The organism is Stenotrophomonas sp. GD03654 (assembly GCF_029845105.1).
GTDB lineage: Bacteria > Pseudomonadota > Gammaproteobacteria > Xanthomonadales > Xanthomonadaceae > Stenotrophomonas > Stenotrophomonas africana.
Genome location: NZ_JAOCLC010000008.1, coordinates 1 through 53,927, shown reverse-complemented (window position 1 = coordinate 53,927; position 53,927 = coordinate 1). Strand labels below are relative to the sequence as shown.

Annotated in this window: 64 protein-coding genes, 1 tRNA gene and 1 pseudogene (1 of these 66 running past the window's edge); 52 read left to right on the top strand and 14 right to left on the bottom strand. The window is 61.8% G+C overall.

Going from position 1 to position 53,927, the window contains the following annotated elements; all coding sequences use genetic code 11:
* Window positions 1-43 carry the 3' end of a hypothetical protein gene (locus N5J73_RS05245; protein ID WP_138927467.1) on the top strand. It extends 359 nt beyond the left edge of the window, so 43 of the gene's 402 nt are visible here — the last part of the coding sequence; its start codon lies beyond the left edge, outside the window; the stop codon is at window positions 41-43.
* Entirely contained in the window at window positions 40-846 is an 807-nt protein-coding gene (locus N5J73_RS05240) for a hypothetical protein (RefSeq protein ID WP_100459727.1), read from the top strand. The genes N5J73_RS05245 and N5J73_RS05240 overlap by 4 nt, the downstream gene beginning before the upstream one ends.
* Window positions 847-901: 55 nt before the next feature.
* On the opposite strand, the gene N5J73_RS05235 is transcribed toward N5J73_RS05240, so the two are convergent.
* Window positions 902-1,378 (bottom strand): hypothetical protein, encoded by a 477-nt coding sequence (locus tag N5J73_RS05235; RefSeq protein WP_099595932.1) that lies wholly within the window; start codon window positions 1,376-1,378, stop codon window positions 902-904.
* Between the two features lie 720 nt (window positions 1,379-2,098).
* Between N5J73_RS05235 and N5J73_RS05230 the strand changes: the two genes are divergently transcribed.
* Window positions 2,099-2,713, top strand: a complete 615-nt coding sequence (locus N5J73_RS05230; protein WP_071227530.1) for a relaxase domain-containing protein — start codon at window positions 2,099-2,101, stop codon at window positions 2,711-2,713.
* Window positions 2,714-2,989: 276 nt separating this feature from the next.
* Here N5J73_RS05230 and N5J73_RS05225 read toward each other — a convergent pair whose 3' ends face one another.
* Window positions 2,990-3,364 carry an HNH endonuclease gene (locus N5J73_RS05225; protein WP_100459712.1) on the bottom strand — a complete coding sequence of 125 codons (375 nt, stop codon included), beginning with the start codon at window positions 3,362-3,364 and terminating at the stop codon, window positions 2,990-2,992.
* A gap of 282 nt (window positions 3,365-3,646) precedes the next feature.
* Here N5J73_RS05225 and N5J73_RS05220 point away from each other — a divergent pair, with 282 nt between their 5' ends.
* From N5J73_RS05220 to N5J73_RS05195, 6 genes are all read left to right on the top strand, one after another.
* The gene (locus tag N5J73_RS05220; protein ID WP_162292713.1) at window positions 3,647-4,339 is read left to right on the top strand and encodes a hypothetical protein; all 693 of its coding nucleotides are present in this window, start codon (window positions 3,647-3,649) and stop codon (window positions 4,337-4,339) included.
* Between the two features lie 420 nt (window positions 4,340-4,759).
* A complete protein-coding gene (locus N5J73_RS05215) occupies window positions 4,760-5,278 on the top strand; it encodes an H-NS family nucleoid-associated regulatory protein (protein ID WP_049430718.1) in 519 nt (172 codons plus the stop codon).
* Window positions 5,279-6,497: 1,219 nt separating this feature from the next.
* A complete protein-coding gene (locus tag N5J73_RS05210; protein ID WP_049430714.1) occupies window positions 6,498-6,932 on the top strand; it encodes a BLUF domain-containing protein in 435 nt (144 codons plus the stop codon).
* A gap of 94 nt (window positions 6,933-7,026) precedes the next feature.
* Entirely contained in the window at window positions 7,027-7,302 is a 276-nt protein-coding gene (locus tag N5J73_RS05205; RefSeq protein ID WP_049396664.1) for a hypothetical protein, read from the top strand.
* Between the two features lie 61 nt (window positions 7,303-7,363).
* The gene (locus tag N5J73_RS05200; protein WP_006375647.1) at window positions 7,364-7,837 is read left to right on the top strand and encodes a BLUF domain-containing protein; all 474 of its coding nucleotides are present in this window, start codon (window positions 7,364-7,366) and stop codon (window positions 7,835-7,837) included.
* A 183-nt stretch (window positions 7,838-8,020) separates the two neighbouring features.
* Window positions 8,021-8,404, top strand: a complete 384-nt coding sequence (locus N5J73_RS05195) for a response regulator (protein ID WP_164078572.1) — start codon at window positions 8,021-8,023, stop codon at window positions 8,402-8,404.
* A 96-nt stretch (window positions 8,405-8,500) separates the two neighbouring features.
* Here N5J73_RS05195 and N5J73_RS05190 read toward each other — a convergent pair whose 3' ends face one another.
* Entirely contained in the window at window positions 8,501-8,710 is a 210-nt protein-coding gene (locus N5J73_RS05190) for a hypothetical protein (protein ID WP_139338727.1), read from the bottom strand.
* A 147-nt stretch (window positions 8,711-8,857) separates the two neighbouring features.
* Here N5J73_RS05190 and N5J73_RS05185 point away from each other — a divergent pair.
* Window positions 8,858-11,087 (top strand): annotated as a pseudogene (locus N5J73_RS05185) (methyl-accepting chemotaxis protein).
* A 212-nt stretch (window positions 11,088-11,299) separates the two neighbouring features.
* Here N5J73_RS05185 and N5J73_RS05180 read toward each other — a convergent pair.
* From N5J73_RS05180 to N5J73_RS05165, 4 genes are all read right to left on the bottom strand, one after another.
* Window positions 11,300-11,578 carry a hypothetical protein gene (locus N5J73_RS05180; protein WP_125892001.1) on the bottom strand — a complete coding sequence of 93 codons (279 nt, stop codon included), beginning with the start codon at window positions 11,576-11,578 and terminating at the stop codon, window positions 11,300-11,302.
* Between the two features lie 39 nt (window positions 11,579-11,617).
* The gene (locus tag N5J73_RS05175; protein WP_032971135.1) at window positions 11,618-11,851 is read right to left on the bottom strand and encodes a hypothetical protein; all 234 of its coding nucleotides are present in this window, start codon (window positions 11,849-11,851) and stop codon (window positions 11,618-11,620) included.
* Between the two features lie 117 nt (window positions 11,852-11,968).
* The gene (locus tag N5J73_RS05170; RefSeq protein WP_046272126.1) at window positions 11,969-12,445 is read right to left on the bottom strand and encodes a chemotaxis protein CheW; all 477 of its coding nucleotides are present in this window, start codon (window positions 12,443-12,445) and stop codon (window positions 11,969-11,971) included.
* Between the two features lie 569 nt (window positions 12,446-13,014).
* The gene (locus tag N5J73_RS05165) at window positions 13,015-13,539 is read right to left on the bottom strand and encodes an EAL domain-containing protein (protein ID WP_032971133.1); all 525 of its coding nucleotides are present in this window, start codon (window positions 13,537-13,539) and stop codon (window positions 13,015-13,017) included.
* Between the two features lie 119 nt (window positions 13,540-13,658).
* On the opposite strand from N5J73_RS05165, the gene N5J73_RS05160 reads away from it, so the two are divergent.
* Window positions 13,659-14,594, top strand: a complete 936-nt coding sequence (locus tag N5J73_RS05160; protein WP_139338728.1) for a PAS domain-containing protein — start codon at window positions 13,659-13,661, stop codon at window positions 14,592-14,594.
* 15 nt (window positions 14,595-14,609) lie between these two features.
* Window positions 14,610-15,035 carry a response regulator gene (locus N5J73_RS05155; protein WP_164078569.1) on the top strand — a complete coding sequence of 142 codons (426 nt, stop codon included), beginning with the start codon at window positions 14,610-14,612 and terminating at the stop codon, window positions 15,033-15,035.
* Here the strand turns inward: N5J73_RS05155 and N5J73_RS05150 are convergent.
* Window positions 14,999-15,520: a response regulator gene (locus N5J73_RS05150; RefSeq protein ID WP_061478936.1), complete on the bottom strand. Its 522-nt coding sequence runs from the start codon at window positions 15,518-15,520 to the stop codon at window positions 14,999-15,001. The two genes, N5J73_RS05155 and N5J73_RS05150, sit on opposite strands and share 37 nt — an antisense overlap.
* A 1,049-nt stretch (window positions 15,521-16,569) precedes the next feature.
* Between N5J73_RS05150 and N5J73_RS05145 the strand changes: the two genes are divergently transcribed.
* From N5J73_RS05145 to N5J73_RS05135, 3 genes are all read left to right on the top strand, one after another.
* Window positions 16,570-16,803, top strand: coding sequence for a hypothetical protein (locus N5J73_RS05145; RefSeq protein ID WP_164078568.1), 234 nt, complete (start codon window positions 16,570-16,572; stop codon window positions 16,801-16,803).
* Between the two features lie 48 nt (window positions 16,804-16,851).
* Complete coding sequence (locus tag N5J73_RS05140) at window positions 16,852-17,466, top strand: hypothetical protein (protein WP_032971128.1); 615 nt, start codon at window positions 16,852-16,854, stop codon at window positions 17,464-17,466.
* A 564-nt stretch (window positions 17,467-18,030) separates the two neighbouring features.
* Window positions 18,031-18,237 carry a hypothetical protein gene (locus N5J73_RS05135; RefSeq protein ID WP_153643642.1) on the top strand — a complete coding sequence of 69 codons (207 nt, stop codon included), beginning with the start codon at window positions 18,031-18,033 and terminating at the stop codon, window positions 18,235-18,237.
* A gap of 477 nt (window positions 18,238-18,714) precedes the next feature.
* Here the strand turns inward: N5J73_RS05135 and N5J73_RS05130 are convergent, their stop codons facing one another.
* A complete protein-coding gene (locus tag N5J73_RS05130) occupies window positions 18,715-20,160 on the bottom strand; it encodes an EAL domain-containing protein (protein WP_049430810.1) in 1,446 nt (481 codons plus the stop codon).
* 241 nt (window positions 20,161-20,401) lie between these two features.
* On the opposite strand from N5J73_RS05130, the gene N5J73_RS05125 reads away from it, so the two are divergent.
* The 4 genes from N5J73_RS05125 to N5J73_RS05110 all read left to right on the top strand — a co-directional run bounded on the left by N5J73_RS05125 (window position 20,402) and on the right by N5J73_RS05110 (window position 21,512).
* Window positions 20,402-20,569 carry a hypothetical protein gene (locus tag N5J73_RS05125; RefSeq protein ID WP_153643641.1) on the top strand — a complete coding sequence of 56 codons (168 nt, stop codon included), beginning with the start codon at window positions 20,402-20,404 and terminating at the stop codon, window positions 20,567-20,569.
* 223 nt (window positions 20,570-20,792) lie between these two features.
* Complete coding sequence (locus N5J73_RS05120; protein WP_071227536.1) at window positions 20,793-21,161, top strand: hypothetical protein; 369 nt, start codon at window positions 20,793-20,795, stop codon at window positions 21,159-21,161.
* Window positions 21,142-21,330: a hypothetical protein gene (locus N5J73_RS05115; protein WP_049396657.1), complete on the top strand. Its 189-nt coding sequence runs from the start codon at window positions 21,142-21,144 to the stop codon at window positions 21,328-21,330. The genes N5J73_RS05120 and N5J73_RS05115 overlap by 20 nt, the downstream gene beginning before the upstream one ends.
* The gene (locus N5J73_RS05110) at window positions 21,327-21,512 is read left to right on the top strand and encodes a hypothetical protein (RefSeq protein ID WP_071227537.1); all 186 of its coding nucleotides are present in this window, start codon (window positions 21,327-21,329) and stop codon (window positions 21,510-21,512) included. The genes N5J73_RS05115 and N5J73_RS05110 overlap by 4 nt, the downstream gene beginning before the upstream one ends.
* 144 nt (window positions 21,513-21,656) lie before the next feature.
* On the opposite strand, the gene N5J73_RS05105 is transcribed toward N5J73_RS05110, so the two are convergent.
* Window positions 21,657-22,763, bottom strand: a complete 1,107-nt coding sequence (locus tag N5J73_RS05105; RefSeq protein WP_164078567.1) for a hypothetical protein — start codon at window positions 22,761-22,763, stop codon at window positions 21,657-21,659.
* A 175-nt stretch (window positions 22,764-22,938) separates the two neighbouring features.
* Between N5J73_RS05105 and N5J73_RS05100 the strand changes: the two genes are divergently transcribed.
* Both N5J73_RS05100 and N5J73_RS05095 read left to right on the top strand, forming a co-directional pair.
* A complete protein-coding gene (locus N5J73_RS05100; protein WP_071227539.1) occupies window positions 22,939-23,640 on the top strand; it encodes a hypothetical protein in 702 nt (233 codons plus the stop codon).
* A complete protein-coding gene (locus N5J73_RS05095) occupies window positions 23,637-24,425 on the top strand; it encodes a hypothetical protein (protein WP_071227540.1) in 789 nt (262 codons plus the stop codon). The genes N5J73_RS05100 and N5J73_RS05095 overlap by 4 nt, the downstream gene beginning before the upstream one ends.
* Here the strand turns inward: N5J73_RS05095 and N5J73_RS05090 are convergent.
* Both N5J73_RS05090 and N5J73_RS05085 read right to left on the bottom strand, forming a co-directional pair.
* Window positions 24,422-24,718 (bottom strand): hypothetical protein, encoded by a 297-nt coding sequence (locus N5J73_RS05090; RefSeq protein ID WP_138927472.1) that lies wholly within the window; start codon window positions 24,716-24,718, stop codon window positions 24,422-24,424. The two genes, N5J73_RS05095 and N5J73_RS05090, sit on opposite strands and share 4 nt — an antisense overlap.
* Before the next feature lie 96 nt (window positions 24,719-24,814).
* Window positions 24,815-25,165 carry a helix-turn-helix transcriptional regulator gene (locus N5J73_RS05085; RefSeq protein ID WP_081352250.1) on the bottom strand — a complete coding sequence of 117 codons (351 nt, stop codon included), beginning with the start codon at window positions 25,163-25,165 and terminating at the stop codon, window positions 24,815-24,817.
* A gap of 158 nt (window positions 25,166-25,323) precedes the next feature.
* Here N5J73_RS05085 and N5J73_RS05080 point away from each other — a divergent pair, with 158 nt between their 5' ends.
* The 14 genes from N5J73_RS05080 (at window position 25,324) to N5J73_RS05015 (ending at window position 33,522) form a co-directional block, all read left to right on the top strand.
* Entirely contained in the window at window positions 25,324-26,196 is an 873-nt protein-coding gene (locus tag N5J73_RS05080) for a hypothetical protein (RefSeq protein ID WP_071227544.1), read from the top strand.
* Window positions 26,193-26,555 carry a hypothetical protein gene (locus N5J73_RS05075; RefSeq protein WP_100459681.1) on the top strand — a complete coding sequence of 121 codons (363 nt, stop codon included), beginning with the start codon at window positions 26,193-26,195 and terminating at the stop codon, window positions 26,553-26,555. Before N5J73_RS05080 ends, N5J73_RS05075 begins: the two co-directional genes overlap by 4 nt.
* 59 nt (window positions 26,556-26,614) lie before the next feature.
* Window positions 26,615-27,097, top strand: coding sequence for an ABC transporter permease (locus tag N5J73_RS05070; protein ID WP_164078566.1), 483 nt, complete (start codon window positions 26,615-26,617; stop codon window positions 27,095-27,097).
* Window positions 27,098-27,391: 294 nt separating this feature from the next.
* On the top strand, window positions 27,392-27,889 hold the full coding sequence (locus N5J73_RS05065) for a hypothetical protein (RefSeq protein WP_251467247.1): 498 nt from the start codon (window positions 27,392-27,394) through the stop codon (window positions 27,887-27,889).
* A 38-nt stretch (window positions 27,890-27,927) separates the two neighbouring features.
* Complete coding sequence (locus tag N5J73_RS05060; RefSeq protein WP_100551925.1) at window positions 27,928-28,149, top strand: hypothetical protein; 222 nt, start codon at window positions 27,928-27,930, stop codon at window positions 28,147-28,149.
* Window positions 28,150-28,162: 13 nt separating this feature from the next.
* A complete protein-coding gene (locus N5J73_RS05055) occupies window positions 28,163-28,522 on the top strand; it encodes a hypothetical protein (protein ID WP_164078564.1) in 360 nt (119 codons plus the stop codon).
* 256 nt (window positions 28,523-28,778) lie between these two features.
* Window positions 28,779-29,003: a hypothetical protein gene (locus N5J73_RS05050; RefSeq protein WP_164078563.1), complete on the top strand. Its 225-nt coding sequence runs from the start codon at window positions 28,779-28,781 to the stop codon at window positions 29,001-29,003.
* Between the two features lie 356 nt (window positions 29,004-29,359).
* Window positions 29,360-29,761 carry a hypothetical protein gene (locus N5J73_RS05045; protein ID WP_164078562.1) on the top strand — a complete coding sequence of 134 codons (402 nt, stop codon included), beginning with the start codon at window positions 29,360-29,362 and terminating at the stop codon, window positions 29,759-29,761.
* Window positions 29,758-29,988 (top strand): hypothetical protein, encoded by a 231-nt coding sequence (locus N5J73_RS05040; protein ID WP_164078561.1) that lies wholly within the window; start codon window positions 29,758-29,760, stop codon window positions 29,986-29,988. The genes N5J73_RS05045 and N5J73_RS05040 overlap by 4 nt, the downstream gene beginning before the upstream one ends.
* 48 nt (window positions 29,989-30,036) lie before the next feature.
* Window positions 30,037-30,522, top strand: a complete 486-nt coding sequence (locus tag N5J73_RS05035; protein ID WP_279940693.1) for a hypothetical protein — start codon at window positions 30,037-30,039, stop codon at window positions 30,520-30,522.
* 59 nt (window positions 30,523-30,581) lie between these two features.
* A complete protein-coding gene (locus tag N5J73_RS05030) occupies window positions 30,582-31,055 on the top strand; it encodes a hypothetical protein (RefSeq protein WP_239508859.1) in 474 nt (157 codons plus the stop codon).
* 262 nt (window positions 31,056-31,317) lie between these two features.
* Window positions 31,318-31,758: a DUF6573 family protein gene (locus N5J73_RS05025; RefSeq protein WP_239508858.1), complete on the top strand. Its 441-nt coding sequence runs from the start codon at window positions 31,318-31,320 to the stop codon at window positions 31,756-31,758.
* Window positions 31,759-31,846: 88 nt separating this feature from the next.
* Window positions 31,847-32,764 (top strand): hypothetical protein, encoded by a 918-nt coding sequence (locus N5J73_RS05020; protein ID WP_164078558.1) that lies wholly within the window; start codon window positions 31,847-31,849, stop codon window positions 32,762-32,764.
* Window positions 32,761-33,522 (top strand): hypothetical protein, encoded by a 762-nt coding sequence (locus tag N5J73_RS05015; protein WP_164078557.1) that lies wholly within the window; start codon window positions 32,761-32,763, stop codon window positions 33,520-33,522. Before N5J73_RS05020 ends, N5J73_RS05015 begins: the two co-directional genes overlap by 4 nt.
* Window positions 33,523-33,683: 161 nt before the next feature.
* Here N5J73_RS05015 and N5J73_RS05010 read toward each other — a convergent pair whose 3' ends face one another.
* Window positions 33,684-35,474 (bottom strand): type 4 pilus major pilin, encoded by a 1,791-nt coding sequence (locus N5J73_RS05010; RefSeq protein ID WP_251467254.1) that lies wholly within the window; start codon window positions 35,472-35,474, stop codon window positions 33,684-33,686.
* A gap of 164 nt (window positions 35,475-35,638) precedes the next feature.
* Here N5J73_RS05010 and N5J73_RS05005 point away from each other — a divergent pair, with 164 nt between their 5' ends.
* The 5 genes from N5J73_RS05005 to N5J73_RS04985 all read left to right on the top strand — a co-directional run bounded on the left by N5J73_RS05005 (window position 35,639) and on the right by N5J73_RS04985 (window position 38,795).
* A complete protein-coding gene (locus tag N5J73_RS05005; RefSeq protein ID WP_006375368.1) occupies window positions 35,639-35,812 on the top strand; it encodes a hypothetical protein in 174 nt (57 codons plus the stop codon).
* Entirely contained in the window at window positions 35,803-36,231 is a 429-nt protein-coding gene (locus N5J73_RS05000; RefSeq protein WP_164078635.1) for a hypothetical protein, read from the top strand. The genes N5J73_RS05005 and N5J73_RS05000 overlap by 10 nt, the downstream gene beginning before the upstream one ends.
* A gap of 149 nt (window positions 36,232-36,380) precedes the next feature.
* On the top strand, window positions 36,381-36,977 hold the full coding sequence (locus tag N5J73_RS04995; RefSeq protein WP_024958779.1) for a ParA family protein: 597 nt from the start codon (window positions 36,381-36,383) through the stop codon (window positions 36,975-36,977).
* A 35-nt stretch (window positions 36,978-37,012) separates the two neighbouring features.
* Window positions 37,013-37,582 carry a hypothetical protein gene (locus N5J73_RS04990; RefSeq protein WP_229302645.1) on the top strand — a complete coding sequence of 190 codons (570 nt, stop codon included), beginning with the start codon at window positions 37,013-37,015 and terminating at the stop codon, window positions 37,580-37,582.
* Between the two features lie 16 nt (window positions 37,583-37,598).
* Window positions 37,599-38,795, top strand: coding sequence for an ATP-binding protein (locus N5J73_RS04985; protein WP_053092504.1), 1,197 nt, complete (start codon window positions 37,599-37,601; stop codon window positions 38,793-38,795).
* Here N5J73_RS04985 and N5J73_RS04980 read toward each other — a convergent pair.
* Window positions 38,754-39,854, bottom strand: coding sequence for a hypothetical protein (locus N5J73_RS04980; protein ID WP_239508876.1), 1,101 nt, complete (start codon window positions 39,852-39,854; stop codon window positions 38,754-38,756). The genes N5J73_RS04985 and N5J73_RS04980 overlap by 42 nt on opposite strands.
* Window positions 39,855-40,619: 765 nt before the next feature.
* Here N5J73_RS04980 and N5J73_RS04975 point away from each other — a divergent pair.
* From N5J73_RS04975 to mobF, 12 genes are all read left to right on the top strand, one after another.
* Window positions 40,620-41,021 (top strand): hypothetical protein, encoded by a 402-nt coding sequence (locus tag N5J73_RS04975; RefSeq protein ID WP_164078634.1) that lies wholly within the window; start codon window positions 40,620-40,622, stop codon window positions 41,019-41,021.
* Between the two features lie 28 nt (window positions 41,022-41,049).
* Window positions 41,050-41,685, top strand: coding sequence for a hypothetical protein (locus tag N5J73_RS04970; protein ID WP_164078633.1), 636 nt, complete (start codon window positions 41,050-41,052; stop codon window positions 41,683-41,685).
* Between the two features lie 59 nt (window positions 41,686-41,744).
* The gene (locus N5J73_RS04965; protein WP_239508875.1) at window positions 41,745-42,824 is read left to right on the top strand and encodes a hypothetical protein; all 1,080 of its coding nucleotides are present in this window, start codon (window positions 41,745-41,747) and stop codon (window positions 42,822-42,824) included.
* A 65-nt stretch (window positions 42,825-42,889) separates the two neighbouring features.
* Entirely contained in the window at window positions 42,890-43,222 is a 333-nt protein-coding gene (locus tag N5J73_RS04960) for a hypothetical protein (protein ID WP_088475699.1), read from the top strand.
* A 23-nt stretch (window positions 43,223-43,245) separates the two neighbouring features.
* On the top strand, window positions 43,246-46,284 hold the full coding sequence (locus N5J73_RS04955) for a TraM recognition domain-containing protein (RefSeq protein WP_279940691.1): 3,039 nt from the start codon (window positions 43,246-43,248) through the stop codon (window positions 46,282-46,284).
* An 87-nt stretch (window positions 46,285-46,371) separates the two neighbouring features.
* Window positions 46,372-46,896: a hypothetical protein gene (locus tag N5J73_RS04950; RefSeq protein ID WP_164078630.1), complete on the top strand. Its 525-nt coding sequence runs from the start codon at window positions 46,372-46,374 to the stop codon at window positions 46,894-46,896.
* Between the two features lie 137 nt (window positions 46,897-47,033).
* The gene (locus N5J73_RS04945; protein ID WP_164078629.1) at window positions 47,034-47,237 is read left to right on the top strand and encodes a hypothetical protein; all 204 of its coding nucleotides are present in this window, start codon (window positions 47,034-47,036) and stop codon (window positions 47,235-47,237) included.
* 151 nt (window positions 47,238-47,388) lie between these two features.
* Window positions 47,389-47,475, top strand: a tRNA-Tyr gene (locus N5J73_RS04940).
* A gap of 50 nt (window positions 47,476-47,525) precedes the next feature.
* Window positions 47,526-48,347, top strand: a complete 822-nt coding sequence (locus N5J73_RS04935; RefSeq protein ID WP_251467260.1) for an ankyrin repeat domain-containing protein — start codon at window positions 47,526-47,528, stop codon at window positions 48,345-48,347.
* Window positions 48,325-50,211, top strand: coding sequence for a helicase HerA-like domain-containing protein (locus N5J73_RS04930; RefSeq protein ID WP_164078627.1), 1,887 nt, complete (start codon window positions 48,325-48,327; stop codon window positions 50,209-50,211). Before N5J73_RS04935 ends, N5J73_RS04930 begins: the two co-directional genes overlap by 23 nt.
* 21 nt (window positions 50,212-50,232) lie before the next feature.
* Complete coding sequence (locus N5J73_RS04925) at window positions 50,233-50,955, top strand: HIRAN domain-containing protein (protein ID WP_164078626.1); 723 nt, start codon at window positions 50,233-50,235, stop codon at window positions 50,953-50,955.
* Window positions 50,956-51,018: 63 nt separating this feature from the next.
* Window positions 51,019-53,853, top strand: a complete 2,835-nt coding sequence (gene mobF, locus N5J73_RS04920; protein ID WP_164078625.1) for a MobF family relaxase — start codon at window positions 51,019-51,021, stop codon at window positions 53,851-53,853.
* Window positions 53,854-53,927 lie beyond the last annotated feature (74 nt).

The following is a 53,927-nucleotide window of genomic DNA, read 5'->3' as shown; positions in this document are numbered from 1 at the left end:
CGTGGTGCAAGGTGGCAGTCCGGGGCTGGGGAGGCGCCGATGAACGCTACTTTCAACCAAATTCTCATCGTGGATTCCCTCCCGGAAGGCCAACTCAACACCGCAGCCCGCCTGTTCGCGGATGCCCAAGACTGGGCGCGGGTGATCGGCGACGTTCCTCACATCGCCAGCGTTCGTGTTCCTTCCAGCGGGGCTTTTCTCGATCTGTTGGCCCAGCTTGCTCAGCAAGCATCCAGGGAGCCCTACGTGCCGTTGCTTCACATCGAGTGCCACGGTGGAGAGGGTGGGCTGGAGTTCGCTGACGGGTCTTGGTTGACGTGGGACGACATAAAGCCGGCGTTCGTAAACCTCAACGTGGCCACGCGCTTGAACCTCATCACGGTGGTGGCCGCGTGCCATGGCGGGGCCATCGCCAGTTTTGTTCGTGCTGAGCATCGGGCGCCGTTCTGGGCATTCTTGGCCCCCAAGCGGCAGATATCGGCCGGGGATCTGGAAACGGCGCTGTCTGCGTTCTATCAAGCCCTGCTGATGACCCGGTCGTCGGAGCGGGCCATGGGTGCCCTTCGGGCAACGCAAGCTGGCCACGAGTTCTGGCAGTTGAGTGTGCAGACCATCTACCGATTGATCGTGGAAGGCTACGCGGAACACCACCTGACGGACGAGGCCGTGGGACAGCAGGCTGAACGTCTCCAGGCCCGCGCTGCGGAACATGGCGCTGTTTGGACGCACGCGCAAATCGAGGCCATGATCCGTGACCCAGGAATCTTTGAAGGGTTCCGCCGGGAGTTCTTCATGATCGACCTGTATCCGGAACACGAAGAGCGTTTCCCGCCCGTCGCGCTCTAGTCATCCCCTCGATTCTCCAGTGCCTACGTCCGTCCCCCGGAGGCGGCATATCCCTTCACGGGGCCAATCCCGATCTGAGCGTTCCATGGTTCAGCAGGTGAAGCAGGCACTCGGCCACGTCCAGTGCGGCGGCGGCCCATTCGTCATCATCGCCCAAATGCGGCTCTTCCTTGCCCCCGTGGAAGAGGTTGTTGCGCACGCGGCGTGCCGCTTCGAGCAATGCACCGGCATTGGATTGCTGAAGGGGCAGGCGCTGGAAGACAGCGTGGTTGAGGCCGTTGATCACCGCCACCTCCTGGACCATCGGGCGATCACGTGGAGGTGTGAGGATTTGCTCGTGCGTGCTGTCCGACACCCGATCGAAGAAGAGTGAATCGTCCAGCCGTGACACCGCCTCATCCACCGCGGGCCAGTTCACCTGGGCCATTCGGTAGGGACCGGCGCGAAGAAAGCCTGGATCGTTCTTGAGGCGAAACTCCAACTGCGCGAACGCCCGCAGCAGGTCGAACGCGAGGGGATCAGAGACGGGCATGGGCGCCTTCAAGGTCGGTGGAGGACGTGGGCTTTTGAATCTGTCGGCCAGAGGCCGCAGATTCTGAGTTTAGCCGTCCCGAAGCACTGGACACCGCGCCGCTCTCTGTTTGCATGGGGGAGAAGGAATACAAACGTATTCCATGGGAGATGGGTATGGGATTCGAAGGAAGCGGGCTTCTTTCTCGAAAGGACGTCCTCCTCTACACCCTAACGGCCCCTATCTGGTTTCCTCGAAATTGGGTTGTGGGCAAGGTCCGGCGATGGCGGGACGACTTGCGGACGCCGCCGATCATTAGGTTGCTTGAAAGCTGGGAACGCGAACCTGCTCTGGGTGCCTTGAGGCATTTGATCGCAGAAGGCGCCGACGTGAACGCTCGGCGCAAGGAAGATCAGGAGACTCCGCTGCTCATGGCTGCGAGGCGTGGATGGGTCGAGGCCTGCCGCGTGCTGTGTGCAGCGGGGGCTGATCCGAATTCTCAACGGCACGATGGGTGGGTGGCTCTCTACTCGGCTGATCTCTACAGACATGTTCCATTGCTCACTGTGTTGCTCGAAGCTGGGGCAGACCCGGATGCCTTGGCAAGCACTGGGTCGCCAGAGATCAGAAATGGCATCGACGAATGGAAAGCGAAGCGGGCCGCCGCACATTTGAAAGTATCCCTCCCTGGCACTGATGAGCCCGTTCGGACGAGCAAGCTGCAGCTATGAGGCTGATCCCATGAACCTGCAACTCACATGCATCTGCCGGGAGGACGTGTTCGCCGATGGGTTTTCCTTCGCAGAACTGCTGGACGCGCCCTTGGCCGCGTTGCGCTGGGGTGGTGCGTGGTTGACCCAGTTGAAGCCCGGTGGGCCGGTGACCGAGGACGCCATGCGGCGCTTTGCTATGGGCCAGGAGCTCGATGGGCAACAGCGGTTGTGGGAAGGCGAAGACCACCACACCTGTGCGGCGGGCTACCGAGTCTCGTTGCGCCTGCCCAAAGGGTTCGCGGCGTTACTGGACGCCGACGGCGAGGAGAGGGCACGGCTACAGGCTGCCCACCGCCACGCCGTTGACCATGCGCTGTCGTCCCTGCCGTTCCAGCGTGATCACCGGGTGCTCTTCGTTGCATCCGATCGGTTGGAGGATGACTGGACGCACCACTGGTTGTTCGCCATCGCATGCGCACCGAACGGAAAGTGGGAACGGCTTGCGCTGAGCTTGCGGTTGGCGGCCAGCGAGGACGCTTACACCCACGCCATGGGTGCCTTCATGGAAGCGTTGCTGGAGACCAAACGATTGGAGCGCTTCTTCCGCCCAGCCCCTGTGGGCCGACCGAGGCAGAGGCTGTGACGCTGACGCCCAAGCCTCCCTTGACGGCCGTGCTGCCGAAAGTGTCCCTTTCTTCAACCTTGCGCCAGGCATTGGCCGCACGCGCTAGAGCAGCCGGGGGGAGCGAGAGCGAAGCCGTGCGCCAATGGCTCACCGCCTACCTCGCGCGCCCCCAGCTGCTGCGCTCTTCCGTCGCCGGCCCCAGGGACGACCGCTTGTCGCCTATCCGGGCTTCCCGAGACCTGGCCGACCGCGTCCGCCGCGAGGCGCAGCGGCAGCACGTGAGCGTGGCGGAACTCATCCGTCGGGTGGTGGCGTTCCAAGTGCTTTGACACGTAGTCTGGCCACCACCGGCGGGTGCCACTTCCCCTTCGCCAGGCGCTTCTGCACGAAGGCATGGTAGGCCTCGGGGGAGGGCGGCGATTTGCGTTTGTGCCGGCGTGTGTTGCAGAGCCAGCAGGCGGCAGCGATGTTGCCGGCCACGTCCTTGCCGCCCTCTTGCTGGGCGACCAGGTGCTCGGCGGTGCAACGAAGCGGCGCGGCCGTTTTGGCGCGCAGGCCGAACGGCTTTAGTTCATCGGGTGAGGCATTCCACATCGGCAGGCTGCAATAGCAGCAGCGGCCCTTCTGGGCGTGGAAAGCGTCGGTTCTCAAGCGTTGGAGTTTGGGCATGCTTAGATCTCAAAAGACAGGAAAAACCATCCCGTCGTCGCTTGTGCGATCGAATCGGGAACCTGTTGCCTTGAGCTAAGCAGGCAATACGCCGGGGGCATTTCCCCTCGCGGCAAGGGAGTTATCGCGCCCCAGGGCGGTGGGTGTCAAGATGGGCCATGACCACCTTTGACCAAACCAATGATCTGCTCGACGCCTCGGTAACGTTGTGTCCGGTTCCGGCCAGCGGGGAGGAGACCGATGCCTGAGGGCGGAGCAGCACCGGACGCATGGCCCGTTTGGGTGAAAGAGCCGCGCGTGCAGCGGGCACTGGAGTGGGCCGACCACGTGCGGCGTTGGAACGAGGAGCAACTCTATGGATTGGTCCTGCATGGGCCGGAGCCAGACCACATGGCGGTCGTGGCTTTCGCGGTGGTGCACGAGCACCAATCGTCAGCCATGCTCCTGGTCAAACATGAGTTGTTGGGCTCTGCGACGGCATTGATGCGGCCTGCCTTTGAGGCGTTCGTGCGCGGGCTGTGGCTGCAATGGGCCGATGACCAAGAGCTGGCGCGGTTCCAGAAGGGCCATGACACTGCAACCCCAGAGAATATGATCCGCAGGGTGGTCCAGCGTTCCGGTGAAAAGCGTTACACGGATTTGTTGGATACCTGGGAGCAGTCTCAAAAGACGATGCACGGCTACGTCCACCATGGCTACCAGTCCCTGATCCGTCGTTCCGGCGTCATCGACACGTCCCCTGACGAGGTGGTGGACCTGCTGGGATTCAGCGCGTCCATGGCGCTCCATGCTTCTCTCGAAACCGTGGAACTCGCCGGAAAGCGGGTGCCAGAGGAAGAAGTGGCTACCCGGCCGCAATGGGTTGCGGAGAAGCAACTCGAGATCGTCACCATGCTGCGCGACATGGGCCTGGCTCAGGTGTTGGGTGAGACGGCGCCTGCCCCACCGACCTTTGACGGTGGCGGGAAGGCGTAGGGCAGGGGTGTTTCAGCGCGCAAAAAATTTGCGGGAATTCGTCGCAGTTTTTTAGTGGAGAAGTGGGGTGCCCCTTTACAGGCCCCGAAAACGTGGTTTCCTGAAACTGTAGCGCTTGTCCATGAATGGGGTGGTGCTGCACAAGGAAGGCCGGCAAAGCCGGCCTGGTGGATTAAACCTTCATGGGTTTGTGAGTAAACCGTGAAGGAGCTTGATTTCTCGGATCGTTTTCTTGATCCCGAAGTGTCTTTGCTGCAAGAGAGGCAACTCATGTAGCAGCCAACGGAAGCTTCAACGCTGTGAGAGGTGCAACTCTCACAGCGTTTTCATTTGCAGAGAAGGGCTGGCCCGGCGCCCGGTCGGGTGGCCATGCGATGGGCGATGGGCTATAACCGTTGGATTCCCGAACGGAGCGCTCCTTTGGCCCTGACCACCCTGAAATCCCTCAACGCCGAAATCAAACAGCTCGAAGCCCAGAAGAAGCTGGTCGAAAAGCGCGACGGCGAGGTGCCCAAAGCCCTGGCGGTCCTGCAGAAGTATGCGAAGGTCCTCAGTCCGGCCCAGCGGCGGCAGGTGGCCAAGCTCATCGGGGAAACGATCGACGCCAAGCCGGCGCGTGCCGCCAAGGCTGCCCCGGGACCCCGAAAGGGCCGCAAGCTTGGCAAGGTGGCGCCGAAGTATCGCCTCCCAACCGGTGAGACGTGGGCCGGTCGGGGTTTGGCCCCCAAGGTCTTCACCGCGTGGGCCAAGTCCACCGAGGGCAAGGCGTGGGCTCAGGCCAACCCCGGAGCGAAGTTCCCGTCGGCTGATGGGACGGTGAAGAAAGCTCCCGCCAGGGTGGCCAAGAAGGCGGGCAAGCCGGTGAAGAAGGCCGCCCAGAAGGCCGTCAAGAAACTTGCGAAGAATGCCGTCGCCAAGAAGGCCAGCAAGAAGGCCTGATCATGCGCGGCCTATTCCCCAAGAAGAAGAGCCGGCTCTCGCCGCAAGGCAACGCCATCGCGGCCGCCCACGTGCTGCTGGACAGTGCCGAGGGGCGATTGGACGAGAAGCCCGCAGGCAGGCGCTTGCGCGAGGAAGTGTGCCTAATGGCCCTACCTGACCTGCATCCAATGCCTGTCAGGGCAAGAAGCCTTGGTGGCCATTGAATCGCTGCCCAAAGGGTGGCAGGACAACGGGCGCACCCAGGTGCACCTGTTGGGGGCTGCGGTCATGGCTGCGCACACGGGGGCCAACCTGCGTCCGGACGGCAGCTCGCTATGCGCCAGCTACTTGCGATCGCCACACGACTTTCACGCCACTGTCACGCGGTTATGGCGATCTTCACTCCAAGCGAACAGGAGATTGCTGAGCGCCAATGGCCCGGGCGCCTTGACTTGCTGCCACCCGCGGGCCTGTAGGATCCCATCATGGAACTACTTTTGCGTCTTGCTATGGTTATCTTGGCCTGCGCAACTGGTCTGGCGCTGCTCCAGCTTGTGATCGCGCTCTTCAAGCCGCCGTCCTGCCGGAAATGGTTGCGCCGTAGGAGAGCGAGATGATGCGTTCGTTTCACTACGCCTACCGGAAGGCTCGCGATTGGCACAGCTCCGTAGCGACATCGATTTGGGCCGGAGTCCGCTATTCGTTTACGGGCGACACCGGCTATTTCAAGTCGCACGGTCGCTGGCGTCTGTCTCGCGTGCACCGGGGGCCTGAATCGGCGGAGCAATGATCGCTTCGGCTGAGCCTGGCGGGCCGCCAAAGGATTTAAGCCCTACACAACCCGCTCGGTTTGTTTCGCTTACAGATCGGCCGTTTGTGGTGCGGTGAGCCCATCTACCCGGACGGCCGAAATGACGGGCGGCGCGCAGGCGTTGCTCTCACCGCTGCCGCTGTCGGATACTGATCCTGTCCATCGTTCGTAGCTCGCAGTTCGCGCCGCCCACGGAGCCACAAGAGGGACGAAAGCCGCGGTTCTCGCGCACCTCGGGGCCGTGATCCCTAGCGAGGTCATCGCTCTTGCAGCCAACTTGAGTCGGGGACGGGGCTAGCCATGGAGCACTCTTAAAGGTTCAGGAATAGCGCAACTGAAAACTGAAATTCAAGCTGGCCTGCGTTTTGTACACAGCTGATCCACGTTGGCCGGCTTGCACTGGTGCCGAGTGAAAGGTAGCCCGTAATGTCTAAGTGTGCGGTGGTGTTCGTAAGCGCGGCTGTGGAAGAGATTGGTGAGGAGCGCTTGCCCGAAGTCATGCGTGCAGGCCGAGAGTTCAATGCCAAGTGCGGCTCGCGTGCAGTTGTATGCTTCGACGGCAGCAGGTTTTTAACGTATTTGGAAGGCACAGCGAGTGCGGTGGCTGCGAGCTCCGTTTACACCCAGTCCTTCACCCTGCATACCGAAATCGTTGAGCTGGCGCGGGGCTCCATCCAGCAGTTGCGGTTCCCTGCGCATGCGTTGCTCTTCCTGCCAGTGTCGGAGGCCGAGATGAAAGGGTTGATGAGGTCGGACTGGGTTAACTTCTCCCAGCGCTTCGGTGGGAAGTTCGTGCCTGAAACGGGAATGGAACGGCTTGCCGAATTGGTCAACAGTCGGATGAATGACATCCCGCGATGACGGGGTAGCGGACTTGCCTGTAGGTCCCGCGGTTGAGATCGGACAAGCGGAAGCACGGGCGTTGGCAATTTGGCACAGTCGATAGGGGCCTGCCATGCGGTTGGAATTCACTCACAGCCACATCTACCCTGGGGCCGCAGCGACCCTGAACGGAGAGCAGGCCGAATCGGGCGAGGGAACCACGTGCTTGGTCGAGCTCAGCGATGGCGTGGTCCTTTCGACCAATTGTCTGGTTCAAGACGGTGAGATCATTCTTTCCATGCCGAGCTACCTGACCGCCCGTGGTGCAAAGATTCCCGCTAAGGATTGGGTGCTGCGGAAGGACTTGGAAACCGGCGCTTGGAAGGCAAAATCGAAGGGTGCCGAGTAGCGCGTGTCGCTCTCCACGACCCGGCAGTTTTTTTGGTCTGAAGCAGTCATTGGAGCATGTCATGCCAAACCGTGCGGTGGTTTTTGTGAGTGAGGCCAGCCCCTACCTTAGCCTTGGGCGGCTGGTTGAGTTGATAGCCGACGCGGAGCGGTTCAACAGACAGGCCGGCGTGACCGGGGTGACCTTGTACGACGGGGCCCGGTTCCTGTCCTACCTGGAGGGTCCACCGGATGGCCTTCGCGTTGCCTACGCCAGGGCATCCGAAGCGCGCAGCCACCTGAACTTCATCGAGTTGGCACGCGGGCGTGTCTCGCAACGTCGGCTGCCGCGGTGGCCTATGCGGCTGTTTTTGGCCAAGGAGGGCCAGCTGCAGAGCATCGCGATGGCAGACTGGGCCAGCTTCTCTCAGCGGGGCGATGCGGACGCAATGAATGCAACGGCGATGGATCTCCTTGTGCGCTTCACGGGAGGGCCGTCTGCCTCAGTCTACGTGGGGCCCCTCTCGAAACCACTCAGCGAAGGGGAGGCGAAATGAACATCGTGGCGACTGGTCTGTCACCCGGCGGAAGGATGCTGGGAGCTCCTCTCGCGCTCCCGATGAAGCGTTGGCAAAGCTGAGCAGATTCCGTCTGCCGAAAGCAGAAGTCGTCCCAACTAGCTTGAACCAGCTGCTGACCGTGTGGAAAATTTGACCCGACCTTGTGGAACGGCAATCCACATGAACGTTCTCTTCGTGGACATTGAAACCTCCATCTGTGAGGTGGTTGGAGTCGAACTAAGAGAGCTCGGCTATGACGTCGAATGCTTGGAATGCAGCTCAGGAGCCTTGCGCGCAGCGCAAGCGGGGCACGTCGACGTCGTCATTCTGGATGTGCCCGCCAGCCCTGACGCCCGGCGCAGTGCATACAAGTTGGCAGACGAACTTCGGCGCGATGGCATCGCTTTCTTCTTTACCTCCACGCTTCATCCGAACGATGTGATCAGCCGGCACCGGGATCGGGGTGTTTTGTCCAAGCCCTACGGCGTCAAACAGATCGCTTCCTGGATCGAGGCGCTTGGCAAAGATTGCAGAGGCGAACCGGCAGGCGCGCACGTGCGCTAGCTGACTGGCAACATGCATCCGCCCTTTGGAGTGCATTGGACCGCAAGCCTTCCTCTTTACAGTGGATACGCTGGAAGCGAACGTCGCTGCTGCCCATCAATGCGCGCTACTTGCATCATCAGAAGCACTGTCGTTCAGCACCGTCACTTTCAAGACGGCGACCAGATCGTTGTCCTGCAGACAGCGTTCAAGAACTGGCTCCTGAATACGTCGTTCGCCATTGGATTTCCCGACTCCAGCAATCGGCCGCTTTCTGATCGAGCGGAGCAGGCCAAGCGCGCTGTTGGCCACGGCGAGCGAGATCAAAGGCCACAGTTACCAGGAGGCCTTCGTCAGGTCTCCTTTCGCCGCGCTTATCTCCATTCATAGCGCGTTGAGTGCTTCAAGCCACGGCGACGCCGTGTTCTTCCTGTGCGCCGAAGAAGCCACGTCGGAAGCATCTCCAAAAAACTGATGCTGGCATTCGCCATAACGACCAGCATGACCTTGGCGTTGGGCATCTTCACTATTGTCCGCGCGTCACATTCGAAGCAGGAGTTGTCCAGGATTGAGTCCGTCTGGGCGCCTGGCAGCTATGCCATCGGAGAGATGCGTGCGCAGTTCGGCGATCTCCGCATCTACGAAACCTCCCAGGTCAGCGAAGCCACTTCCGCTGAGGCCGTCAAGCAATACGAACAGCGGATCGTGGCGGGCAAGGCCAAGATCAACGAGCTGGTGAAGCAATACCTGCGGTCCTTCGCCGATGGCGAAGATGCCGCGTTGTTCAAGCCGGTCAGCGCTGCGTTGAGCGATTACTTTGTCATCCACGATCAGCTTCACGCTGCGCTCCTCGCTGGCGATGCCGAGGCCGCGCAGACGATCTCGGTGACAGAATCCAGGGCAAAGCGCGTGGCGCTGTTCGACGCCATGGAGAAAGTCAGCGAATACAACCTTCGCGGCATGAAGGCTGAACTCGCAACCAACGCAGCAAGCCTCAACAACCTGATGTCGATCACAGGCTTGGTCTTGGCGGTGCTGTACTTGGTCGCAAGCGTGCTGGGGTGGGCGATCAGCCGTTCGGTCACCCGGCCCATTGGTGAGGCGTTGCCCGCTATCCGCAGCGTGGCCAATGGCGACCTCAACGTGCGAACCGACTACCAGAGCCGCGATGAGGCGCGCCAGATGCTGCTCTGCCTCCGTCAAATGGTTGCCACCTTGGAGCGTTTTTCGAACGACACCAAGGTCATGGTCAAGCTTCACGAGGCCGAAGACATCTCGCACCGGATTCCGGAGGACCTGCCCGGTGTCTACGGCGAGCTGGCCAAGGGCATGAACACAATGGTGTTCGAGCACCTTGAGGCCATCCTGGATGCCATCCAAGTGCTCAACGAGTATGCGGCCGGTGACCTGCGGCGTGACGCGCGACGCCTGCCCGGCTCCCGGGCGTGCTCCACGAATCGATGGACGCTGCCAAAGCAAGTCTGCTGGCGATCAACACGGAGATCAAGCGGTTGGCAGTGTCGGCTGCCGACGGCGACTTCTCCGCCCGCGGTAACACGTCTGCGTTCCAGCACGACTTTGAATTGATGGTTTCGGACCTCAACCGTCTGATGGAGACAGCTGACCACAGCCTCAGCGCCGTCTCCACCTTGCTTCAGGCCATTGCCTCTGGCGACTTGACCCACCGCATGGAAGGCGACTTCCGCGGCGTCTTTGCGACGATGAGCGAAGACGCTAACGCGACCGTGGCTCAGCTGACCGATATCGTCTCCCGCATCCAGCAGGCATCCACGGCAATCAATACCGCGTCGACGGAAATTGCCGCGGGCAATGGCGACTTGTCGCGACGCACCGAACAACAAGCGGCCAACTTGGAAGAGACGGCGGCGTCCATGGAGGAGCTTACCTCCACCGTGCGCCAAAACGCCGAGCATGCACGCCAGGCCAGCGAGTTGGCCAGAGTGGGGCCTCGCGCGTGGCCGGGCAGGGCGGTGGAGTGGTCGGGAAAGTAGTGGAGACGATGGGGGGTATCGAAGCCTCGTCGCGCCGCATCGGGGACATCATCTCCGTGATCGATGGCATTGCTTTCCAGACCAACATCCTCGCACTCAATGCGGCCGTGGAGGCGGCTCGAGCCGGGGACCAGGGTCGAGGGTTCGCCGTGGTGGCCTCCGAGGTGCGCACGTTGGCACAGTGCTCTGCCTCTGCAGCCAAGGAGATCAAGGGGCTAATCGAGGACTCTGTGGCCAAGGTCGCTCAAGGATCGGCGCTGGTTGACCAGGCTGGCCAGACGATGTCTGAGATTGTCAGCTCGGTTGAGCGCGTGTCCAACGTCATTGGTGAGATATCTGCCGCCTCTCAGGAGCAGGCGTCGGGCATCGAGCAAGTGAACCAGGCTGTTTCTCAGATGGACGAAACGACCCAGCAGAACGCCGCGTTGGTGGAAGAAGCGACCGCCGCTGCCCGATCCATGGAAGACCAGTCGGTACAGCTGGCAACCGCCGTCGCGGTCTTCAAGGTGAATGAACGCGCGCAGGGAAAGACGCCAGCCACGGCCAGTGCAAGCTTGACCAAGCCAGGTGCTGTGGACGGCTCCCGCCTTTCTCAAACCGCCTACGCGGGCAAGCCAACCCCGCCGAAGGCATTGCCAGCTCGTCCCGCACGGCAGGTATCTGCGGACGCAGCGCACTGGCAGGAGTTCTAACCGCCCTTCCAAGGCCAGTGCGAACGCATGGTCGCTCGCAGGGCATGGTTGACCGAAGTTGCCGCTGAAGTCACCGTGGGTGAGGCCGCCTGGATGGCGGCCTCAGACCCGCAAGCGCGCCGAAAGCTCGGCGCCTTGCGCCGTGAGGCGGCGAGGCGGCAATGGCATTGGCCGAGGTTACGGCCGCCCGATGGCCGCTCCGCTTTGGCAGTTCAGCGGCTCGGAGACGGGGGAATGCCAGCCAATGGTTCCCTCAGGATGCCCAGCCATGGCTCGACGATCTCCTCGAACGCGAAGACATGGTCCCGGTGCTGGTCCATCCCTTGGAGGTAGTGCCGAATGCTGCGCTCAAACTCGTCTGCGACGTTGGCGTTGCCGGCGTTCGTGCGAAGCAGGAGCACTGTGGCCGCTTCCAGCGCCGCAACACGTATATGCATGCGATTCATTGCTTCTTGAAGACGCAAAAATGCGTCCCTGACCTCGTCGTTCACCAAGCCCTCCGCGAGCAGGCACATCAACACAGAAGAGGATCAGTGGCTGCTGCTTGAGCCCGGGATCGTCAGGCGAGCACGGTTGGCGGCGATCAAAAGGGCATTGCCAGTTCGCTCCGCTTGCGTCGGAGTCATCGTCGAGCCGCACATGGTCGAGTCACCGGCCGCGTTGCGAACTTGGTAAAGCCCGAGTGCAACCACTGCTGTTTCGGCGTCAATGCCGACTTCAAACCTGTCCAGTGGGAACCACGTTGCTCCGTCGAATTTCTCCATCGAGCGCCTCATGCACGGAATCGCGGTGTCAGCCAGAGATTACCGCAAAGCGTGGAACTTGGAACGCGCGCGAATCGGTTGCAACTGAAAGCGGCAGCACCGTGCAGCATTGGGCAATCAACCTGAATCGATCTCCAGCCGTTGCTGAATGGATAGGGCACGACCAGGGTCAATGACGGCGACGCGTTTGCCGTTTCCCAGCTGCACGCCCTGCGGGCAGAGCTCAGCGAATCGGTCGCTGTGAGCGGCAGGCTCGGCACGCCAGGCAGACAGGCTCTCGATGACCAAGACTTCGTCCACTGCAAGGGCGAACAGCTGAACCGCGGATTGAACCAACAGCATTGCTGGACAACCCGTCCCGACTGCATCGCCTCCGGTGATCAAGCCCAGATCAACCACAGGGACGTCTTGCCCTCTGATCGAGACTACAAACTGGCGGTCCCGGGTTCGGGTCAGCGTCTCTGGTCCGCGTATTTCCACGGCCGACTCGACATCCACACCGAACAAATCGCAGCCCACACGCACAATCACCAGCTCCAGCAATGGCTCTGATGAGGCCTGCAGAAATGGATCATAAGGCAGGGGAACGGTCATGGTTTCTGTGGGCAAAGACCAAAGGGCGATCGCATCATGCCCTTAATGTGTCCACCGTGGCAATTCATGCCCTAAGAAATCCGAGGCGTTCAGATTGGCAGGCCAAGGGCCTCACTCTGACAAGACCTGCCCGTCGTCCGAAGACGATGGGTTAGCGGTGGCTGTAGCGTTCGTGCCGGCCATTCGCTTCATGAACTCTTCCAACCTCATCCGGCTCACCGCTTGGTGGTTCTGGCAGTGTGGGCACACCATCACACCGGCGCCTTCCAAGTCCGTCAGGCCCTCGCCCGGTGCTAGCAGCGAGGTGAGACCACAGCTGCTACAAGTGGCCTCAACAGCATGCAGACGCGCCAGAGCGCCGTCGGAGGTCAGTTCTCCATTGACAAAGCGAAGCAAAATAAAAGCCGGTATTAGCCACGGGTAGGGTCCTGAAATAGGCCAGAGGCAGTCAGCGGCCTCAGCGATCTCGCAGACTTCCTGAAAGCGATACGCACGCTGCAGGATCCTTCCGCGTGCTTCCATCCGGGACGGTTCGTCGGCTGGAAGACCGAGTATCAAACTCCCTCGGGTCAGGGCGCAAGGAGCTCGGCCAACTCAATGGCGCTGATGGGTCTGGAAAGCGCGAAACCTTGAATTTCGTCACACCCAAGGCCTTGGAGCTTGGCGACCTGACCGTTCGTCTCGGCTCCTTCAGCGACGGTCGAGTAGCCCAGATCATGGGCCAGACCGACGATCGCTTGGACCTTGAGCAATGCGCGTTGGTCTTCGGAAATATCGTCTATCAGCGACTTGTCGAGCTTGAGCGTGTGAATGGGCAACTCGGTCAGGTACCCGAAATTGCTGTAGCCGCTGCCGAAGTCATCCACCCCGAGCCGAATGCCTGACGAGGCCATCCGCTTGAGTTGCTCGCCCGGCAGCGAGTTGACCCGCAGCCATTCTCCCTCGGTGATCTCGACCTCCACGTCCTGGCAATCCAACCCCTGCGCGTGGATTTTGGCCACGAGTTCATCGGCCATTCCTTGCCGCGCGACATTCCGAGCGGAGAGGTTGATGGAAAGGCTCAACGCAAGGCCAGCACGCTTCCATTGCGCCAATTGTGCCAATCCTAGGCGCAAGCGAGCGGCCCCTGGGGGCACTTGTGGCCGCGGCCACCCAGTCGCGTTACTCAATCTCCCCCGATTGGCAGCAGGAGCAGATTTATCGCCAAGGGGACATGGCCGAGCTCAAGGCCACTGGGGGCAACTGGCGTCAACAGCTGATCCACCCCGAGGACAGGCCCGCGGTGGAATTGGCCATTGCTCATGCCGCGGAGTTGGCGTCGCCGTTGGAGGTAGAACACCGCGCCTTGTTGCCAGACGGCTCCGTCCGCTGGATACAGTTGCGGGCAGTCCCGTTGATGGACAGCGAAGGCAACGTGAGCGAGTGGTTCGGTGCAGCCTCCGGCATCACCGATCGCCGCGTGGCTCAAGAGCGTTTGCAGCAGTTGACCGCAACGCTTGAAGAGCGGGTGCAGGCCGGCACTGACGAACTGATGGCGATGGAGGAACGGCTGAGACAGGGCCAGAAGATGGAGTCCCCCGGCCAACTGGCCAGCGGCATTGCCCACGACTTCAACAACATGCTCACCGGGGTCTCCATGGGCTTGGAGCTGTTGGAGATGCGCGTTGGCCAAGGCCGTTTGGAGGACCTGGGTCGCTACGTGGAGATGGCTCGAACGGGGGCCGACCGAGCTGCAGCGTTAACCCAACGACTGTTGGCGTTCTTTCGCCGGCAGACGTTGGCACCGTCGGCCATCCACGTGTCGGCCATGGTGAACAGGACGCTCCACATCCTGGCCCGCTCCATCGGGCCCTCCATTGAGATCGAGACGCGGTCGGATCAAGTGGAGGACGTCGTGCGGGTGGATGCTCCGCAGCTGGAAAACGCCCTTCTCAACCTTTGCATCAACGAGCGCGATGCGACGCCGGATGGAGGGCGCATCTCGATTGAGGCCGAGCTCTCACACGTCGATGGCGGACTGGCGGAGCGTTTGGTGCTGACGCCTGGACCCTATGTTCGCTTGTCGGTCCGAGACACGGGAACCGGCATGGACGCGAGCGTTGTTGAAAAGGTGTTCGAGCCCTTCTTCACGACCAAGCCGATCGGGTAGGGCACGGGGTGGGGCTTGCCGATCTACGTATTCACGCGCCAATCCGGCGGTCAGGTGGCGGTTGACTCCATCCCTGGGGTGGGAACCACGATGCACCTTTATTTGCCGCAAAGCACGGCTGATACCGATGACCGAATCCAGGAAACGCCCGCGCTTCCCCCAGCGTCGCCTGGTCGCTCGGTCCTTCTGGTAGAAGACGAGACCGCCATGCGCACGCTGGTGAAAGAGGTGCTGAGCAGTTTGGGCCACCGCGTGAAGGCGGCTGCAAACGGCAGCGACGCCCTCACTGTGCATGCCAGCGAAAAGCACTTTGATTTGCTGATTACGGACGTGGGCCTGACGGGCTCGCTCAATGGGCGGCAGGTGGCGGACGCGGGCCGGCAGCGCCGTCCGACACGCCGGTGTTATTCATCACCGGCTATGCAGCAAGCGTCGCGGTAGGAGCCGGCCAGCTTGAGTCTGGCATGGAGATACTCACCAAGCCGTTCGCCGCGGGGGAGTTGGAAAGAAGAGTGACCGAGTTGTTGCTGGAAGCCGTCAAAGCGTCGAACGAACCGTTCCCAGCAACTCCAGCAGCGTGAAAGCTTCTTGAGCAGCATAACGTCGTTTTCGAGGAAGTGTGGGTCTGCGCCGGAAACGCCCCCGTGACCGGTGACCAGCAGGACCGTCACGGAAGGGTGGCGTGCCATGGCGTGCTTGGCGAGATCGTGCCCGTTCATCCCCGGCAGGCCCACGTCGGAGATGAGGAGATCGAAGGCGGGTTGCTGCGCCAAGCGCTCCACAGCCGCTTCAGCGTCTCCGACCGCAGTGATGTCATAGCCGCTGTCTTTGAGAACGTCCTGCATCGATTCGCGGATGGCGACGTCGTGCTCTACAAGAAGGATGCGAGGGTACGAGAGGCAGTCATAGCAAACCTGGTTGATCAAAAATTCGAGGAATCATGCAGGACTGGGAGTAAAGCGCTGGTGCATCCCTGTGATGACGGCAATCACGGGAAGGCGAGGGCGCCGTCGCGCCTTGACGCGGTTTTGCCGCGAGGGCTGGATACTCAATCCCCACCCCTCCCGCCTGGACACTCCCACTATGGCCCGATCCGCCCCCGATTTGCCGGCAGCGTCGCCCCACGCCCTTCGCGTCGAAATCATGCCGCTGGAGTGCGGTGATACCGCGGTGATCGTCGAATTTGAATCCGAACCGCCCGCGTCGTGGCGAGCTCTTCTGACGAAGAAGTTGGCAGACGTGGAGGGGCTTGAGCTGGTATCCGCCCAGTTTGAGGGGCGGGTTCTCTACGTGCTGGGTGCGGAGGGGGGTAGGGGAGGAAGCGTCCACAGGGTGAGTCAATTGTTGCGGTCTCTTCCCGGACGTCCTGGGGGCTCAAACCTGCTGGATGAGCCTGTGAGCCGGGGCGTCCCGGGGCCGGAGCAGGCTCTAGCGACGCACGCCTGAGCGCGTTGTTCAAAAGACGAGTTAAACGCCCGGCCGGAAGATAGGCCGAGCTCGGTTCGATCGCGCTAGCATCGCAGATTGATCACGCAAGGCAGCTATGTACGTTGAGGTATACCACCGGGTGGGATTTTGGGCCGGGATCACCGGGGCGGAAGGTTGGCGCTGGCGGCTGGTGGCGCCACGCGGGCATGTTTTGATGGCTCCCCGGGAGACGTTCGCCAGTCGGCAGGCGTGCTTGGCGGCCTTGGCTCTGCTGCAGATCGGGCCCATTTCAGCGGTGGAGTCGGCCGGAGATGCCCCGAACGCGGTGGGCGCGGCCCCCTCACTATGTCCCGCCCTTTCAACGCCATGACGGCCACCCCAGGTTGGGCAGGTCACGGTCACATCGCCGGCATCCAATGAGGACTGGGTCTGATCCATCGGGGGGCATTTCGCTTGAGTGTGACTCCCCGCGTCGCAGGAAGGCGATCAGTTGAGGCCAGCGGCGTTCGCGTGCACACTGCTTTTGAACAGTCAGGGTTCGAGGGCCATGGGTACTTCCAAGCCGGGCAAAGATTTAGAACGGGTCACCTTGTCGCTGGGAGAGCACGTTTACACCTCCGAGATCTGGCGGCTCAGTGAAAGCCGTTGGGTTCTTCTCGCTGTCGAGGTCCACGGCGTGGGAGGGCGCTCGGATTTGAGCATCAAAGCGTCGTCGTGCCTCCATGCGTTGGACGCGGGAGAGCGGATTGCGTCTGAGATTCTCAACAACCCCAATGGCTGAATTGGCTTTGGAAGGTTCAATCGACTGAATGGATCCCAAGGACGGCAGATGAGCATTTTGAACGTGTTGCTGAGTGCCGATCACTTGGCTGTGACCGTCGATACCCTTGCGCAAGATGCTCAAACCGGGGCGCACTCAGAGGGCGCCAAGTTGCTTCTGCTGCCTCAGCACAACGCCGTCTTGGCCACGCGTGGGTCGGCCCAGTTCTTCCTAAGAATCTACGAGCTCTGTCTCCAAGCCAGTTTTCGAGCAGACTTCACGATAGAGCGGCTGTCCGGCGAGCTTGGCGGCGTGATTGATCGCCTCTGGCCAAACTACGTGAGCGCGGCGGCAGCCGCTGGCATACCCATCAGCGCTATGCACACCGAGTTGGTTTTGGGCGGCTGGTCGGCGCACGCCCAGCGCATGGTTGCCACCGCTTATGCAAAGTCCGAAGATGGCCGTCCCGCCGTGGTCCAAGCGCTGGTGGGAGGCTTGGCGTCGCCAGGAGAGCCCTTGCGGAATCAGCCAGCAGGCATGGGACGGGCGGAGTTGATGGCAGCAGGACGCTTGCAAGCCGCTTACCTCAATGGCGACAGCGAGCGGCCATTAGCGGGCGGTCGTCTGTTGGCAGCAATTCTCTCAAAGGGCCAAGCAACCGTTCTCGATCTGGGAGGTCTCTAGGGGGCAGGGCAAAGCGTCGATTTGCTCGGCCACGGACCTCAGTCCATGACGCAAGCCAAGCAGAAAGTCCGCATTGGAGCGTTGGCTGGGGAGGCACATGGATGTCGACGATCATGGGCATCAGGTGGGCCCATGCAAGGCGCACCGCGGTGGGATTGGCAGAACTGGCCACCAAAGCCCTGACCGCATACTCCAAGGCATTGGTTTCGCCCTCAGCGTTGGGCAGGCGCCTCTCGCACTCGCTCAGGCGGAGCTCCAACTTGACCAACGCCTCCGTCTCAGCCTTGTGCATACCCCTCCTCCATTGGCTGGCCACCGAATCGCGGTCTGGCAGCAGGGTGGCCCCAAGCTCAAGCGTTGGAAACCGGTGAGCGTTCCGCTTGACTGCACCGTCAATCGGCCCTTTCGGGCCAGCACACAGCGGTCCACTCTTCAATCAAGACTCGCCATGCGCGGGTGGTTAGGTTGGGGGCAAAGCTTTTCCAACCTCGCGCGTGCCACCGCCTAGCGGTTGTCACAGAGCGGGCAAGTGAGCACGGCGGCGCCGTCCAAGTCCAGCAGGCCATGCCCTGGAACCAATCGCAGTTGGCGGCCGCATTCCAGACAAGCGCAACTGATCCGCGTGACCTGCAAGAGCGAGCCGTCGGCCCGCCGCACACCCTCAATCTGATCGATGAAGAAACGTCCAATGTTGGGCATGAAGATGAACAAAAAGCTGAACAGAGCGGAATGCATATGATGCACCGCGACAACCCCACCGGAACCAGATGAGACAATTGGATTCTGAAGAATTCATCTACGGGGTCGTCCGCGCAGTCCGCACGCCAGATACCGCTGTCCGATCCCTCTATTGCCGTCGCAGGAGCATGATAAAGAGGCGGGCTGCACGGCGACAGCCTTAGGCACAGGGAAGTAACCGAGCGGCGCTGTTGGAAAGCCCTGAGCCAGTTCGTTAACCAGCAAAAGGCCAGACCGGCGGCCAGTCGGTTGCGACCACTGCTGAGGGTGTGTGTCGCGCGTTGCCCTAAAGAGGCCGCCTGCTAGGGGGGCCGATCACGACGATGCCCTGAACTGCCGGGGCGTCACCTAGGGGAGGGGGAGTCACCCCGTTGGGTTCGGCGGCGCCAACTGGGGTCAGCGCCATAGCGGAAATTTTCACGATTGTCGCGTCCATCGGACGCACGGACATCTTGCTAGGGCGAACGTCAAGCGCCAGTGAACGCGCTCGGGTCGACCCGTGCGCGAGGGCTACCCAACTTGGATGGCGGCAAGCGCGTCTTTGGTTGAGAGAGGGCAGCCATAGTGCCACCCTTGGCCAATAGCCTCTGGAGCAATCCGGTAGAGCAGCAAATCTTGCGCCTCTGATTCGACGCCTTCTGCGATGACATCCAGCCCAAGCTCACGTGCGATGCGATACATCCCTGGCAAAACGGGCCGCAGGGGGGAGTCCTCGTTGATAGCGGCCACGAACATGCGATCGATCTTGATTCCTCGAAATGGCGATTGGGCGAGGTGGGAGAAGTTGGCGCTGCCGGTCCCGAAGTCGTCGATCAAGAACCGGTATCCCAGAACTGAGAGGGCCTGCATGTTGCTCTTTGCGGCAGCGGACACGAGTTCTTCCCGCTCGGTGATCTCGATGCGAATTTGCTCTGGCAACACGCCAAAATCGTTGGTGACGCTGCCGATGTAGCGAACGACGCACTCTTGGGCCATGTCCACGGGCTCGGCATTGATGCTTACGTAGAGGTTCCTATGCTCCCTCAGCGCGGGGGCGAGATCATTCATGGCACGGGCCAGCACGTATCGAAAAAGATCAGGACTCAGGCCGAATCGGTGGGCAATGGGCACGAAGATGGCCGGCGGGATTTCATCGTCTCCCGGCGGGCGCCAGCGGCTGAGCGCTTCAAATCCCACGAGCTCCCGCGTGCCAATTCGACGCAGTGGCTGGTAGGCCAGTTCGATCTCGCTGCGCTTCAGTGCAAGCACCAACCGTTGCTGGATGGTTTGCCGAGCCGTGATTTGGTGTTTGATCAGCAAGAACGCGAGCAACAGCCCTACCGAGGCACCCGCTGCCAGGATGGTGGTGAGCAACGCCGAGGGCAGTTCGGACACCACGTGCCTAGGGCTGGTAACGAACGCGCAAACGTCGGCCACCCGGCTGCAATGTTGAGCTTGGACGAGAGACGGGGTGCCGACGCGGCTGGTCGGGGACAAGGTGCGGAATGTAAACGATCGGTCCTTCGTTTCGATGCTGATGGAGCTGCTGCGCGCAGGGTCCAAGCTCTCGAAGGCAGACGGGGAGGACACGGTGAACGTGTCGCCTTGGGCGATCAGATTGGACCCGGTGTAGGGGGAGCCAACGAGATCCGACGCGTGCCAAAGCCGGACAGCGCCGCTGGAGAAGCGTGGGGCGGGGAGGGTGTAGGGGCGCGAGCGCCCCCAGAGAGCGCTGCAGACAAGGCGTCCGTCTCGGATGCGACCGATGTCGCTCATGTAGATGGAGCGGAACGCGATCTCCTTTAGTGAGTCGATGTCGGTGTCGGAGCAAGGCGGCTGTCCGATGCGAGAGGCTTGTTCGGCCGCTACGCGCCGGTTACGAGATATGGCCTCCGCGCGCGTCACCGCGGCTTCCGCCACTGCCTCCGCCCCTTCCTTGTCACGCACGTAGAGGATGGCTTGGGCGACCGCGAGCATCGCCAAGAGGCACACCGCCGTGGCTCCTATTACGGTCAAGACGTAGCGACGCCGATTTTCTCGAACGCTCAAAGCAACCCCCGATCTGAAACGCGCCATCGCTTCGCTTGGCTTCTCGCCTCATTTACCTTGTTACAGATTTATCGGCAAGCTTTCCATGAACTTCAGCCCCAGCTCCACTGGCTTGCAAGCCTCGATCGAACAACCATGCATCTGCGTCTGAACTGTACAGCAATAGGCCGTGAGCCCGGCGATCGCCAGCATGGCCACCCAGGACCTGCTGGTGGCAGCGCAGCTCCAGGCTCGATACCTCAACGCCAGCATGGGGCGGACCGTCGCTGGCGGACGGTTGCTATTGGGCTTTTTGAAGCCTGGCCAGGCGGTGGTCAAAGACTTGGGCCCGATTTAGCCCTGCCAATTTGGTCACTCGGACCATTCAAAGCATTGCCCCAGTCGAGCGCCGGCTGACGGGCAAGTGCAGCCGCGCCTGCAGCGTGATCGGGCTTTTCTCCCAATTTTTAGCTTTAGTCAAAATAACCCCCTTGTGGGTTTCGCGTGTCGGTGTATCCCAGATGTATGACGTTCGTGATGCGTGCGTCTGACACCGACCAACGAAATGCAAAGGGGGAGAGATGTTCATTGGATTCAGACTGACGAAGCGGCTTGTCGTCAACGTCGTGGTTGCCCTGGTGCTGGCGCGATTGCTGTTCATGGGCATGGACGGCTTGGACCGGTTTTCCGACACGTGGAACCGCACCTTTGGGGCGAACATGCCCAACGCCAGCGGGTTGCGCGGGGCCGTCAACGGCGCACGCCAGGTGTTCCCGTCGGGGTTGGACGAGTATGCGCGCCAGGCCGAACTGGACGCGGCGCAAAGCACCAAGCTCATGGATGTTTTTGCCAGCGTGTTCGGACGCGTGAAAAACGAGGAGGTCATGTTGCCCTCGACCATCAATTCCGCTGGAGGGGAGGGCTCGATCTATGACCGCTACGACCATTGATTTTGAGTGGCTGTCCATCCTCTCCGGGTGGTCCTTGCTCAACGACAGCGCGGCGCTGCTGCGCACCCCGGGCCAACGTTGGGCGGGCTTGGAGGGATTGCTCATCGGCTACGGCCTCATCGCTGGACAGTGGTTCGTCCTGGCCACCATGGCCGGAGCGCTGGCATGACCACCGTGGGCGCGATGCTGGCCGCCATGTTGGCTGCAGCGTTCCTGGCCGTGGCCGGTATCCATTGGGTCAACGCCCGGCACGCCAGCGGGGCGCTTCGTGAGCGCTACCGCTTGCGGGCCCAAATTCTGGCCGGTTTGGCGTTGGCGTGGGTGCTCACCCTGGCGAGGCTGTCCACGTGAGCCGGCCACCTTATGTGCAGATGGCCGTTCGCGTGCCACGGCAGCTGAAAGATCGGCTGGAACAGGCGGCAGCCCGGGAGGGGCTGCATGCCAGCGAAATGGTTCGCTTGTTGCTCTGCGAGGGCTTGGCACGCCGTGCGGCGATCAATAGGCAGGGCGCTTCACGATCCGGTGGTTGAGCAGCGGCCGAATAAAGTTGGCCGGCGTGGACTTGTCCAATGGTTGGGCGCGCACCTGGTATTGCCCGCTCTCGCACAAGCGCAACAACTCAGCTTCGTCGTGGATCTCGCGCTGGCCATCCTTGGTGTTGCCCATCTTGGCCACCCGGAACGCCACGTTTCCCGTGTCTCGGTCCCTCATCCGCACCGGGACGATCACCCTTCCATCGTGGCGAACCAGGTGGAAGGCTCGGGCAAAACGGTCGCCGTTGGACGCCCTAGCTGGTGAAATCGGGTCAGGCGGCGTGGCACGCTGGATCGGTGCCGGTGCCGGTGCCGGTGCCGGTGCCGGGCGAGGCGGAGCTGAAAGGGGCTGCGCTGGGGCCTTGTGACCCAACGCTTGGCGCGCCAGCTGCTTCTTGCGGCCCGGTTCGGTGGCGGTGTCACCGTCGATCCAGGCTTGAAAGGTCCCGTTGGCCGGGCTGGGGTGCGACGCAAACACCCATGTCCGGCCTTGGGCGCTGAAGGCTACCTCGTTGATTTCTTGGAAGTCGTTGAATTGCTGGCGCATGAGCGCCTTGACCCCCTTCATGTAGGCATCGGTGGTCCCCAACAAGACCACGCGCTCCACACTGTCAGGCAACGGGTCCAGGTGGCGTGCCACGCATGTTTTCATGGCTTCCAAAGGCAACGACGAACGAATGGCCTTGGGCATGATGGTGCCACTGCTGACCAGCTTGCCGTTGTCCATCACCGACAACCCGCAGCGCACCAAGGAGGCGGCGCCCATGTGGCGGCTTTCGGCGGTCAGGGCGTCGTTGATCGATTGCCCACCCAGATCGATCCCAAGCTCGTGCAATACAGCTGCGAGGCGAGGGCGCATAGCACCCGCGAAGGCGACCCCATCGAAGCTCCCGTGTTGGGCGGCGGCAATTTGGGTGGCCCCCTTGGAAAACCCCAGGACCAAGGTTTTAGGGACGCTGGTTCCCCAGTAGCCGGGATTGGCACGGAGGTGCCAGCCTCCCTCTACACGCACATCAAGTCCTGGTGCATGGCATGCGCGGCACGCCTGCCAGCCGTGGTGAGTTGTCATGGGGCCTCCGCATGATCCTTGAAGGCCCATACAGTTAAAGCACGTGCGAGCGGTATGCAAGAGCTTTTTGTCGGCTAAATGTGGCGGAAAAATGGGATGGCATGGGATGGCGTGCAATAGCTGCATGGCAGCACGGTGTGGAGTAGCCTGACACCATCATACGAAGGTCAATGGCATGGATGATCCGGCTGAGTTGAACATGGAAGCGTGGCCGGCTGAGGTGGTCTTCGTGCCCTACGTCGGCCGCGGCTACTGGAAGGGAGTTGAAGGGCGCCGCGTCTTGCTACTGGGCGAGTCCCACTACCGGGAGGCTGGGTGGACCGACGACCCCGTCGTCACTCGTCCTTTCACCCGTGAAACGTTTGGCGACATGCAGACTTGCAACAGGAAAGGTGGTGGCAAGTTCTTTGATGAGCTGGATCGCCTGCTGACTGGTCAAAGCAGCCCAAATGTTGTGGATGCCGCCCACGCCTGGCAGCACGTTGCATTTTGCAACTTGTCCCAGCGCTTTGCCGGCACGAGAGCTGGACACCGTCCGTCAGGAACCGACTTCAGTCAAGGCGGGAAGTTGTTGGTAGAGGTGATCCTCCCTCTGCTCCGGCCAGAGGTGATTCTGGTGCTCGGCCGCACCGCTTGGCGAATGTTCGATCACGGGAAGCGGTCGGACCAGCCTACCTTCCAGGCTCGCCATGCAAACTCAGAGGGCAGGAGGCGGCGCTATCTGGAGGAGCGCCACGTATGGTCTCTCGATTATGGCAACGGGGGGGCGTGGATGACTTGGGTCTACCATCCATCTTGGAACGTAGATTGCTGGGAAGATCGTGCCGCAGCTCTGAGGCATCTTTTGAAATACGCGAATGAAGGGCAAAGGATATGACGCACAATTCGTTGAAGGATGCGATCCGCGATGCGCTGGAGCCGCGTGCTGCCACGCGGCAGCCCACGGCGTTGGACATCGCACAGGAGGCCAGAGAGGCCAAGGCCAGCCTGGAATCGAACATGTCCTGCATGGCCCGCATCACTGTTCCCGCCGGCAGTGAGCGCCATCGGGTGACCTTCCAGCTGTTGCGGGCGTCAATGGACTACGGGCGTGCGTTGCTGTTCCTCCTAGAGACCCATCCCGTCGATCTTCCAGCGGTGGCCTTGGCAATGCACCGCTCCCAGATTGAGCAATTCCTGCGGGCGGTGTTTGTCCAGTTCCTTGCCGACGACGAACAGCTGGAGGACTTTCTCCAGGAAGATCGCGGCCCCCGAAAGAAGAACGAGAAAGGAAAGTGGGTGGCTATTGCCCTCAAAGACTTGGCCGCAGACGTGGAGCAGGCCATTGCACGCATCGGGCAGGACGATGGGCCTCAGAAGCTGGCTCGGACGGTGACCAATTCGTGGGATCCTCTTTGCGGACTGGTTCATGGCGCGAAGGCCATTCGGGTTATGTATCAAGATCCCAATGGGCAGATCGGGGCGCACGTGCCGGCAGCCATTCTTTTTCAGACCACCGTCAACGCGGTGGCCACAACCAACTTGTGCGTCATTGCAGCACTGACAGCGGTTGGGGTTGGGGCCTTTGAGGAAAGCCCCGTTGTTGAGCAGTGCGCCAGCGGAATGCTGCACTACATGCAACGGAGGAAAGCTCGCATGGAAGAGCTGGCCTGGCCGCCTTAAAGGACCGGACGCACATTGTCGCGCGGCTCTGTATCCCCACCAACGATCGCTGGCGGGGAGAGTTGCAATCGGAGGTCTGCGAATCCTCGGTTTAGGCGGCGTGCCTTCTGACCAAGGGATTCCCAGGTTGAGTCTGCGGCGTCGAATGGAGGCTTTTCGTTGAGGATCAGCTGGGCCGATGCCTTGAATCTCTCAAGAAGTGCTGCTTCATGCCCCGGTGGGTTCAGTGCAACGCGGCTGCGGGCCTCCGCTGCGTTGAGCTCTAGCATGTTTAGTTCGATCAGCGTGGCCATGGCAACGGCGGACCGGGTGGGCTCCGTCCTATTGCGGCGGCAGAGGTGGGTGATCCATGTCCACATGGGGTCGATTCGTCCTTGTTCGCCGACGCCCTAATCCTTGCCGGGCGGCAACAGCTGCTCGATGAGCGCGTTGCGCTTTTTTTCGGACAGTTCGCCAAGTTTGCCCAGCAGTTCGGCAAAACGTTCCTGCTGAGCCGCGCTCTGCTCCCCCAAAGCCAAGATCGCATCGGCCATCGCCGGGCTGGTTGCCAAGAGATAGGCCGGGGGCACCTCCAAGGCTTGGGCCAGCTCGAAGAGGGCTTCCAAGCTGATCGACATGCCCTCTGATTCATACCGAGAGATGCGTGCCGACGCCGTGTCCTTGTCCATCCCCATCCTCACTCCGACTTCGCGTTGGCTCAAGCCCCGGAGGACGCGGGCTTGGCGCAGGCGCGCGGCCACCACGGTTCGGGGAACGGGCGGGGCGGCGGTCACGGGCTGAACGGATGCAATGCAGGCATGCGGACAGGATGACCCAGAGGCTACGTCCCGGGTAGACTCTACGTGGCACGTAAGTTGGCTGCAAGATCCCAAATCTATCGGTGGGAACAGGGGGTTCCATGAAGGGAGTTAAAAGGGCCGTGCTGACCGGGGCGTTTGCCCTGACTGCGGCGGCTGGAGCGCAGGCGCAATCGGGGGCTGGATCGGATCTGCTTCGCCAGATCGGCCGAGCCATCCAAGGCGCGCCCAAGGTGGTGAGCGACAGGGCGAGAAGCCCCTACCTTGAGCCGGCAGGGACCTATTGGGATCTGGATCAGGACGACTTGGAAGGGGCTCAGCACCTGCGGGTCGGGGTGACGGCTGTCGGGGGCGGGGGCGTGGACACCTGCGACATGCAGCTGCTGGCGATGGCCCATTCGGCCTATCGGATCGACGCCGACAAGCGCCAGTGGTGCCTAAGGCAATGGTGGCTGATGGACACGAAGGCCCACGGCGCCAACGGTGTCTCGGGCAATGATCCGGCTGCCATCGAGCGCCGATATGGGCCGGCTTTCGATGCGCGCCAGGAACGCTTCAAGGGCATCCGGCGGTTTGCCATTCGTCCCACCTTCCAAGCCTTGGGCGATGTCGCCTACCGAGCCGACCGTGGGGTGCTGGAGGGATTCATCCCCATGCCTCAGGTGTCCGCGGCTGGGCAAAGCGTCACCGGCAACGGCTTTGTGCCGTGGGTCCACCGCACCGCCGGTGGTGTGTCCAGCCCACCCAACGCCGGCCGCTTCCACCTTCTGATCCGAATGAATGCCCAAGAGGCCGCCAACCTGGCGCGACAAGGTCGCAGCTACCGAGACGACCTGGTGGTGTTCTCCGTCAACCGGGTTTGGGTGGACGGCACGGTGCCGAAGATGGACGTGACGATAGAGAGGGTTCGGCTCGGATACCGCGACGAAACGATTGACGTTGATTTGACCAAAACGCAAGGAGCTCCGGCATGAAAGCAACCCTCGTTTCCCTCACCCTGATCACCGCAGGGCTGGCTGCCTGCAGCAGCAAGGCGGATTTTCCCACCGTTGAACAAGTCGCCCACGCTTACGAGGCGCATGCCAATGCCAACCTCTCTAGCGAAATGGGCCAACGAATCGAGGTCCGGGGTTGGAAAGACCTCACCGCGGATTGCACCTCCACTGGTCCCCAGCGGGCCACGTGCGTGACCGGTGGAACGTTGGACGTGGTCGGGTTCCAGGGCGGGCAGCAGTTGAAGCCCGATCCCGTTCCCGTGCCGTCGGCTTACGACTTCGTCTTTGAGAAGCAGCCCACCGGCTGGGTGCCGGTTGGAGCCCAAAAGAAGGGCTGACCTTGCCAAGGCGCGGAATCGCACTATGCATTGAGGGAACACCACTTCAAGGAGGTCCCATGTCTTACAACGCTCACCACACCCCCGGCGGTCACATGCAGTGGGGCTTGCTGGCACCGGCCACCGTCATCCTGGGTGGTGCGGGCTTGCTGTTTCTTGCCGGGGCCCAAGAGATCGGCCAGAACGTGGGCTACGGCTGGCAGGCCGGCCTGGCAGCCGCTGGTGGGGCAGCCGTGCTGCTCCTGTTGTCCATGCTTTACGTGTTGAACTGGCGAGCGGCCCGTGTGCGCGCGGCTAGGGCCAGCGGGCTCCCGGTTTCGCCGGGCAAAGGGGGCTTTGGAAAGGGAGCCCTGGTGGGCTTGCTCTTCGTCGTTGCCCTGCAGTTGGCCAGCGTTGCCGTGGGTTTGCTCTACCCGGGCCTGGAAGAGGGTGAGCGAAACTTCTTCACCTCTGTGCCCCCGATGGTTCTGACGGCGCTCATGCCCGTGGCGCTGATCGTGGGTGGCATCGCAGGCAAGCTCTGGCGCTCCACCAGCCTGTAAGATCAGTCCATGTCCTTTGGGGCCCCCGCGAGGGGGCCTTTTTTTTCAAAGAACAAAGCCCAGAGCCACCGCCGGTCGCTTCGCGCCGGCTTCTGTAAACGCGGTGGTGGGAAAAGAGCAGATGACGCCTTCGGCGCGAGAAGTGATGTTAGGAATAACTGCGGCTTTAGCTCCGCAGTTTTTGCTTTTAGTCAAAGTTTTGTCCACTCAAGCAGTGGGCAAAATCATGGGGCGATCTACCTTGAAGTTGTGGATGGGCAATCGCGCCTTCCGAAAACCATCAAGGAAATCGACATGAAAATTCATCACATCGTCAGCGACGGAAACCAAGCGGTCGCCATCACGCAATCGGCATCGAGTGGCGGTGGCTACGCGCACCCGGTGAAACTCTCCGCCATTCGCTTCGATGTGAAGGACGCTGAAGCGGCGCTTGGCGAGCTCAACAAGTCTGGCCACCGTCACGAGAAGGCGTTCGAAGTGATCGAGCGTTGGGACGTCGATGCTCGCAACCAAGGGCCAAAGTCAAAGTTCGGCCGAACCCTTGCCGCCCTTGTGGACGAAGCGGGGGATCACCTGGAGGGGCAGGTGATCTACGAAGCCAAAGGCATGGAAGAGGGCACCGTGCGTGCGATCAACGCCGCAGCGAAGCAAGCCAGGCTTTCGCAGGTCCTTCCTGCCGCAGGCGGTCCGAGCATGGTCATCGGCGGGCAGGTCTGGAACCCACGGCAAGAGGCGCACAGCGAAGCTCCGGCGGCTGTTCTCGAGGCTCCCCGTCAGCGCGTGCGCCTGTAACCGCTGATCACACACCAGTCAAAACCAGGAGATTCGACATGAACGTTCAAATTGCGGAAGCCATGAACAATGCCAAAGACGACGCGGACCGCTACGGAATCCTTGCGGGGTTCGCCTCCTGCAACCGGGCCCTGCTTGAGAAGGGGGCCGCGCAAGAACTGGTGGACGCCTTGTATTTCGCCGGCGCTGCGATCAACCGTTGGCGTGCCATCGCGGTGGTCCGAGAGGCGGCCGCCAAGCCGTTGGACGCGGCGTCCTAAGCCGGAGCGCGACGTGCTTCAACCTGTCCCTTCCCAAAAACTTGTCACCCTTCCGTCCTCCCGGGGCTACTCCCGTGATTTGGAGCGCCTGCAGGCGGCCGCCGCGCGCGCGCAGGTCACGCGAAACGAAGCCGTGCGCCAAGTGCTCGCCATGTATGCCGCCAAACCTTACCCACTGAGCAAGCGTCGGCTGGGTGGGGAGAGGGACGTGCGGCTGGCCTACCTTCCGCTGCAGCGCAGCGTCTTGGAGGCGGTGGAGCAGGGCGCGGTGAACGCGGGGATTTCCACCGCAGAAGCGGTGCGCCAGATCATCCGGGGCTACGTCGAAGGACATCTGCTTCGGAACCAGGTTCGGGGCAGCCGCCATGGGTGACCGCCGCCCACCACCGCCAGGAAGTCCGAGCGCTGAGCTGATTCACGCGTGCGTCGATGGAAGTCTTTTCCGCGCTCTACAGGCCCTGCGGCAGGGCGCCAACCCCAATGCGTGGCGCCTCAACGAAGGTCCTGCGCTCCATTCCGCACTTGCCTGGCCCCGCATCGTCGAAGCCCTCCTGCAAGCTGGTGCGCACCCTCAAGAGAGGAACCACTGGTGCGAGCGCCCGCTAGAAAAGCTGGCGGCGGACTACCAGTTGAGCGACGACGCCGACGAGCGCAGCCGACTTGAACAGACGGCGTTGCTGCTGTTGCGGCTGGGCGGCAACCCTCACCGGGGCAGCCCGTTCTGGAACACGCCAGCGCTGAAGACGGCGATGCCGCACGTGGTGGCCACGGTGGAAGCCGAACAACGCGCGGTCCACCTGGAGCAGGCATGGGCAGCCCGGGGAGGTGTCGGTGCAACGCGGGCAAGGCTGTAGAGCCAACGGCCCAACGCCGCCACCGGTCGCTGCGCGCCGGCATCTGTAGAAGCAGCGGTGGAAAAGAGCAGGTGACGCCTTCGGCGCGAGAAGTGATGTTAGGAAAAACTGCGGCCTTAGCCCCGCAGTTTTTACTTTTAGTCAAGATTTTGTCCACTACAACCGTGGACAGATTTCCAGGGCGATCTACCTTTGGATCAGGAAGAGCGCAACGCTCTTTCCACTGACTGGAACCGCCGACATGACCATCTCCATCCTCGCCATGCTTGCACCCATCGTGCTTCCTCTGAGCACACTGCTCGGGGCTCGCATCGCTGCTTACATCGACAACTCCACTTGGGCCGTCTGAGGTTCGCATGAAGACAGTGACCTCAAAAGCTTCAGCGGCAATCGATGCCATCAATGCTGCTAAGCGGCAGTATATGAAGATCGGTGATCGGCAACTGGTGGTCGATTTCGCCCGAGCATGTATATCCAGGCAGCACCTCGATCCAATGATGAGCGAGCAGCTGCAGCGATTTGATCGCCTCGAGTGGCCTGGTAAATATTACGAAGCTGCTGAGTTGATGGTGTTGTGGGTGCCCCAGTTGGACGATCGGTTGGTTCCTAGTGTCATGGATGATGTGAGATTTAAGGTCGAACAAGAAATGGAGATGCAGCGGAAGGTGTTTGATGCCGTGATCGGGCATTTCAAGGCGACAGGTGAGACGCTTTCCGGCGTAGGAGTTCACGCTTTAAGCGGCAGGTGGAATCCATGAGTAAGCCTATGCGCCATTTTTACTACGCCTACGAGCGCACGGACGGCGAGGTTTGCTACCTGTCGAAACTTCTGCACGAAGGCATCCAGCGTTACCCCCACACCATCTGCCACTACCACCTGGTGCAATGGTTGGGGGTGTCAAAACTACTCAGTAAGGACGAATACAAACGGTTGGCGTGGCTGGGCGCGAACCGGCCGATGGTCAGGCAGGCTGATGTTGCTTAGACATTCATCTGCATGGCGAATTTACTCCCCAATTTCAATCTGGACCCTATGAAAATTCTTCACATTGCCACAGATGGAAATCAGGTCTTCGCTATCGTTGAAGTAAGGGCGGTGTGCGAGGATCGCGGCATTCCAGTCTTCCTTTCCCTCATTCGTTTCGACTTGTCGAGAAGAGAGGAGGTGCTCAAGGAGCTTCTTAAGACCGGCTATCTATCTCTATCGAATGCGTGGGAGTTTGAGGAAAGGTTGGGGCGAGCCAGTCACCGATACGCACAGACGTTTGAGGTCCGTGCGAGCCACTTCGCCGACTATCGCTACCAAGGCTCTCGTTCGCGCTACGGCAAAGCGATGGCCGGCTTCGTTCATGACATGAGTTGGAACTTGAAGGATTCAGTCCTGCATGAAGTCAAGAGTGACCACACGTGTGATATCCGCGCCTTCACAGAGGAGGCCGCTCGTCGAGCACATCAAGCTCGCCTGGATGAAGTGCTTTCAGAGGGTGTGCAGTCCTCTCGGTCGCGCGTGCGCCTCTAATGCCGAGTAGACCGGAATACGTCTCACCGTCTGACACCCAGGCAGGGCAAAATGGTTTCATGACCCACGCTGCCGCTCCATCCACCCTTCAAGCCCCGGCCTACGGCCTGCTGCTCGGCCACACGGAGTGCCATTTCTGCCACTCCCCAACCCCCACCGCCGCGCTATGGGTGCCCTCGTTCGAAGAGCACGACGACGAGGGGTTGGTGGATCAGGGGGAGGGCGCTGTGTTGCGCTACATCGAGTGCATGGACGAGGGGGCCGCTGCGTTCGTTGCCGGGCACGCCCCTTGGCTTCGCTTCGCCACTACTCGAACGTCAGGGCAAACCTACCTGGCCCACCATTGCACCATCTGCGGGGCCCTTCAAGGGGACCACTTCGTGTTTTCGCCGGATGGTCCCTACTGGCCCCAGAACGATGTCGAGCTTGCGCGCCTGACATTTGTCCAGGGCCTTGGCCCGCTCACCGCTCAAGCATCGGCAGGACAGAGCGCCTGGATGGACCGGGTCCCTCTGGCCTGCACCCAGGCCTGACAGCATTCCCAAGTTCAACCCTGAATCGGTGTGCCGCCGGCGGCACGCCATTCAAGCCCCTTGCGCTCCGCGCGGCCCCATCGCCCGGCTCTCCGGTCAAGGGTCATTCCAGGGCCCGTGTCCTCGCTTCGCTGCGGGCCGCGCCAGCCCTTCCATTTCCTCCCTTGACCGCGCCGAGCGGTGGGGCGGTGGGTTTTCCATTCCAGGACGTCCGGACCGGATGCCCTGGACCGGGCCATTACTCATCAGCGAGGTGCGCTCCATGTTTGACGAATTCGACCTTATCCATTCCTACACCCGCGCCCAGGCGATCGAGGACGGCGTCTTGGTGGACGTGTCCGACGTGGCTAAGGAAGCCGGCTTCAAGTTGCCCGTGGCCATCACCCGTGCTGCGTGGAAGCGCTACGTCGAAGTGCCCAGAGGGTTGGAACTGCGCGGCCAGTCGGTGGACGGCCGGCTCTGGGATGTGCTTTTCATGCTCCACGTCGCCATCAAGCGGCAACAGGGCAACGGTTCGGAGCTCCAGTTCCAACTCCACGTGGCTCTGCCCGATGCTGGCGACTGGTTGTCGAACGAAGCCCACCCGGAGGCCGGGTCTGGCCTGACGCGGTCGACCCATCGCCTGGTTACCTTGAAAGCACTGTGTGGGCCCGGGGACGCCCTGGAGCCGGTGGTCACCATCATGCTGCCCGACGAGGATTGAGAAGGGAGGGGGCAGGACATCGGCCTCCATCGTTTTCCCGTGCTGGTCCCGCCGCTACCATGGTGGGATGACAGGGGAGGGGTAGGGGATGGAAAAGTTTGATTGGTCGAAGGTGGAGTTTGCACGCACGCCCTGGCGAAGCCGGGTTATCCCTGACGCGTTGCCGATCCTCATCCGGTGGGCGCAGGAGGGCGAAGCTCATTCCTACAGCGACCTGGCCCAAGAGCTGCACGACACCTTCGGACACGAGATCAAACCCCGCAAGGACCTCTACGGCACCGTCGCCGGGGGAGTGGCCCAAGCGCTCCAGTGGTTGAGCGAGCAGTGGAAGGAGCCCATCCCACCCCTCCATGCAATCGTCGTCAACAAGAACACGAAACACCCTGGCGAGGGTGCCATAACTATTTCGCCGGCCTACTTCGCGGGCAAGAAGTTGGACACCGAGGAAGAGCGCCGCGCGCACTTGCGAGAGGCGATGGAAGACGTTTTCACCTATCCCAATTGGGACCGGGTCGCCCGCGCTCTGGGAGCCACCATGCTGACCCCGTCCGCCGGGGCGGTTGAAGAGGTGGCAGCGGATGCGCCTCTTCCCCTTCCTAAAGTCCAGGAGGGTGGCAGGCCAGAAAGCGATGAGCACAAAGCGTTGAAGGCGTGGGTGGCCAGCCATCCCGAAGAGTTCGTGGACTTTGGGAGCTTCCCCACGGGGAGCAACGAGAAGTTGTTGAGCTCGGGTGACCGACTGGACGCGCATTTCGATAACGGAAGACATCGCCTGGCGGTGGAAGTTAAAACCAGCAAGTGCTCGGAGGACGAGCTCCAGCGAGGCGTCTACCAAGCGGTGAAATACCGCGCCGTTCTCCGGGCCGAGCAGAAGGCGATCCGCCACGTGCCCAACGGGGAGGCGGTGCTGGTGTGCACGCGTGCGCCCAACAAGGAAACCCGAGCGCTCATCAAGCGGCTGCAGGTGCGGTTCCAGCAGGTGCCGCTGGAGGCGGAGCAAGAATGAAGCCTGAGGAACTGGAACAACGTATTGGCCAAATCGATGGATTCGTTCGGGTGCTCAGGCAGGAGTGCCACATCCTCGACGAGCGCCGGCACATTCTGTCCCCACTCATTCAAGACCCCAAGATTCAGGCAGGGCTGAAAGCCAAGCTGGACAAGACGCCGGGTGCCAATGCCTGGAACCACCTGGCGCCGCTTCTTGGACAAGACCTGGTGCGCGATCAGTCACGGCTTTTTCTGGACAACGATCCCAGGTCGGGTAGCCTGACCAACGTGTGGAGAAAGCTGCAAGCAGATCCAGCCATCAAGGAGCACTACCGGGAGCGCTACGGTCGCATGTTCGATCACTTCCACGACGAACCGATCAGTGACCTGCCGCCCGAAAGCTCGGCTGTTTTCCAGGAGAAGTTCAGACAGAGCGATCAGGACGAGAATTACTCGCGCTTCGATAGTGGCTGGGAAAAGGTCTCCCATGAAATGGTGATCCTTTCGGCTGATCCCGTGGCAGCGAAAATCAAGACCCTACGGGACAAGCACCACGCCCACCTGGAAATGCGCAAGCTGGACGAGGAGCCTGGCGCGTTTGACATCAACACGCTTGGGTTGACCTTCAATGAGGTCTTGGCTTTTGGCGATCGCTGTCAGGCCATCGTGGCAGAGCTGGGGCTGCTGCTGACCGGGACCAGCTGGGATCCACAGCAATACGCATCGGTTCACGAAGCCCAGGGCAAGGCGATGTGGAAAACCTTGGCTGGGGATTGACTTCGAGGCACAACAGCGAAGAGCCCAGAAGCCGCCGCAGGTGGCCAAGCCACCTGCCTTCTGAAAAGCACGCTTGGTGCGAGGGCATTGCCTCCGGTCGGTTTTGGAAATCCGAATCTCTGCCACTTCGAACGTGAGGGATGCCCCCGCCTTCTTTGCCGTCAGGGGCACTTGAACTCAAAGCCCACCCAGTCGCTCGCTCCCAGGTCTTGCCAGTAGAACCGTGCGCCTGGACCCACGACGCTGCACGAGCAAGCCGCCGGCCAAATCGCGGTGCCTGGGTGGCTGACGAAGCCGTAACCTGGCATCGGAGTTAAGTTGGCGCGCAGCGCGTAGACACAGGCTTCCAAAGCCGGTGTTGGGCGGGTCAGGCCAGGTGGCTCTGGCGTAAACGTGGGGGTGTCGTTCGTTTCGTATTGCCAAGTGCAGGCCAACGAGGTGGCTTGAAGCTCGGCCAGGGTCCGGGGAGCGTTGCAGAAGATCGCCCAGCCGTAGTGCCCTCCGTCTCCCCACGAATGCCAAGATCGCCCGGTGTATCCGGGAAACGTCGGAGGTGGTGCGTTGGGGGTGCATGTATTGGCCTCGTTGCGACGAACCCCCGTCTCCGCCCATTTTGTCCAAGTGGTGAACGTCGGGCTTGGCAGCGACCACGTCGTGGCCGGGCAGCTGTATGTCCCAGTCCTCGTCCGCCGCTGCTCGGCCTGCCACGTGTGCGATCCACTCTGGCCCGCCGGGCAAGCGGCCAGAGTGGTGACCCACTGGGTTTCGGCTTGTGGGAAAGGCGCTGGGCAAGCCGTGCAGGTGGTATTGGTTTGCGTCCAGGCGTTCCACGAGCCGGTGCCCGTGCATGAGAAGGTCCGCTGCTGGCCGATCGCGCCAAACTGACCGGCAGGGCATCCCAGGTTGCGCGTTTCGGGAGCAGGGCACGGTGCGCAGGTGCTGCTGGTCGTGGTCCAACTGCCGGCCGTCGTGGATCCCGCCCATGCTTCGTAAACGTTTGGGTCGGTTCCGCAGTGGTGACGGCGGTTCTCGAACACCTGGCCCACCTGGCCCGAGGGGCAACTGATCGTTCGGTTCTCGCTCCACTCCTGACAGGGCGGCACGGTGCTTGTCGGCGGTGGTGGCGTGGTGGGCGGTGACGTGGGCGGGGCCGGAGGCGTCACGGTCACCGGGGGAGCGGGTGGAGTGGTCGGTGGGGGCGTCGTGGGAGGAACGCTTGGTGGCGGGGCGGTTGGGGGCGGCACCGGCGTGGAAGGCGCGACCGGCCCCACGGGCCCTACTGGGGTTCCCACGGGTGGAGAAACGGGCGGGGGGATCGAGGGGGGGACGGGTGGCAACACCAGCAGCGATCCGGTCCATTCGCCCCCCAACAATCCGCTGTGGTAGACGAAGACCACGCGCGATTTGTCCGCACACGTGCTACCCAGCAACCCCACGTCGAGCTGGCCGCCGGTGTTTCGAATCACCGACACGTCCGACACCTGCGCGTCCCACACCCCGCTCGCGTTGGCCGCGACCAGGTCCACGCATGCTTGGCGAGGAAGGCCGGCGTAGCTGACGGAGAATGAATCCCCGAAGCGATCCACCGTGTAAGGCTGGACGTTCACCGCGCCGCCCCACGCGTTGGTCAAGACACTTTCCCCGGCGCCGAGCTGGGAATCAGGGGCCAAGCCATCGACCACCACGGCGGTGGTGCTCACCCCGCGGAATGTCCCCACCATCCCAAAACTGCTCTCGATGCGTCGGGACAGCTCGCGCAGGTTGCGCGTTTCGCTGGCCAGCTTGGCCTTTGCATCGACCTGCCCGAAGAACAGGAACATCGTGCCCGTGGCGGCGGTCACAACGCCCAGCGCCAGCAGGGCCTCGGTGAGGGTGAAGCCCAGCGAGCTGCGCACGCCCTTGGAAAGGCGGGTGAGGGTGGGCGAACAGCGGGGGCGGATCGTGTGCGTCATGCATTCAGCATGCGATGCACCTTGGATTCCGCAAGCCCCTGTTTTTAGTAAAAAAAGTTGGATTTTCCATCTTGACATTGCTTGGTGGTCTGGTTGCATGGGGTTAAGGGAGTGGGGTGACCTACTCACGAAAACCGTTCTGAATAACCCAAGAGACCGCCGCCATGATTGAAAGCCCCACCCGCTCGGCCCGCCCCATTGCTGGCCTTCCCTTCGCGCACATCCCACCCACGGCTCCCGCGTTCCTGCCCGAAGGCAAGCTTCGCCGGCAAGCCCGCCTGGCCCGCCAGCAACGCCACTTCGAGCGCCAACTGCGCAAGGAGCTGAAATGGAAATGACCACCGATCGGCGCGCTCAACGGCTTCTGGAGGCCATCGAACACCGCAACCCACAGGCTTTGAAAAGAACCATTGCGGCCATCCACGAGGCACGTCTGAAGGCTTGGAGGGGCCTGACGGCTTTCCCGTCCTTGGACCACCCGGTGGGGCCCAACGGAATAACCGCTTTCCACGTCGCTTGCATGGCGTGGCACGTGAACCAGCATGACCCGGCGAAGCGGCAGTGCTACGACAAGATGGCCGGAACGCTGGCCGAAGCCGGGGCGGACGTGTTTGCGGAGTTCGGCCCGGCAAAGCAACGCTGGACGATCATTGAAGCACTGCATGGCGCTGCGCCGCCGTCTGTTAAAGCATGGATGGCCTCTCAGCCGTTCGATCTGCATTGCTCTGCGTCAAACACCGCCCACACGATTCGGTAGGACAGCCGTCGTCCAGTCGCCTCTCTGGAAGAATAGAGAAGAATCCAAGGGCTGAACGGCCCGAAAGGGTTGCAAAAACATGCACTTGCGCCATGGCGGCGTCGGGGTAGATTCGGGGGAACCCCTATCTACTCACGAAAGGATGCCCTATGCGACTGTGCAACTTCTCACTCAAGGGTGGCGTCGGCCGCACGACGCTGGCCCTGAATCTAGCCGGGTGCTATGCCCGTGACCCCAGCCTGCGTGTGCTGGTCAATGACCGGGACCCCCAAGGCGGGGCCTGCGCGTTTGCCTCACTGTCGGACGAAACACCGTTCAGTGTCGGGCGCTCGCGCTCCCCGGGCTTCGACGTGGAGATCACCGACACTCCGCCGCGTCTGCCGGACAACGAGGTGATTCCCGAGGCGGACCTCTACCTGGTGCCAACGTTGCTCGACGGGGCCAGCTTCCTCATCTTCCTGCGAACCGTGGATGTTCTTGAAAAGAAGGGAAAGCGTTACCTGCCCATCGCCAACCGGGCCAACGAGAAGCGGGCAGCCCATCGCCGCCGCCTAGAGCACCCCAAGATGTCGGGCGCCGTCCTGGTGCGGGACCGAGCGTTGTTTGCGGACTGCTACGAGGAGGGAAAGACCGTGTTCGACGCCAACGGCCGCTGGGCCCGGGTGGCCCAGGAGGAGATCCACGCCCTGGCTGTCCGGGTGCGCGATACCTTGGCCGCTGGTGCAGGCCGGAGGGCTGCGGCATGATGGAGCTTCCTTTGGTTTCCCTCCCAGACCTACCCATGGCCACTCGCAAAGCTCCTGCCAAGAAGGCTGCCAAGAAGAAGGCCGTCAAGCGCACCTTGGATGACGTCAAGGACGTGACCCATGCCAAGCCCCGCAGGGCCAGCAAAGCGGCAAGCCTTCCGATCGCCCGCATCCCCGAGCACCTGTTGCTGGGGCCGGGCGACTACCCGGAGCGCAAATCCTATTTTGACTACGACGACAGCCAGAAGGCGGGAAGCGTGGGAGGCAAGCGGGTTCACATGGTCATGCCCCGATCGGTCACCCTGCACGACTACCGCCGTAAGGAGGACGGGCTGCGCCACCACCGGGCCATGGTGACTATCCCGCCAAAGCTCCGCGAGAACATCGCCAAGCTGTTCGGCTTTGACGATTCGGAGGACGCCGGCAGTGAAGTCGCGTTGACCACCGCCATGGTGGCGCTGGCAGACTACGCGGCCGCGTCGCTCATCCAGGACAAGACGCTGCTGATCGTGAGCTCGCCGGTGGACGAGCACGCGGAGGACCGCAAGGCCGCCCGGGTGGCGGTGCGGAACTTGGGGATGAGCAAGAACGGAAAGATCTACTGACAGGGAGTGTCCCGCCATGCTCACGGATGACCAGTTGGATCAGCTTCGATACAAGGGTGAAGGCTCGGATCTGGACTACAAGGCTGAACGCTACCCGTTCGCGTCCGCCACGGATGACGCTAAGTCAGAGCTGCTGAAGGACATTCTGGCCATGGCCAATGCCCATCGGGACGGCACGGCCTATATCCTGATCGGCTTTAAAGAAAGTTCGCCGCACCCAGCTGAAGTGGTGGGTGTCCTGGCAGAGGGCGCAATCGACGATTCAAGAATCCAGCAGTTCGTTAACGAGAAGCTGGAGAGCAAGCTGGATTTCCGCTATGAAGAGCGAATCTTCGACGGGAAGCATGTGGCAGTCATTGCGATCCCCAAGCAATCGCGTCCGTTCTATCTCAAGAAGTCTTACGGCAAGTTGCCCAAGGACACGGTCTATATCCGGCGTGGAAGCTCGACTGCGGTAGCTTCCCCGCGTGAAGTGGCCATGATGGGGGCCGGCAATGCCATCCGGCCGCCAGCCAAGATTGACCTCGAGCTAATGGGAGACGGCAACCTTCCGTTGGATCAGAACTTCCAACTGGCATTCTACAGCCCATCGACTCCCTATCCTGACTTCAGCACGGAAGAGCGGTCATATGACCCCTTCGACAGGACGTCTCTCTACATCAAGACGCACGAAGACAATCGGCATTTTTGGAGGGAAGCCGCGGAACACCTGTTCCTGAGAAGCCGCCTCGTCACTGTTCGAGTGAAGGTAACCAATCGATCAGAGTTCGCCTTGAATGGCGCAAAGCTGGAGGTATGGGCACTTGGGCCGAGTGATATGGCTGTGGATCTAAATCTGGTGGACGAGTTGCCAGAGATGCCCACGCCGAGGTGGAACATCATGACCCATCAAATGCGACACATGGTTCCGGTAGCTCGACACGGGAGCCGCGCACCTCAGATGGAAGTGGACACCAAGGAAGGCCATCACATATGCCGTGTCCGATTGGGCAGCCTGTTGCCGGGCGAGTCAGCATTTGGGGACGAGGCCTTGGCCGTGCTCCCGGAACTTCCTGGTCCCCATCTTCTTAAGGTCCGGATACTCGCCCAGGAACTCAACCCACCTTTGTCCTTCGAACACATTTTCGAAGTTCAAGGAAAGAGCGAAGCGCTCGATCTGGACGAGTTGAAGTCACTGATCTATCAGTCCATTAAAGGAACAAGAGCGGATTAGCGCTGCTGGGCTTTCTTTCAGCGTCCGAGTAAATAGACGGCGCGCTGAAAGCCATTGTTGGGCAAGATCGTCCACATCGGCCTGCATGGCTGCCCGCTCTCCAGGCAGCCATGTCCTCAACGTCCCCTTGGCCACGCCCGCGTCTCGCTTCGCCAAACGCCGCCTTGCTTCCAACCACCGGGCTTTCGTTTCCCCCTCACGTGTGGCTTGACGTTGGGTTCGCATGCGAACGGCGTTGGGCTTGTCGCTATAAGCCGGGACATGGTCTTTGCCCTGGCTGGGCCAAGGTGTTTCGTGCGTGCCCTGCCGCCGCAGGCGGATCTGGCGCAGGCTTGGATACCGGGCCATCCACCGGTTCTCAAAGGAGCGGTCGGAAGGAGTGTCAGTCCCCAGAGGCAGGGGGACGACCAACGCGTGGAGGGCGATCAGGTGCCACACCGCCGATTGAAAAACATCCTCTCTCAGCCGGAAGGCCACCACCTCGGGGTGTTCCAGCCATTCGCCCTGGTGCACGTTGCGCAAGAGCGCGGCCAAGTCGTTTCGCGTCAGATGGGCACGCTGGGCCAGCGGCCACCCCAACATCCAGCTGTCCGAATGCCGCTCGACGTGAACGACGAACCGGGGGTGCATCCAGCGCTCTTGGAGCTGGGCAAGGACGGTGGCTGGCTTGGCAAAGCGCCCCACCTCGACCAGGTGGTTGTCGGAGCGCTGCAGGACAAACAGCCTGTCGGCCAGCAGGGCGTCAAGGGTGTCTGGTGGCAGCCGCTGGCTCAACTCGGGCCAGGCCAACAGGTCTCGGCTTCCGCGTTCAGCGATGCAGCGTTTGCAGGCCATGAGCTGATTTTCGGTGTCCGCCGGGCCGCCCTGGTTCAACGGAACGAGCGGTGAAAGCCCCCACGAATGGCGATGATCCACGTTCAAAGGGGCGGTGCAGAAAGCGCACGCAGGGTTCTCGGAGCGGCGGGCCACGTCCAGCGCCCAACGTGGGGTGGCAGGCCCACGGGCGGCATGGAAGGCCCGCACGCGGTGGGCAAACGCGTCCACGTCAGCGGTGGTCATGGGAGCGCTCCTGAAACGAAAGCAGGTGGATCATTGATGGGCCAATGGCGGTGAATGAAGGCCATGGCGCGCACCCTTGTTTGACTAAAACGAAATGGGACGAGGGATCTGCGATTTCCTTCCAGGGGTTCTTTGGCTCCCCACTTGTGGTTCGGAAAACACGGTGTCGGTGTATCCAAGGGCACTGCACACGTTTGACTAAAACCAATGTGATTTGGGTCTCTTGGGCCGGTGCTGCGGATGGGCGAGGGCAACCTGTCCTGGGGATCCGGGGCAATGGGAAACGGTGGGCTGAAAAACTCTGCACGGATTCCCGGGGTGGGGCATCGGTGGGCGTGAGGGGTGGAAGAGCGGGAGCGTTGCGTGGGCATGGCGTGGGCGGTGGTCCTGTGGGGCGAGGGGGCGTAGACCACCAATAGCGCACCTGGGGCAACACGCAAGGGGCCGCAGAAAAGCAACTGCAAGAGCCCAACGTGGGTGGAAGCAATGTCGGCAGTGGCAGAGAAGCAAGAGCCCTGACGGTTCCCTAGAGTCGTCATACACATGACGCACTGAAGTGGGTGTGCGCTTCGCGCCCAAAATCTGCGTCATGAACGTCGAAAGCTCAATGCAATCAAGGCATGACGTTGTCACCGGTCAATGGTGACAGCGTCGGTGCTTGTTAGGGCGTTTCGCCCATGTTTTTCAGGCTCCTGCGGTGGGGCCTTGCCAACTCCGAGATTCGCGGTATCGGTGGAGTAATCTCGAAACGGAGTTACTCGACCAATGGCGTTCGTTCGTCAAAACGTAAACCTCGACCCTCGGCAACTGAAACTGGCTCAGCGGCTTGCCCGTGAATCGGGCAGCGCGTTCAGCGCCTACGTGCGAGAGGCTCTGGAGCGACACAACACCTCCATGTCTGTGGCGAATGTGCTGGAGAACGCCAACGCTCAGCTGGAACACGTCATCGACGAGCTGCGGGAAGAGAACGCGCTGTTCCGGAGTGCGCTCCAAGAAGACCTGCGGCGGTTGCGAGACGAAACGAAGGCGGAGCAGGACAGCGCCATTCAGCGCTACGAAGAAGCGCTTCGCAAGGTCGTGACGGCGGCCCTCTCGCAACCCTCTCCAAGAGGTCCTGGTGCGGCCAAGGTGCCCGCAACCGGACCCATGACTGCTCCACGCACCTAAATTTCCCCCACAGCAGGAGATCCATCCCATGAAACGTTTTTCCGTTCCTCTCACTCTCTGCCTGGCGGCGTTCTTGCCGCTTCAGGTTTCCGCCCAGGCCACCCCTGATGCGGTGCATGCCGCGGCGGACGATGGCAAGCCCAAGGCCGACAAGAAGCGCCTGTTCAAGGCCGGTGGCATCGGTTGCGTGGCCGGCGGAGCCATCGCCTTGCTCACGGGCAAGAAAGACAAGGCCTTGGGCGCCTGCGCCGCGGGTGCTGCCGTGGGTGCTTCGGCGTCTTACGTGAAGCAGCAGCGGGAGCACGCCGAGCAGGCCGCCGACGCCGCCCGTGCGGCTGGCATGAAGGCCGAGGTGGTCACCAAGACCGAAACCGTGGAGGGCAAGCAGGAAGCCGTCCTGGATTCGTTGCGCTTGAACTACAACCCCACCGACATGAAGCGGTTGGATAGCGATACCCGGGCCTTCCTCGACAAGTTCGCGGGTCTGTTGAACAAGTCCAGCAACGGGTTGACGGTGGTGTTCCAAGGAGCCGACAAGGCTGCCTGCCAAGTGCCCATCGTGGAGCTGGCCAAGCGTGGCGCGCTGTCCAAGGTCACGGTGGACGACCGCTGCGGCAGCGGTGAGCCCGTGATCGTCGTGACCCCGGTGCCTGACGTCCGGTGATCTCAGTGCCCGGGTGTCGCTCGATGCTCGGGCTTCCTTCCCCCTTCCGAGGAGCCCACATGACCCCAGAAGAAAAGAACCAGAGAATCCTGAAGCGCAAGCGCGAAGAGTTGCTGAAGCGTGCCAACGCAACCCCGACCGCATCGCCCACGCAAGAAGAGCGGCTGGTTTCCGACGGCATGAAAGAGAACCTGAAAGCGGCCAGTCACTGGGCTGGAATGATCAGCAAGCGCACTGCCGAGTTGACCCAGAAGGGCGTTGCTGCCGCTGCCGAAAAGGCAAAGGAGGTCAAGGCGACCGTGGACGCCAAGCGGGCAAGGAGCGCGGAGGAAAGAGCTCAGGCAACAGAAGCCGAGTCTGGACCCACCGTCCAGCCGAGCGAAGCCGAGGTGGGACCCGAGGACTTGGTCGATGCGTTGCCCGCCCGGGAGCCAGCGGCAATTGCCGTCGAAGCAGAAGCGGTTGGCGTGAGCGAAACGAATCTTGAGCCAGGAGTGACGGAACAGCGGCCTGTCGTGGAAGCCACCAGATTTACACCGGAGGCGGACGCCACTTCGTATCAGCCAGCAGATGCTGTCAAAGAGCCGCAGGTGACCGATGACGTTTCGACAGGGCAGGGAGAGTTGACCGCCACTGCCGCAGAGGAGCTTGGCCCCTCACCCGACGCCAAGTCTTCAGAAGCATCGCAAGCTTCATTGCATTGCACGCCCCGCTCTCGTTGGCTCTGGGTCTTGGCCGGCGTGGTGGCGGCGGCATTGGTCGTGGGGACGATCTATTTCTTACATGGGAAGGGCGATCAGGTGCCACCGAGCACACCGCAGCCCGTGGCACCGGTTGCCACTCCAGCCGCTCCCGAGCAGTTGCCCGAGGTGGTGGAAGCCCCCGTGGTTGCGCCTGCTCCAGCAGTGCTTCCAGAGCAGGCCGAGCCAGAACCTGCGATAGAGAAGCCAGAACCGGACGCCACTCTCCATGTGAAAGCGTCAGCGCCGATTGCGACCCAGCCCAAGCCTGCGCAGAAACGTGCGACCGCCCCATTGCCGAGGATGACCTCCGCACCAGCCGCCGAACCGCGGAACGACTGGCAGCAAAAAGCCAATGCAGACCTGGACGCCTGGGCGAAGAAGTCGGGGATCAACTAATCCCCCTTGCGCATCCGCGGATTCGATCTAGAAAGAAGTGACCTACTCACGAATAAGGGGGAGACATGTTCAAGTGGTTTTTCACGCAATACCGGGAACCCGGAAAACTTCACTTCGGCTCAAAGTGGCTGAACCTGCACGGGCGCTTGTTCCTCGGCAGCCCTGAATCGTTTGGCATGGGCCACCTGAGCGAAGGCGTCCGCCGCACTTTCTACTACTTGCGCGCCGATCGCAGACCGCCGGTCAGAGACGACGCCGCGTATGACGCATGGACCAAGGATCGGCTCTACGCGAGCAAGGTTGAGCAGGTCGCAGAGCGCTGGGTGGCCAAAGCGGGCTTTCTGGCGTGCGCGCCGCTTTGCTTGGTGCTTGCCGTCTTGGCGCATTGGCTTCGTTGATTTGACAGGGGAGGGAGACAGAGATGGCAGCAATCAGTTTGTTCAACGTGCTTGACTGGACGAGCGGCCTGGGGCGCAAGTTCCGCCGGAAGAGCGGCGAGCCTTCGAACATGAAGGAAGAAATCATCGTCAAATCCGCCGAGGAGTATGAAAACCTCGTGGGGCGCTTTGACGTGACCGATCGCGTTCGCAGTCGAGAGCTCGATGTGCCGGAGGCTGATCGGGATTTCGCGAAGGAATGCGGCGCGGTCTGGGACGAGAACGCCCAGGTGTTCAAGGTCCCTGATGGACGCAGCGAGGACGAGTTCCAGGAGTGGTGGCCGAAGGTTCCGGAGGATTTGCGCGACACCCAATCGCGGATCATCACGACGAAGCGTGGGCGGCGTGCCGAGGGCTTCTTGCAGGGCAACGACATGGGGCAGGGCGGCGACAGCCTGGCCACTCCCTTGATGTATCTGGCCTTCCCTGTGATCGGCGTTCTGGCAACCTTCCTGGTGAGCCTGATCGTTTCTATGGGGTGGACCAAGCTAGAGGCCGCCTCGACGCTGGAAAGCTTCGTTCGGATTGGTGGGGCGGGCGTGATAGCTCTCTTGCTGACCATTCCTTATTTCATTGCCCTCAAGCAAGGCGAGGGCATGAAGGAGGCACTGAAGGCATGGGTGCTGTTGCAGTGGGTTCCGATGGCGCTTCAGTTCGTGGTTGGGGACAGCAAGGGCGGCACCGAGGTGGCAATGCAAGCCGGCGGCATGGCTGTGTATGCCCAGATCGCCAGGACCTACCTGTGGTGGGCCTTTGGCTTGGTCGGCATCCTGTTTGTGGTTTGCTTTGTGGCGGCGGCCTCGCACCCGCACCGGGGCGTCATTGGCGGGACAGCCGCGCGCTTCATTCAAGCGATGAAGTGGGTGGGGCTCATCTTTGCCACACTGGTGGTCGCCAAGGTCCTGCCATTTGGCTTGGGCGAGGCGGCGCCTTACGTGCTGGCATGCATGTATGCGATGCAATACGCCGAAGGCAACTTTGTCCAAAACGCCGCCCGGCTTTACCTGCAGAACAACGACAACAACCTGGCCACCCAGGGGGCGCTGATCAACGCGCACGTCAAGGCGCGTGAACAGCAAGCCGAGGCGGCCCTGCGGGACAAGACCCCGCTGATCACCATCGGGCGCGCCACGGGACACCTGTCCGACAAGGGCTATGGCTACTCACCCGACTTGGGCACCGTGATGATGTTCTCATGGCGCGATTGCCAGCAGGGCCTGCTCGTGTTCGGAGCCATCGGTTCGGGCAAATCCTATGCCGCGCTGCGACCCATCGCTCGTCGGTTCCGTAAAGCTGCCTTGGCAATGGCGTGTGTGGCGTCGGACCAACGCGATGTAAGGGAGCGTTTGACGCGGCAGAAGCTGGCCGGCGGTGCTCTCATTGCTGACGGTAAGGACGGAGCAATCATCGCGGATCTGGAAGGGTTGTTCGATATCGTCGTCAAGCCTGGAATGCGCGTGGGGCCTTACGAAGGGTTGGCTCCCGATCAGATCGTGCGGGCATTGCGCGGCGCAGCCGGTGGGCGAGTGGACGAGAAATCCAAGCTTTGGACGGACGGCGGTGACGCGTTTCTCTACCACACCGGCATCATCCTTCGTGCGCTCGTGGATCACGAGACGGCTTATAGGTCTTGGTGCTCGGCCAAGCTGGAAGGGCTGGAGCGTGCACAGTTGGACGCGGAGCTTGAGCTGGTCAAACAGCGCAAGCTGGACGAGGACGTGGCCGAGACTGAGGCTTTGCTCGAGCGGATCGCCGAGCAGATCGCCATCCATCGAATCCCGGTGAGCGACGACAGGCAATGGCATTACACGCCATTCCACCACGCCAAGTTGTTGTCCATTGTGGAACGCGTGATTCCCGCCAGCCCCGCGCCTCGTGCCAATGCAAAGCTGATGGAGGTGGTGAAATACTTGGGCCTGGAAGAGGCGGACACGGGCCATGACGAAGAAGGGCGGCTGGCCTACGCGGCCTACCTGCAACAGCACCGCCTTCGTCAAGAGAGCGCTCCGCAGACCATCCACCCGGATCTCTTCCGTCCCATGTCTCAGCTGCAGAGCTCGCTGGAATGGGCGTTCCTGGAGATTCCCGCGATGCATCCGGAACAGAGGCAATCGTTCACGCTCAACTCACGAGGGCTGCTGGAGAAGCTCTTGCGAGGCGAAAAGCTGCGTGACAGCAAGACGGACATGCCCTGGCATTCGATTGAGACGGGCGAGGTGGACGTCTCCGACGCGCTCTATGGAGCCATGGTAGGCCTCTTCTTGCCCCCGACCCAATTCGGTGAGGCAGGTGAAATGATGATGCGTCTGCTCAAACAGCGGGTCATGAACGGAATCAAAGGGCGTGGTGCATACGGTGATAAATGGCGTGAAGCACTGCCCGGCCAGACCGAGGTGATGCTGATGATGGACGAGGCCCACCTGCTGTTGACGGCCGATGACATCAACCTGTTCTCCGTTTCGCGCTCGCTGGGGTTGATGCCCGTGCTTGCAACGCAAGGGTTTGAAAGCTTGGTCAACGCCTTTGGGTCAGTCAACGAGGCGGAGCTGATGGCCAACACGATGCAATCGGTGATCGCGCTGAAGTGCTCGCACAACACCCACGAATACCTGGAAAAGCGGTTCGGGCAGGCAACGTTGACCACGTTCAAACAGCGCACCCGGGGCATCGACTACCAAGGCGGCATGAACAATTGGCGCCACTCCGTGCTCAACGACCCGGATCATGCCTACGCGTCCGCCTACGACAAGATGCGAATGGAAGGGGCCGGGCGGTTGACGGCCTCGCGCATCGACGCCGTGACGGGCCGCCGCTGGCGGATTGGATCGGAGGACACGCTGGGCCAAGACGAGATCGCGCGCGACATCGACATGCCCACCGGGGGCAAGCGCGAGGTGCAGCCGCTGTTCCTGCGCGAGGAGTATTCCGCCCTTCTTGAGCCCCGCGGTCACGCCGTTGTGGCGTTGAACCGGGCTGGCATCAAGCGGTTCGACCTGGCAGAGCTCCTGCCCGATGCGGATTGATGCGGATAGGCAAGGGGGCTCACCCCCCTTGCCAAACCTGCGGATTGATCAACGATGAACCCATTCACCCCAGCGGAGGAAACAAACATGAGCGACAGCCTTTCCCAACCCATCGAAGAAATGACCGAGCTGCGAGCACTCCAGGCGCAGCGCAACGAGCGGCTTCTGGGCGATCGCCCACCGCCCAAGAAGGACAGCGCGGCACGGGCGGACTTCGAGCAGAACGTGGCCCAAGACCAAGACGCCATCGAGCAACGCCGACAGCGCGTTCTAGCGTGGGCAGAGAAGGCCTCGCCCGATCAGATCGCCGCGCTCCAGGCAAAGATCCAGGAGGCCGACAAAGCCGTTCGTGATGCAAAGCCGGACGACAGGCACGAGCAGGTGGTTCATGCGACCGTTGCGCAGTGGCGGCAGCAACGCAGCGTCCAGCGGGAGGAGAGCCCTCCCATGTTGACCCGTGAGCAGCGGGCGGAGAACGGGCCCGGGCGCCTGGGATACGCTGATTACGCCCGCAGTTCGTTGAAGGAGGCGGCTTTCATGAAGGACTACGCTGCCAATTACGATTGGGAGAAGCACCAGAAGCAGGCCCAACCGAACGTCTTCCGACAGTAATTTTTCACCGATGTTCAAATCTGCCCGGTTCTTCGCAGAATCGGGCATTTTTGCGTCTTGACGTCCAGTTTGATGGTGCTTTACTGGTTATGTAGCGAGTAGGTAGACCTACTCATAAAATACCAAGGAGAGCCATCATGTCCACGTTGTTAAATGCCCTCAAAGACTTCGCTTTCGAGAACGCGGTCCCACTGCTGACCGGCTTGTTCCTGCTGATCGCGGCCTTCGCAACGGCCGTCCTCGCCTACCCTCCGGCCGTTCCGGTTCTGCTTAAAGTGGTGGCCATGGCGGTGGTGGGCTTTGTGACCATCGGGGTGGTGGTCCAGAGTTCCTTCCGGTGAGCAGCCGGCGCTGGCTCAAGCTGCGCGCAAGATGCAGGAAGCGTTGGCGCCGGTTTGACTGGGAGGGGTTTGATTTCTGGTTCTACCCCGCGCTGATTTTCTACATGTTGGGTTGGATCGTCTTTGGCCCACCCGACAGCGTTTAGCGTTCGGGTCAGTAGTCCGGTAACGAAGCCGGGGCAGTCTGTAAAACTGCTGGTTCACTCCCCTGCAGGTTCAAGTCCTGCCTGACCCACCATTTCTGCGTGTTGGCTTGACGGCCAGCGATTCAACGCTACAACCATGGGGATGGACACTCAAGAATCCCTGTTGCGCCTTTTGCGTCCCCTGGACCTCCAGCGAGCGGAGGCCTTGGCGGCCGCGCTCGCGCGCGAAGCCGGCGCATCCAAAGGCCTTCACGATTCGCAAGTGTTGGCGCGCGCCCACGCACTGAGCGTTGCCCCTGTTGAGGGTCGGTTGGGCGATCTGGTTTGGCAGGTGCGCCAGCGGGAGCAGGATGGGGCACCGCAAGTGGACCTGCGCTGGGGCTTGCATCGCCTGGGGTTCGACGCGCCCATGCGGGCGTCCAGACGGGACCTGGTGCGTGCTTACGAGAGGCGCTTGGCAGACCGTGACGAGCCGATGGTTTACAGCACCCTGGCAGAGAGGGTGGCTGGGTTGTCCATGGCAGAGTACGCCTCGCTGTTCCAAGGCATGGCGATGGCGGTAGAGGAGGCGCGGGCTCGGCGGTCGGATGCAAACCGGTTGCGGGAGAACGCACCGTGGCAGGCCTGGCTCGTGGGGGCGTCCCGGGCGGGCGAGGAAGCGGCACTGCTGGCCTGCATCGGCATGGGCGCGGACGCCCGGCTGCCCGATGCCAGCGGTAACACGCCACTGCATCATGCGGCCCGGTTTGGCCATGCCTCGCTGGTCACCCCGCTGGTCGAAGCCGGCGCCGACGTGGCGGCCCTCAACGCCCTCGGGTGGGCACCGCTCCACCTTGCCGCGCTTCACAGGCACGCCCGGGCCTGCCTCCACCTGATGGCCCACGGCGCCAATCCTGAGCAGCCAGGGTGGCGAGGGCGGACCCGAACGCGCATGCACCGACATGAGCAAACCCAAGCCCTATGATGCTCTGGGCGACGTGCCCGGCAGCGTTGCGCCTTCCCAGCCGGTCCGATCCTGGCACCGCGCCGTTCTTGCCGGTGCATTCGTTTTTGGCTTGATCTACGTGGGGAGCATGGGCGTTGCTTGGCTCATCCCGCATCCCGATGGCTCGCTCATCCGCTTCGCCGATGCCTTGAGAGGCGGTCTGGTGACCGCTTTTCACTTCCTGACCGCTGGCATCTCGGCACGTGCTCCGGCACGGGGGTTCATCGAACTGGTGTCCTACCACCACCCAGTGGCGACGTGGTCCCGGATCGGGGTGTCGCTTCTGCTGGCGGTGGGCCTTGGCCTACGCACGTTCCTCAAGGCAGCCGAGCCGGTGAGCAACACTTGGCACCTGTCCGGACCGCGGCTATTGGAAGGAAAGGAGGCCGTGGGCGAAGCCCGGCACCGCTCGATAGCCCCTAAAGACGCCGAGGCGGATCCCTTCGCCCTGTCCCTCCACCCCGATCTGTTGCTGTCAAAAAAGCACTGGGCGCGCCACGTCTTGATCACCGGTTCGGTGGGGTCGGGCAAGAGTGTCATCCTCAAGCACATCCTGGAACAGCTAACGCGACTGAAGGGCGCAAAGCTGTTCCTTTACGACATCAAAGGCGACTTCACGTCGATCTTTAAAAGGCCCATCATCGTGTCGCCCTTCGATGCGCGCTCCCACGTGTGGGACGTCGCCGCCGACGTGCGGACCCCGACCCAGGCGGCGGCGTTTGCTGCCTCGATCATCCCGGAGGGCGACGGGAACGCCACGTTCTGGACGATGGCCGCGCAAGACCTGTTGATAGGGTGCGTGCGCGAACTCCAGAACACCCGGCCTGGCCAGTGGGGGTGGCCCGACCTGGCGGCCTTGGTGCGCCGCCCGGCCGCGGAGATGGCCGCAGGCTTGCGCCCGCATTACCCCCGCGGCGCCGCACTGGTGCGTGACCTGGAGAGCCAAACCACGTCCAGCGTGCTGTCTTCCCTGGGGGGCTTCACCCGCCTCATCGACGATCTGGCCACCGCATGGCCCAAGGTGGGCAAGCGCCGTTTCTCGATGACCGAGTGGATACGCGACGACTACAACGGGCGCAAGCAGGTCATCGTGCAGTCTGGACCCGATCCGACCCTAACGAAGGCCTACATCGCCGCCATGATCAACGTGGCCGTGCCGGATCTCATTGGGCCGGGCTTGCCGGACAACGAGGGCGGGCGTGGGCTCTACTTCGTGTTCGACGAGCTGACCAGCGCTGGACGGCTGAACATCGACCCATTGTTGGCGTTGGGGCGCAGCAAAGGCGTGGTGGCCATCATGGCGGTCCAGGATCACTCCCAGATTGAGCTGGTCTACGGGGACAAGACTGCGCAGGCCTTCTCAGCGCTGGTCGGAACCCACGTGGTGTGCCAAGTGCAGATGGGGGCCACCCGGGACAAGCTGGCCGGCCAGCTCGGCAAGCGAAAAATCGCCTGGCGTGGGCACGAGGACAAAGCCCAGGTTCACGAGGAAAGCCGCGCCTTGGTTTCCAGCGGTGAGCTCACCGACCGGCTGGGCTTCCGAAAGGGCAAGCGCTACGGCCCCGAGGGGTGGGGCATCGAGGCGATCGTGCAGATGGGCGGGGACGTGCTGTTGCTGACATGGCCAGGGAAAAACCATCCAATGGTTCGCGATGGGCAGGTGGCCGCTGCGTGGACCTCCAAGCCAGCCGGACCGGTGGCCGAGGCTGAAGGGCCGTCGCCGGCCGCGTCCCCTGCAAGCGCTGGCGCGTCCGCCTTCCCAACCACCGCCGAAGGCATCGATGCGGTGCAGCGGGTGTTGACCATGACACCCGAGGAAATCGACGCGCTATTCTCCCGTTAAACACCATGTAGGGAAGCAAGTATGGCAACGATCACCGTGCCGATTTGGAAGCCAGTCGCCGAATACGCTGTGAAGGCAGCCTTGACCTCGCGTTTTCGGGAGGAGCTGGACGAGGTGGCCAACAATCGGAAGGGCTCCACCAGTCGGATTTTTACTTTGGTCGTCCTGTATCCCGATAACACCAACACGGCGGACCAAAACGCGGTGGCCGTCATGACACAACAGGCACCACCCAGGATGCTTGGTTATTTGCCACGGGAGGTGGCCGCAGAATATCGGCAGCGCATGGCTCAGGCCGGCTACGAACACATGGTGTCTGCGTGTGAGGCGGTTCTGTCCGGCGGGCTGGTGACCACGGACAAGGTTTACGACTACATCTTGGAAGTGGACCTGGACATGTCCATCGACCCGCATCCTGATCACCTCGTCATTCATCCCGAGATGGTCCGCCATACCGCTGACCCGGAGTTCAAGAAGGACACCGATGGGGCATATCGCTTCAAGTGCTGGATCCCGCACGACGCGGTGGGCCACCTCCATCCGAAACAGCGCACCAAGGGTTGGACCACGGACTCCTGGACCACGGTCAACTACTACCTTAGCAACGCGCAGAGCATCGGCTTGGGTTTCAAGGTGCTTTCGGTGCCCAAGTCCAAGCACGCGAGAGTCTTCGGCGAAGAGCCAGTAACCGCCGTCGTGGAGGAGATAAAACGCCGTTGGGTCACGCTGCGCCTGGAAAAGTAAACCCCCCTTGCGCATTGGTGGTTTTCTGGGACCTTGGTTCAATCAACGTTCCAGGAGGTCCCTGTGATCAATTGCACCCGCATCGATGCCCGCGGCCACAACAAGCGCAACGGCAACATGTTCGACTACATGCTGGCCACCGAGCGCCTGTCTATCGACAGCGCCGTGGCTTACTACGCCGGCAGCGGTCCTGATCCGAGGCAGACGCTCAATTGGGGCGGCAAGCTCGCCGCCGAACTCGACCTGGAAGATCAACCGGTCACCCGAAGGGTGATGGAGTTGCTGGGCAAGGGCTTTTCACCCACCGGAAGGCCGTTGTGCAAAAACGCGGGAGAGGAGCCCCAATTGGTCATCAAGACGGATCGCATGGGCAACGTGCGACTGGACGACGATGGCAAGCCAATGGAGAAGTGGGAGGGCGGCCATCGGGTCGGGTTTGATCTGACCATCTCCGCCCCGGGGGACGTGAGCGTGGCGTTTGCGCTGGCGGATGATCGCGAGAAGCTGGCCATCCTGGAGGCCCACCGCCAGGCCTGCGCCGTGGCCATGCGCTACATCGAAAGCAAAGTGGAGACCCGGCGCGGACAAGGAGGCGTAGACGTTATAGGCACGGCGGGATTGGTATGGACAGCCGCCGATCATGTCAGCAACCGGAACGTGGAACCCGACCTGCACACCCATCACCTGGTCTACGGGATCTCGATGGGCGAGGACGGTCAGTGGGGCACCTTCGACGCCATCGAAATCTACCGTCACCGGCACGCCGCGGATCACCTTTACAAAGTCGAGCTCTACGCCGCGATGAAAGCGCTGGGCTATGGGATTCAGCGGGAACGCGAGGTGGACGTGATGGGGCACGAAACGGGCCAGACTCTCACCACGATTGCCGGCATCGACCGGGAGCTGGTGCTTCAGACGAAGACCCGCCGCCAAGAAATCCTGGACTACGTCAAGGAACACCCCAACGCCAGCCACGACGAGGCCTGCAAGGCCACCCGCAAAAAAAAGGAAGAACCGCCCTTCGAGCAGGTGGTCAAGGACTGGCAGCAAACCTTCGCCAACATCGCTAAAGAGCACCCGGAGCTGGTTCCCACCACCCAGTCGCTCAAGCAGACGAAAGGCCAACACCTGGACCCGCATACGTTTGACGAGGTTTTGCAGCGCATGCACGAAAACGAGGCGATGTTCTGCGAGCATGACCTGGTCCGGGAGTTGGGGATGGAGTTCGCAGGACAAAAAAATTCAGAAGAAGTCCTCAGGATGGTGAATGAGTTCACCGAGCAGGACGATCTGGTGCGCGTGAAAGCCGAATACCTCCACGAAGACGACCGGGGCATTCGGTTGGCGCGCAAGCACCGGGAGGATCGCTTCTGCGCCACCTGGATGGTCGAATGGGAGGCCGAGATCATCCGCCGCTCGAAAGAGCGGGAGAACGAGACGGACCTCAAGCTGTTCCGCTCCACCGTGGATCGGGAGATCGCCGCTTACGAGAAGCGCAAGGGCTTTACCCTCACAGAGGAGCAGAAAGCCGCCATCGGTCACCTCACCTACGGCACGGCCGGTGTGGGGGTCATATCGGGGTTGGCCGGCACCGGCAAGACCACCGTGGCCGAGGTCTACAAACAGTGCTTCGAAGCCGAAGGAAAGCAGTTGATGGGCTTGGCCGTGTCGGGTAAAGCCGCGGCCAAGCTAGAAGAAGAGTCCGGAATGCCCTGCATGTCGGTTGCAAAGTTCTTTTCCCAGCTCCGGCAGGGCAAGGTTGCTCTGACGAAGAACGTTGTGGTGGTGCTCGATGAAGCCGGCATGGTGGCCACCGATGACACCTTGAAGCTCATGACCTACTGCCAGGGGGTGGGCGCCAAGCTTGTCATGCAGGGAGACAGTGACCAGCTTCAGCCCATCGCTGCGGGCAACGGCTTTGAGCTGGCGAAGATGGCCTTGGGGGACAAGAAACTGACCGAAATCCGCCGGCAGAGGAACGCTGATGACCTGGTCACCGCCAACAGCTTCTACGAGCGGGATGACGAGGGAGAGGTCAAGGACATGCGCCGCGGACACCGCAGCCGCAAAGGAACATTCGATATGGGCGAAGATATCCTGAACAACCTCAAGCAACGCAACTGCATCGACGACTTTGGCACGGAAAGCCAGGCCATCAAAGCGTTGGTGGAGGATTACTTGAAAGACAGGACGCCCATGGACGAGAAGCTGGTCTTGGCCCACACGCGCTCTGAAGTCAAAGCGCTTACCACGGGCATCCGAACGGGGCTCCAGGAGCAAGGCGTGCTGGACAAAGAGGAGTTCACCTTCCGATCGATCGTGAAAGGCCAATGGGAAGACCTGACGCTCTCCCGCCGCGACCGTGTGATGTTCACGGCGACCAACAACGACTTGGGTGTCATCAACGGCACCGAGGGCACGGTGGAGAGTATTCGGAAGGACAAATCCGGCGGCTACGACCTGGTGGTGCGCATCGACTCTTCGAACCCGAATGAAGAAGGACGCATCCTGGAGTTCAACACCAGCGAGCACAACGCCTTGGCCCACCGGTATGCCATGACCGTTCACAAGGCGCAGGGGCAGGGGAAATCCGAGGTTTACCACTTGGCCACGAACATGGGAATGCTCGACCAGCAGTCGGCGTTGGTGGCGTTCACTCGCCTCACCAAAGGCAGCTACCGCATGTTTACGACCGACGAGATGATGGATCGCATGGCCGAGCGGCTGGGCACCGAACGGCACAAGGAAATGGCGCTGAGCGTGGGACTGTCCAGCAAGCAGGCGGACCCGGTGCGCAACCTGGTCCAAGAAGTGGAAGCGCTGCTGGCCGGGTTGAAATCCGAAACCGAGGTGCCAATCTCGAACGCGGAACGGCGCGAGATGAGGCTTACCCGGTGACGCATCGGGCCAGCGCCAACACGCTGATCACCACCACTACCCATGGCCACCACCCCACGCGTTCGGAGGGGGCT

Coding starts and splice junctions, on each gene's coding strand:
- N5J73_RS04945 (WP_164078629.1), top strand. CDS start 47,034: ATGTCCACGTTGTTAAATGCCCTCAAAGACTTCGCTTTCGAGAACGCG.
- N5J73_RS05105 (WP_164078567.1), bottom strand. CDS start 22,763: ATGACAACTCACCACGGCTGGCAGGCGTGCCGCGCATGCCATGCACCA.
- N5J73_RS04955 (WP_279940691.1), top strand. CDS start 43,246: ATGGCAGCAATCAGTTTGTTCAACGTGCTTGACTGGACGAGCGGCCTG.
- N5J73_RS04925 (WP_164078626.1), top strand. CDS start 50,233: ATGGCAACGATCACCGTGCCGATTTGGAAGCCAGTCGCCGAATACGCT.
- N5J73_RS05230 (WP_071227530.1), top strand. CDS start 2,099: ATGAACCTGCAACTCACATGCATCTGCCGGGAGGACGTGTTCGCCGAT.
- N5J73_RS05060 (WP_100551925.1), top strand. CDS start 27,928: ATGAACGTTCAAATTGCGGAAGCCATGAACAATGCCAAAGACGACGCG.
- N5J73_RS05100 (WP_071227539.1), top strand. CDS start 22,939: ATGGATGATCCGGCTGAGTTGAACATGGAAGCGTGGCCGGCTGAGGTG.
- N5J73_RS05080 (WP_071227544.1), top strand. CDS start 25,324: ATGAAGGGAGTTAAAAGGGCCGTGCTGACCGGGGCGTTTGCCCTGACT.
- N5J73_RS05090 (WP_138927472.1), bottom strand. CDS start 24,718: ATGGCCACGCTGATCGAACTAAACATGCTAGAGCTCAACGCAGCGGAG.
- N5J73_RS04995 (WP_024958779.1), top strand. CDS start 36,381: ATGCGACTGTGCAACTTCTCACTCAAGGGTGGCGTCGGCCGCACGACG.
- N5J73_RS05115 (WP_049396657.1), top strand. CDS start 21,142: ATGACCGCTACGACCATTGATTTTGAGTGGCTGTCCATCCTCTCCGGG.
- N5J73_RS05070 (WP_164078566.1), top strand. CDS start 26,615: ATGTCTTACAACGCTCACCACACCCCCGGCGGTCACATGCAGTGGGGC.
- N5J73_RS04985 (WP_053092504.1), top strand. CDS start 37,599: ATGCTCACGGATGACCAGTTGGATCAGCTTCGATACAAGGGTGAAGGC.
- N5J73_RS05210 (WP_049430714.1), top strand. CDS start 6,498: ATGTCTAAGTGTGCGGTGGTGTTCGTAAGCGCGGCTGTGGAAGAGATT.
- N5J73_RS05140 (WP_032971128.1), top strand. CDS start 16,852: ATGAGCATTTTGAACGTGTTGCTGAGTGCCGATCACTTGGCTGTGACC.
- N5J73_RS05120 (WP_071227536.1), top strand. CDS start 20,793: ATGTTCATTGGATTCAGACTGACGAAGCGGCTTGTCGTCAACGTCGTG.
- N5J73_RS05030 (WP_239508859.1), top strand. CDS start 30,582: ATGACCCACGCTGCCGCTCCATCCACCCTTCAAGCCCCGGCCTACGGC.
- N5J73_RS05005 (WP_006375368.1), top strand. CDS start 35,639: ATGATTGAAAGCCCCACCCGCTCGGCCCGCCCCATTGCTGGCCTTCCC.
- N5J73_RS05040 (WP_164078561.1), top strand. CDS start 29,758: ATGAGTAAGCCTATGCGCCATTTTTACTACGCCTACGAGCGCACGGAC.
- N5J73_RS05000 (WP_164078635.1), top strand. CDS start 35,803: ATGGAAATGACCACCGATCGGCGCGCTCAACGGCTTCTGGAGGCCATC.
- N5J73_RS05235 (WP_099595932.1), bottom strand. CDS start 1,378: ATGCCCGTCTCTGATCCCCTCGCGTTCGACCTGCTGCGGGCGTTCGCG.
- N5J73_RS05170 (WP_046272126.1), bottom strand. CDS start 12,445: ATGACCGTTCCCCTGCCTTATGATCCATTTCTGCAGGCCTCATCAGAG.
- N5J73_RS05065 (WP_251467247.1), top strand. CDS start 27,392: ATGAAAATTCATCACATCGTCAGCGACGGAAACCAAGCGGTCGCCATC.
- N5J73_RS05240 (WP_100459727.1), top strand. CDS start 40: ATGAACGCTACTTTCAACCAAATTCTCATCGTGGATTCCCTCCCGGAA.
- N5J73_RS04990 (WP_229302645.1), top strand. CDS start 37,013: ATGGCCACTCGCAAAGCTCCTGCCAAGAAGGCTGCCAAGAAGAAGGCC.
- N5J73_RS05225 (WP_100459712.1), bottom strand. CDS start 3,364: ATGCCCAAACTCCAACGCTTGAGAACCGACGCTTTCCACGCCCAGAAG.
- N5J73_RS05130 (WP_049430810.1), bottom strand. CDS start 20,160: ATGCTCGCGGTCGCCCAAGCCATCCTCTACGTGCGTGACAAGGAAGGG.
- N5J73_RS05110 (WP_071227537.1), top strand. CDS start 21,327: ATGACCACCGTGGGCGCGATGCTGGCCGCCATGTTGGCTGCAGCGTTC.
- N5J73_RS05015 (WP_164078557.1), top strand. CDS start 32,761: ATGAAGCCTGAGGAACTGGAACAACGTATTGGCCAAATCGATGGATTC.
- N5J73_RS05010 (WP_251467254.1), bottom strand. CDS start 35,474: ATGACGCACACGATCCGCCCCCGCTGTTCGCCCACCCTCACCCGCCTT.
- N5J73_RS05160 (WP_139338728.1), top strand. CDS start 13,659: ATGGCCGAGCTCAAGGCCACTGGGGGCAACTGGCGTCAACAGCTGATC.
- N5J73_RS04965 (WP_239508875.1), top strand. CDS start 41,745: ATGACCCCAGAAGAAAAGAACCAGAGAATCCTGAAGCGCAAGCGCGAA.
- N5J73_RS05035 (WP_279940693.1), top strand. CDS start 30,037: ATGAAAATTCTTCACATTGCCACAGATGGAAATCAGGTCTTCGCTATC.
- N5J73_RS05195 (WP_164078572.1), top strand. CDS start 8,021: ATGAACGTTCTCTTCGTGGACATTGAAACCTCCATCTGTGAGGTGGTT.
- N5J73_RS05095 (WP_071227540.1), top strand. CDS start 23,637: ATGACGCACAATTCGTTGAAGGATGCGATCCGCGATGCGCTGGAGCCG.
- N5J73_RS04960 (WP_088475699.1), top strand. CDS start 42,890: ATGTTCAAGTGGTTTTTCACGCAATACCGGGAACCCGGAAAACTTCAC.
- N5J73_RS05075 (WP_100459681.1), top strand. CDS start 26,193: ATGAAAGCAACCCTCGTTTCCCTCACCCTGATCACCGCAGGGCTGGCT.
- N5J73_RS04970 (WP_164078633.1), top strand. CDS start 41,050: ATGAAACGTTTTTCCGTTCCTCTCACTCTCTGCCTGGCGGCGTTCTTG.
- N5J73_RS04950 (WP_164078630.1), top strand. CDS start 46,372: ATGAGCGACAGCCTTTCCCAACCCATCGAAGAAATGACCGAGCTGCGA.
- N5J73_RS05200 (WP_006375647.1), top strand. CDS start 7,364: ATGCCAAACCGTGCGGTGGTTTTTGTGAGTGAGGCCAGCCCCTACCTT.
- N5J73_RS05145 (WP_164078568.1), top strand. CDS start 16,570: ATGGGTACTTCCAAGCCGGGCAAAGATTTAGAACGGGTCACCTTGTCG.
- N5J73_RS05025 (WP_239508858.1), top strand. CDS start 31,318: ATGTTTGACGAATTCGACCTTATCCATTCCTACACCCGCGCCCAGGCG.
- N5J73_RS05020 (WP_164078558.1), top strand. CDS start 31,847: ATGGAAAAGTTTGATTGGTCGAAGGTGGAGTTTGCACGCACGCCCTGG.
- N5J73_RS05205 (WP_049396664.1), top strand. CDS start 7,027: ATGCGGTTGGAATTCACTCACAGCCACATCTACCCTGGGGCCGCAGCG.
- N5J73_RS04935 (WP_251467260.1), top strand. CDS start 47,526: ATGGACACTCAAGAATCCCTGTTGCGCCTTTTGCGTCCCCTGGACCTC.
- N5J73_RS05045 (WP_164078562.1), top strand. CDS start 29,360: ATGAAGACAGTGACCTCAAAAGCTTCAGCGGCAATCGATGCCATCAAT.
- N5J73_RS04930 (WP_164078627.1), top strand. CDS start 48,325: ATGAGCAAACCCAAGCCCTATGATGCTCTGGGCGACGTGCCCGGCAGC.
- N5J73_RS05135 (WP_153643642.1), top strand. CDS start 18,031: ATGCCCTGGAACCAATCGCAGTTGGCGGCCGCATTCCAGACAAGCGCA.
- N5J73_RS04975 (WP_164078634.1), top strand. CDS start 40,620: ATGGCGTTCGTTCGTCAAAACGTAAACCTCGACCCTCGGCAACTGAAA.
- N5J73_RS05175 (WP_032971135.1), bottom strand. CDS start 11,851: ATGGAGAAATTCGACGGAGCAACGTGGTTCCCACTGGACAGGTTTGAA.
- N5J73_RS04980 (WP_239508876.1), bottom strand. CDS start 39,854: ATGACCACCGCTGACGTGGACGCGTTTGCCCACCGCGTGCGGGCCTTC.